At 60.2% G+C, this 48,345-nt stretch carries 41 protein-coding genes and 1 tRNA gene (1 of these 42 cut by a window edge); 14 read left to right on the top strand and 28 right to left on the bottom strand.

Annotation, left to right across the window (positions count from 1 at the left end; genetic code table 11):
• The 3 genes from SYN63AY4M2_RS07480 to SYN63AY4M2_RS07470 all read right to left on the bottom strand — a co-directional run.
• On the bottom strand, positions 1–241 hold a 241-nt coding region (locus SYN63AY4M2_RS07480), incomplete at its 3' end, for a helix-turn-helix domain-containing protein (protein WP_143597432.1).
• Positions 242–279: 38 nt separating this feature from the next.
• Positions 280–486: a hypothetical protein gene (locus SYN63AY4M2_RS07475; RefSeq protein WP_099812680.1), complete on the bottom strand. Its 207-nt coding sequence runs from the start codon at positions 484–486 to the stop codon at positions 280–282.
• 541 nt (positions 487–1,027) lie between these two features.
• A tRNA-Ser gene (locus tag SYN63AY4M2_RS07470) sits at positions 1,028–1,112 on the bottom strand.
• A gap of 214 nt (positions 1,113–1,326) precedes the next feature.
• On the opposite strand from SYN63AY4M2_RS07470, the gene scpB reads away from it, so the two are divergent.
• Positions 1,327–1,881, top strand: a complete 555-nt coding sequence (gene scpB, locus SYN63AY4M2_RS07465; RefSeq protein WP_011431618.1) for an SMC-Scp complex subunit ScpB — start codon at positions 1,327–1,329, stop codon at positions 1,879–1,881.
• Between the two features lie 206 nt (positions 1,882–2,087).
• Here the strand turns inward: scpB and SYN63AY4M2_RS07460 are convergent, their stop codons facing one another.
• Positions 2,088–2,738 (bottom strand): peroxiredoxin, encoded by a 651-nt coding sequence (locus SYN63AY4M2_RS07460; RefSeq protein ID WP_011431619.1) that lies wholly within the window; start codon positions 2,736–2,738, stop codon positions 2,088–2,090.
• A gap of 289 nt (positions 2,739–3,027) precedes the next feature.
• On the opposite strand from SYN63AY4M2_RS07460, the gene SYN63AY4M2_RS07455 reads away from it, so the two are divergent.
• Positions 3,028–4,074 carry a hypothetical protein gene (locus SYN63AY4M2_RS07455; RefSeq protein ID WP_099834729.1) on the top strand — a complete coding sequence of 349 codons (1,047 nt, stop codon included), beginning with the start codon at positions 3,028–3,030 and terminating at the stop codon, positions 4,072–4,074.
• Between the two features lie 49 nt (positions 4,075–4,123).
• On the opposite strand, the gene SYN63AY4M2_RS07450 is transcribed toward SYN63AY4M2_RS07455, so the two are convergent.
• The 4 genes from SYN63AY4M2_RS07450 to csaB all read right to left on the bottom strand — a co-directional run bounded on the left by SYN63AY4M2_RS07450 (position 4,124) and on the right by csaB (position 8,258).
• Complete coding sequence (locus tag SYN63AY4M2_RS07450) at positions 4,124–5,206, bottom strand: mechanosensitive ion channel family protein (RefSeq protein WP_011431621.1); 1,083 nt, start codon at positions 5,204–5,206, stop codon at positions 4,124–4,126.
• 154 nt (positions 5,207–5,360) lie between these two features.
• The gene (locus SYN63AY4M2_RS07445; RefSeq protein WP_346426052.1) at positions 5,361–6,203 is read right to left on the bottom strand and encodes an alpha/beta hydrolase; all 843 of its coding nucleotides are present in this window, start codon (positions 6,201–6,203) and stop codon (positions 5,361–5,363) included.
• 167 nt (positions 6,204–6,370) lie between these two features.
• Positions 6,371–6,955, bottom strand: a complete 585-nt coding sequence (locus SYN63AY4M2_RS07440; RefSeq protein WP_011431623.1) for a CPBP family intramembrane glutamic endopeptidase — start codon at positions 6,953–6,955, stop codon at positions 6,371–6,373.
• Positions 6,956–7,106: 151 nt separating this feature from the next.
• Positions 7,107–8,258, bottom strand: coding sequence for a polysaccharide pyruvyl transferase CsaB (csaB, locus tag SYN63AY4M2_RS07435; RefSeq protein WP_228375377.1), 1,152 nt, complete (start codon positions 8,256–8,258; stop codon positions 7,107–7,109).
• Positions 8,259–9,046: 788 nt separating this feature from the next.
• Between csaB and SYN63AY4M2_RS07420 the strand changes: the two genes are divergently transcribed.
• The 3 genes from SYN63AY4M2_RS07420 to SYN63AY4M2_RS07410 all read left to right on the top strand — a co-directional run bounded on the left by SYN63AY4M2_RS07420 (position 9,047) and on the right by SYN63AY4M2_RS07410 (position 12,269).
• On the top strand, positions 9,047–11,029 hold the full coding sequence (locus SYN63AY4M2_RS07420; RefSeq protein ID WP_099812676.1) for a PBP1A family penicillin-binding protein: 1,983 nt from the start codon (positions 9,047–9,049) through the stop codon (positions 11,027–11,029).
• Positions 11,026–11,406 carry a hypothetical protein gene (locus SYN63AY4M2_RS07415; protein ID WP_099812675.1) on the top strand — a complete coding sequence of 127 codons (381 nt, stop codon included), beginning with the start codon at positions 11,026–11,028 and terminating at the stop codon, positions 11,404–11,406. Before SYN63AY4M2_RS07420 ends, SYN63AY4M2_RS07415 begins: the two co-directional genes overlap by 4 nt.
• A gap of 263 nt (positions 11,407–11,669) precedes the next feature.
• Complete coding sequence (locus SYN63AY4M2_RS07410; protein ID WP_011431628.1) at positions 11,670–12,269, top strand: superoxide dismutase; 600 nt, start codon at positions 11,670–11,672, stop codon at positions 12,267–12,269.
• Positions 12,270–12,368: 99 nt separating this feature from the next.
• Here SYN63AY4M2_RS07410 and SYN63AY4M2_RS07405 read toward each other — a convergent pair whose 3' ends face one another.
• Complete coding sequence (locus SYN63AY4M2_RS07405) at positions 12,369–13,961, bottom strand: serine/threonine-protein kinase (RefSeq protein WP_011431629.1); 1,593 nt, start codon at positions 13,959–13,961, stop codon at positions 12,369–12,371.
• Between the two features lie 261 nt (positions 13,962–14,222).
• On the opposite strand from SYN63AY4M2_RS07405, the gene SYN63AY4M2_RS07400 reads away from it, so the two are divergent.
• Positions 14,223–16,301: a cation:proton antiporter gene (locus SYN63AY4M2_RS07400; protein ID WP_099887302.1), complete on the top strand. Its 2,079-nt coding sequence runs from the start codon at positions 14,223–14,225 to the stop codon at positions 16,299–16,301.
• Positions 16,302–16,763: 462 nt separating this feature from the next.
• Positions 16,764–18,962, top strand: coding sequence for a glycine--tRNA ligase subunit beta (glyS, locus tag SYN63AY4M2_RS07390; protein ID WP_206337028.1), 2,199 nt, complete (start codon positions 16,764–16,766; stop codon positions 18,960–18,962).
• Positions 18,963–19,004: 42 nt separating this feature from the next.
• Here the strand turns inward: glyS and SYN63AY4M2_RS07385 are convergent, their stop codons facing one another.
• From SYN63AY4M2_RS07385 to SYN63AY4M2_RS07335, 11 genes are all read right to left on the bottom strand, one after another.
• A complete protein-coding gene (locus tag SYN63AY4M2_RS07385; RefSeq protein ID WP_011431633.1) occupies positions 19,005–19,928 on the bottom strand; it encodes a fructosamine kinase family protein in 924 nt (307 codons plus the stop codon).
• Positions 19,929–19,935: 7 nt separating this feature from the next.
• On the bottom strand, positions 19,936–20,388 hold the full coding sequence (locus SYN63AY4M2_RS07380; protein WP_011431634.1) for a hypothetical protein: 453 nt from the start codon (positions 20,386–20,388) through the stop codon (positions 19,936–19,938).
• Between the two features lie 112 nt (positions 20,389–20,500).
• Positions 20,501–21,040, bottom strand: a complete 540-nt coding sequence (locus tag SYN63AY4M2_RS07375) for an ATP/GTP-binding protein (RefSeq protein ID WP_011431635.1) — start codon at positions 21,038–21,040, stop codon at positions 20,501–20,503.
• Between the two features lie 56 nt (positions 21,041–21,096).
• Positions 21,097–21,651 (bottom strand): protoglobin domain-containing protein, encoded by a 555-nt coding sequence (locus tag SYN63AY4M2_RS07370; protein WP_011431636.1) that lies wholly within the window; start codon positions 21,649–21,651, stop codon positions 21,097–21,099.
• A 53-nt stretch (positions 21,652–21,704) separates the two neighbouring features.
• Positions 21,705–22,073, bottom strand: coding sequence for a roadblock/LC7 domain-containing protein (locus SYN63AY4M2_RS07365; protein ID WP_011431637.1), 369 nt, complete (start codon positions 22,071–22,073; stop codon positions 21,705–21,707).
• A gap of 124 nt (positions 22,074–22,197) precedes the next feature.
• Positions 22,198–23,079 carry a DUF4388 domain-containing protein gene (locus tag SYN63AY4M2_RS07360; RefSeq protein ID WP_011431638.1) on the bottom strand — a complete coding sequence of 294 codons (882 nt, stop codon included), beginning with the start codon at positions 23,077–23,079 and terminating at the stop codon, positions 22,198–22,200.
• Positions 23,080–23,413: 334 nt separating this feature from the next.
• Positions 23,414–24,247 (bottom strand): DUF4388 domain-containing protein, encoded by an 834-nt coding sequence (locus SYN63AY4M2_RS07355; protein ID WP_099812672.1) that lies wholly within the window; start codon positions 24,245–24,247, stop codon positions 23,414–23,416.
• Positions 24,248–24,525: 278 nt separating this feature from the next.
• Positions 24,526–27,012, bottom strand: a complete 2,487-nt coding sequence (locus SYN63AY4M2_RS07350) for a heavy metal translocating P-type ATPase (protein ID WP_346426051.1) — start codon at positions 27,010–27,012, stop codon at positions 24,526–24,528.
• 155 nt (positions 27,013–27,167) lie between these two features.
• Positions 27,168–27,437 carry a hypothetical protein gene (locus SYN63AY4M2_RS07345; protein ID WP_099812671.1) on the bottom strand — a complete coding sequence of 90 codons (270 nt, stop codon included), beginning with the start codon at positions 27,435–27,437 and terminating at the stop codon, positions 27,168–27,170.
• 12 nt (positions 27,438–27,449) lie between these two features.
• The gene (fabF, locus tag SYN63AY4M2_RS07340; protein ID WP_099887300.1) at positions 27,450–28,715 is read right to left on the bottom strand and encodes a beta-ketoacyl-ACP synthase II; all 1,266 of its coding nucleotides are present in this window, start codon (positions 28,713–28,715) and stop codon (positions 27,450–27,452) included.
• A 97-nt stretch (positions 28,716–28,812) separates the two neighbouring features.
• Positions 28,813–29,058: an acyl carrier protein gene (locus SYN63AY4M2_RS07335; protein WP_011431644.1), complete on the bottom strand. Its 246-nt coding sequence runs from the start codon at positions 29,056–29,058 to the stop codon at positions 28,813–28,815.
• Positions 29,059–29,262: 204 nt separating this feature from the next.
• On the opposite strand from SYN63AY4M2_RS07335, the gene rpsF reads away from it, so the two are divergent.
• The 4 genes from rpsF (at position 29,263) to SYN63AY4M2_RS07315 (ending at position 31,468) form a co-directional block, all read left to right on the top strand.
• A complete protein-coding gene (gene rpsF, locus SYN63AY4M2_RS07330) occupies positions 29,263–29,580 on the top strand; it encodes a 30S ribosomal protein S6 (protein WP_228375378.1) in 318 nt (105 codons plus the stop codon).
• A gap of 87 nt (positions 29,581–29,667) precedes the next feature.
• Positions 29,668–30,066 (top strand): single-stranded DNA-binding protein, encoded by a 399-nt coding sequence (locus SYN63AY4M2_RS07325; protein ID WP_099812668.1) that lies wholly within the window; start codon positions 29,668–29,670, stop codon positions 30,064–30,066.
• A 26-nt stretch (positions 30,067–30,092) separates the two neighbouring features.
• Positions 30,093–30,722, top strand: a complete 630-nt coding sequence (locus tag SYN63AY4M2_RS07320; protein ID WP_011431647.1) for a M14 family zinc carboxypeptidase — start codon at positions 30,093–30,095, stop codon at positions 30,720–30,722.
• A 212-nt stretch (positions 30,723–30,934) separates the two neighbouring features.
• Positions 30,935–31,468, top strand: a complete 534-nt coding sequence (locus SYN63AY4M2_RS07315) for a universal stress protein (RefSeq protein ID WP_041438695.1) — start codon at positions 30,935–30,937, stop codon at positions 31,466–31,468.
• Positions 31,469–31,488: 20 nt separating this feature from the next.
• Here the strand turns inward: SYN63AY4M2_RS07315 and SYN63AY4M2_RS07310 are convergent, their stop codons facing one another.
• The 5 genes from SYN63AY4M2_RS07310 to purM form a co-directional block, all read right to left on the bottom strand.
• Positions 31,489–32,910, bottom strand: coding sequence for a DUF4340 domain-containing protein (locus SYN63AY4M2_RS07310; RefSeq protein ID WP_099887299.1), 1,422 nt, complete (start codon positions 32,908–32,910; stop codon positions 31,489–31,491).
• A gap of 17 nt (positions 32,911–32,927) precedes the next feature.
• Entirely contained in the window at positions 32,928–34,496 is a 1,569-nt protein-coding gene (locus tag SYN63AY4M2_RS07305) for a Gldg family protein (RefSeq protein WP_099812664.1), read from the bottom strand.
• 24 nt (positions 34,497–34,520) lie between these two features.
• Positions 34,521–35,306 carry an ABC transporter permease gene (locus tag SYN63AY4M2_RS07300; RefSeq protein ID WP_011431651.1) on the bottom strand — a complete coding sequence of 262 codons (786 nt, stop codon included), beginning with the start codon at positions 35,304–35,306 and terminating at the stop codon, positions 34,521–34,523.
• Positions 35,303–36,313 carry an ABC transporter ATP-binding protein gene (locus SYN63AY4M2_RS07295; RefSeq protein ID WP_099812663.1) on the bottom strand — a complete coding sequence of 337 codons (1,011 nt, stop codon included), beginning with the start codon at positions 36,311–36,313 and terminating at the stop codon, positions 35,303–35,305. Before SYN63AY4M2_RS07295 ends, SYN63AY4M2_RS07300 begins: the two co-directional genes overlap by 4 nt.
• Before the next feature lie 202 nt (positions 36,314–36,515).
• The gene (gene purM / locus SYN63AY4M2_RS07290; RefSeq protein ID WP_011431653.1) at positions 36,516–37,571 is read right to left on the bottom strand and encodes a phosphoribosylformylglycinamidine cyclo-ligase; all 1,056 of its coding nucleotides are present in this window, start codon (positions 37,569–37,571) and stop codon (positions 36,516–36,518) included.
• Between the two features lie 145 nt (positions 37,572–37,716).
• Here purM and SYN63AY4M2_RS14360 point away from each other — a divergent pair, with 145 nt between their 5' ends.
• Entirely contained in the window at positions 37,717–38,820 is a 1,104-nt protein-coding gene (locus SYN63AY4M2_RS14360) for a septal ring lytic transglycosylase RlpA family protein (RefSeq protein ID WP_011431654.1), read from the top strand.
• Here the strand turns inward: SYN63AY4M2_RS14360 and SYN63AY4M2_RS07280 are convergent, their stop codons facing one another.
• From SYN63AY4M2_RS07280 to SYN63AY4M2_RS07270, 3 genes are all read right to left on the bottom strand, one after another.
• The gene (locus SYN63AY4M2_RS07280; protein WP_011431655.1) at positions 38,821–39,843 is read right to left on the bottom strand and encodes a response regulator; all 1,023 of its coding nucleotides are present in this window, start codon (positions 39,841–39,843) and stop codon (positions 38,821–38,823) included.
• Between the two features lie 11 nt (positions 39,844–39,854).
• Positions 39,855–42,887, bottom strand: coding sequence for a PAS domain S-box protein (locus tag SYN63AY4M2_RS07275; protein WP_228375379.1), 3,033 nt, complete (start codon positions 42,885–42,887; stop codon positions 39,855–39,857).
• 195 nt (positions 42,888–43,082) lie between these two features.
• Positions 43,083–44,081 (bottom strand): ribose-phosphate pyrophosphokinase, encoded by a 999-nt coding sequence (locus SYN63AY4M2_RS07270; protein ID WP_011431657.1) that lies wholly within the window; start codon positions 44,079–44,081, stop codon positions 43,083–43,085.
• A gap of 119 nt (positions 44,082–44,200) precedes the next feature.
• On the opposite strand from SYN63AY4M2_RS07270, the gene SYN63AY4M2_RS07265 reads away from it, so the two are divergent.
• The gene (locus SYN63AY4M2_RS07265; protein ID WP_099812659.1) at positions 44,201–45,733 is read left to right on the top strand and encodes an ATP-binding cassette domain-containing protein; all 1,533 of its coding nucleotides are present in this window, start codon (positions 44,201–44,203) and stop codon (positions 45,731–45,733) included.
• Between the two features lie 131 nt (positions 45,734–45,864).
• Positions 45,865–48,345: the 5' portion of a TM2 domain-containing protein gene (locus SYN63AY4M2_RS07260; RefSeq protein ID WP_099887298.1), read on the top strand. 2,187 nt of this gene lie beyond the right edge of the window; 2,481 of the gene's 4,668 nt are visible here — the first part of the coding sequence; it begins with the start codon at positions 45,865–45,867; the stop codon falls past the right edge of the window.

Below are 48,345 nucleotides of genomic sequence, written 5' to 3'. Positions count from 1 at the left end.
AGAAGTCTGGGTGTTCTGTAATAATTGCCATCACTTCCTGCCGATGTTGTTCCAAAATGCCCACTCGCTTGGTGCCTGCTTTCTTAGGGGCTAAATCTTGAGTTTGTTGGTACTGTCGCACCCAGCGGTGTACTGTTCTTTTGGTCACCATGAAGCGTTTAGCTACCTGGCGGATGGAGGTGTTACCTGCCTGGTAGGCTGCTACAACTCTTTGCCGCAAATCCAAAGAATGAGTCGGCATTCCTTTCTCTCCTTCCTCTTGAATACCTGTACCCTATTTTAAATTAAAAGGCTGTAACTTTGCATTTTTCTCTCGTATTTTTCCATTCTCTCTTCATAAGTCCAGGATTCGTATAAGAAGCGGGCTAAGGTGGCCACACCAGCCATCCCTGCCAAGATTAGAAAGAATGGAGCCTCAGCAATAATCAGCGCAATTAGGGCAACGACTCCAGCTCCAGTTGACAGGGCAGCCTGGAGCTTGTCCATCACACGGGTTGGGAGCTCTGGTAGTTGCGGCTTGACTGGTCGAGGGGGTAGTTGAGGTGGCTCAGGTTCTCTGGGGCGAGGGGGCAGTTCTGGCCCGCTCAGTTGCAGGCTGATGGGGGTGGGAAGAACTATATAGGGATAGCAGTCACTCCGCTCATATTTGAGGATTGGGTGGGGCTTCCAGCTCGGCGTGTGCATTGCGCTCTACTTGATCTGGCGGTTGCCCTGTAATATGCCAGAGGCCACTTTTCCAGTCAATTCTCCCTGGGCCTGTAGAGCTGCAGCTTGTTGTCCTTTTGCACCACCACCCGCTTCCAGCCTGCCTCTGTCCGGTAGATGAAGCTGATGTTTCGGGGCTCCGGGTTGTGCCCCGCTGGCAGCGGTTTGCCCTGGGCCCTGGCCCTCAGTCGGTCGGCTACGTCGAAGAGATAGCCAACCTCTAGATAGGCGTAGAAGGGCCTATCTAGGAGTAGGGGCGTGGTAGGGGGCTAGATCCGCCGAACAGCATTGTGGGTTACTCAATAAAGCAACGGAAAAGCAACGGAGAGGGTGGGATTCGAACCGACGGTGGCGTGAACCACGGCAGTTTTCAAGACTGCTTCCTTAAACCGCTCGGACACCTCTCCAATTCTCTGGGATCCCCAAACCCTATTTATGCTACGCAATTGGCTTCAGGCTGTGCAATTGTACTCCGCACCGAGTAGCGCGATGGGCGAGAAAGCAGACCCTGCCATGGTTTAGCATAGCAACGCTCGCCTTGGCCCAGGCCGCCCCAGCAGGGATCCCTCAGTCTGCAACTGCTGCTATGCTACGGGACAGGTTAGCGGATCCCTTGTCGCTATGCCCTCGCGTCGTTCCAAGTCGGTTTCAGATTCCAGGCCAGAGATAGGAGGGGGGCGTCTTTTAGCCCTGAAAAATCAGATCGAGGCAATCCTCTACCTGAAGGGACAGCCGTTGGCCCTATCGACGCTGGCCCAGTTGGCCCACTGCAGCCGCGAGGAGGCCTACGATGCGCTGTTGGAGCTGATGGAAGACTACGCCCACCGCGATTCTGCCCTAGAGGTGCTGCAGGTGGAGGAGGGGTTTGCTCTGCAGTTGCGGGAGCCTTTTCTGGAGCTGGCCAACCAGCTCTTGCCCCCTGAAATCGGGGTGGGCGCCACCCGTACCTTGGCAACCATCGTTCTACGTGGCCCCCTCTCGCAAGCTGACTTGGTGGAGTTGCGCGGTCAGGGCGCTTACCAACACGTGGCAGAGCTGGTGGAAAAGGGCTTTGTGACCCGCTATCGCAAAGAAGGCAGCCGCTCCCCCTGGTTGCGGGTGACGGATAAGTTCCATCGCTACTTTACAGTGGAGAGGCTGGCCGAAACAGCAGCAGCTTCCTTCCCCGAAGCCTAAACTTGCCGCCCAACTCGATCCCAACCCCACCGGCGATCGTTCTCTCCCAGAAGAGGAGGTTTCGCCTAGGCCAGCGCAGCGCCCTCCGAAACCGTCTTAGGCGGGTTTAAAGAACCATAAAGTCAAGGATCCCCTCGGCGGGGATCCAGAGAAAGGAATCACGGCTTCGGCGGAGAAGGGATCCCTTCCTGCCAAGGGGGGTGGACTTACTTATTGGGCTGAGGGGTGAGCCGCAGGTAGGGCTTGAGCTCCTTGTAACCTTTCGGGAACTTTTCTTTTAGCACTTCAGGATCCTGCAGCGAAGGCGGGATAATGACGTCGTCGCCATCTTTCCAGTCGGCAGGGGTGACGACGCTGTACTTATCCGTCAACTGCAGAGCGTCGATGGCCCGCAAAAGCTCGTCGAAGTTGCGGCCCGTGCTGGCCGGATACGTAAGGATGAGGCGGATTTTCTTGTTGGGATCGATAACGAAAACCGAGCGCACCGTCAAGGGCAGCCCTTCTTGGTTAAGGTTGGTTTGATCCAACATGCCGTAGAGCTGCGAGACCTTGCGGTCTACATCTGCCAAGATGGGGTAGTTCACGATAGCGTTCTGGGTTTCCTCGATGTCTTTCACCCAGCCCAGGTGGGAGTCCACATCGTCCACGCTGAGGGCCAGCACCTTCACCCCCCGCTTTTCAAATTCGGGCATCAGCTTGGCAACGGTGCCCAGTTCGGTGGTGCAGACCGGCGTGTAGTCGGCAGGGTGGGAAAACAACACTACCCAGCTATCCCCGGCCCAGGAGTAGAAGTCAATTTCGCCGTGGGTGGACTTTTGCGTAAAATTGGGAGCTGTATCGCCAAGTCGGAGAGCCATACGCTCTTTCTCCTCAGTAAAGAGTTCAGTCCGGTGAGGCCGGGATCCGGATCCTTGCCATCGATCGATCTACAGTCTATTCTGCCACAAAAACTCCACTTTTCCGAGCGGATTTTAGGATATTTTAAGGTGTTGCCAACTTGCCGGCTAGGGGGAGTGCCCTTTCCCGACGTAAACGATTGTTGCGGGGGAATTAATATTCTGTAAGTTGTTTACAGGCTGCAACGGCGACGTGCTAAGGGTATTGTAGGTAACAGAATCTAGCTTCTCGGGCGAGGCCGTGGGATCGATGGGAAGTGCAGAAACAGCTACAACTTGCAGCTTGGCCACCCTGTGGGCCCAAAAATATGTAGACAAGCTGCGGGCGCAGGCGGCCTTGGGCGAGCTGCCGGGCGCCCAACTGGCCGACAAAGTGAAGGGATCCCTGCGCTTTGCCAGCTCCCAGGCCTGGGCCAAGACAGAGCGGCTCTTGGCTGCTGAAATACCCAAGCAGCGGCTGGATCCGGACTTGATCGATCCCTGGCAAATTGCCGAGGATTCTCGGGATTTATTTGAGGCGGCAGCGGAAAGTTGTGGGGAGGGCCTCTCGCCGGCTCGCTTTTCGGTGCAGATCGCGCCGCTCTGTGGCCGGCTGAGGGCCCGCTACAGCGAACGGGATCCGCGGGTGCTGGGCTTTTTAAGTATGCAATTCCACTACACGGGGCAAATGGTCTTGCAAGCCCTATCCCCTCAAGAGCGCGGCCTCTTCCACCCCTACTTGAAGGTCATGGACGACCACCTCTACATGCCCCTCCAGAGGATGTACGAGGGTGCCGCCGCCCATGCAGGCGATACCTTTTCCGCCCCCCTGGCTGCCGTGCAAGAGCTCTTGCCTCTGGTTACCAGCGTGGCAGAGTCCATCTGTGCTGAGGTGGCGCAGCGTTTCCCAGGCTATCGCTGCGAAAGCGGCCCCTTGACGGATCTGGAGGTGCGGATTTCCAGCATCCGCGATGTGGAGATGTTCCAGGTGTACTTGGGCCTCTGCGTCCTGGAAGGCAGTGTGGCGGCTGTCCAACAAGAGCTGTTTCCCCTGTGTGTGATGCTCTACCCTCCTTTGAAGGTGGAGTGGAAGCTGGTGCGGCAGATGCTGGAGCTTTTGGATGAGGCGCTGCGCTTTCAGCTCACCCCGGCCAGCTACACCGTCCTGCTGCCTTATCTGCGAGCCGTGCAGAGCATGTTCTCGCTGGAGGTTTTCCCCGAAAGCGACCCCATCTGGAGCCATCATCCTGACGTGATGCGCTTTATGGGAACGGCGCAGAACCTGTTGCAAGAACTGATGGGTCAAGGAGCTATCTGAAAACCCGCCGGCAGCCCCATTCCCATCCCACTTCTTTACTAAGAGAGGACTAAGAGAGGTTGGTGAGGGCACCCTGCTGCTTCGAGCTCAGGTAGAGCAACTGCGTTGGGTAGGCAAATTCGATTCCCTGTTCCTGAAAAGTTCGCTTCAGAGCCAAGTTGATGCGCTCCTGAACATCCATGTAGAGGTTGTAGTCTGGGCTGAGCACGTAGTAAACCACTTCGTAATTGAGGCTGAAATCTCCGTAGGCGGCGAAGTGGGCGCGGTCAAATTGGGCGTTGGGCTCGGCTTCGATAATTTGTCTCACCAAGGTTGGAATGGCCTGCAGCTTTTCGGGGGGAGTTTCGTAAACAACGCCAAAGCCAAAAACCACCCGCCGCCGCTGCATACGTTTGTAGTTGCGAATTCGGGATCCGGTGATATCGGTATTGGCCATCACGATCTGCTCTCCGCCCAAGCTGCGTAGGCGCGTGGTTTTGATGCCGATGTACTCTACGGATCCCATAAAATCGCCCAAAATTATAAAATCCCCAATCTCGAAAGGCCGATCCATCAAAATAGAGATATAGGCAAACAGATCCTGTAAGACTCCTTGCGCCGCCAAAGCAATGGCTATACCGCCAATGCCCAAGCTGGCCACCAGTGCTGCCACATCAAAACCCAGATTTTCCAGCAGAAACAAGATACCGATAAGGGTAAACACCACCCGGATCAGAGGGGAGAGCAACAGCAAGCTTTGCTCGGTGGTGGCATCGCCTTTTTTGCGCATCAGGTAAATGCGCAGAGCATACTCTACACTGGCGCTGAGGAGATTGATGCCCAAGTAGGTGCCAACGACAGTGGCCAGGATGTCCAGAGTTTGCCGCAGGACGGTGGCCAAATTTAGGCTGCTCAAACAGACGTAAATCAGAGCCAGGTAGAGCAAAGGGATCAGGTAGCGCTCTACTAGTTGAATAGGAGTATTGCCGGGGATCCCGCTGAGTTTAGAGAACCAACCTGCCAAGGTTCGGAGAACCAAGCCCCGCAACACAGTGCGGATGGCGAAGATCCCGACTACAAAGATGAAAAATACCAGCAGGTAGTTCCAAAGGGGGTTGCCCAGCAGTTGGAAGCTGAGAATCTCCTGAAGCATGGCCTTGAAAACCGCCTTCTTCGGTCAACCAACAGCGAATAAAAGCAGCGGGAAAGCCCAGGGCAAAAGAGTCGCCTGGATTTGCTGCTTCTGTAACCAGTACCCTCTGGGTCTTAGCTAACAAAACAGGGACATCATAACACTGTGTTTATCGCTACTTAGCCGGCTGCTTGGAGAAAGGATGCTCGGGATCCACCAGCTCGGCCACAAATTGGTGCAGGATGGGCAGGTAGCGCTCCCCGGCCACTTGTAGCAAATTGTTGTGATCGGCTCCCTCGATGGGCACCAAACGCTTGGGATCCCGTGCCGCTTGGTAAAGGGCTTCGGCATGCCAGAAGGGGATCAAGCGATCCTGGGTGCCGTGCAAAATCAGCAGTGGGCAGTTGATCTGGGCGATGCGGCTGAGGTTGTCGAAGCGATCAAAAGGCAGCAGCGGGATGCGGGTCAAGACGCGAAAAGCAGTTACAAAGGTCGATTCCAGGATCAGACCCCCCACCGGCTTTTGGGCTGCCAAGTAAACCGAGGGCCCGCCCCCCACCGAGCGTCCGTAAACCAAAATCCGCTCCGGCGGGATCCCCTGCTCCACCAGATAGGCGTAGGCGGCCTCAATGTCCTTGTAGGCACCGGCTTCGGAAGGGATCCCTTCGCTGGTGCCGTAGCCGCGGTAGTCGTAGGCCAAGACGGCAAACCCCCCCTGCTGCAGGCCAGCCAGGCGCGGCAAGATATCTCCCAAGTCCTCGGCGTTGCCGTGGCTGTAGAGGAGGGTATAGGTGGCTTCGGGGTTGGGCAAATACACCGCCGAAATCTGCAGGCCATCGGCGGTGGTGAGCTTGAAAATGGCATCCCCATCCTGGTAGCTGGCGGGGCGAGGCAAAAAGATCAGCCGCTCCGATTGAAACCAGCCCAGCCAGAGCAGGTAGCCGTACACCCCCAGGCCAATAAGCAGCAAGGATCGCCCCACCTGCAGCCCCGGGAAGGATCCCAAAATCCAATTCAAAGGCTTTAACATCCCTCGGCTTGGCATCGAGATAATTCTCCTCACCCCCGGCCCCAGAGGGAGAGGGGGAATTGGTGGCGGCGACGTCGGCAACTAAGGCCTACGGCCCGCTCACGCGAAAGGCCTACGGCCCGCTGACGCGAAAGGCCTACGGCCCGCTGACGCGATCAGGATTCGGCTGGCAAGGCGGAACATTTCCAAAGGCAAACCCCAATCCAGTTAACCAGAGTATGGGCGACGATGGTCACCAGCAGGTTTCCCGACAGCCACACGCCCAGCCCCAGGAGGACGCCCACGGCGCTGGCCCAGACGGCATAGGGCCAACCCTGCCATCCCAGCCAATGCAAAACCCCAAACAAGAGGCCGCTCAAGAGGATCCCGCCCGTCCACCCCAAGGGACTGGCCACCAGGGATCCCATCAGCACGCCGCGAAACAGCCATTCCTCGCTCCAGCCCGGCAGCACCCCCACCCAGAAGATATCTGACCACTGCAGGGGATCCGCCACCAGGTGCAAGTAGGCGGAAGCCGCCCGGCGATAGGCCGGCCAAAGCCAGTAAGCCCCGCAGCTGAGCAGCGCCACCCCCAGCCCCAGCGCCGTTCCCCAGGCAACGGCCAGCGGATCCCAACGGAAGGGCACGCGCAGGGATCCCAGCCAGATCCAGAGGCCGGCGATCACCGCCGCGATCAGGCTGGTCAGGCCCATCCCGATCAGGATCTGTTGGCGCGTACAGGGTTGAATCTCGGCACTCATGGGAGGGGATTTGGCTTGGCACCCTATTCCCAGGGTAGAGCGAATCTCGACAAGGACGGCTGCCTGAATCCACACTGGCAGCGGGGAACACTCCAAGCTCTGAAGGGCGGGGCCTAGGCCGCCATTGTCTCGGTCAACAGGGTAGGAGCTCTCAACTCCCCGCTGCTTGCCAGTGGAGGTGCTGCCTCAACAACTGGGCGTGCTGGGCCGATCGCTCCACCCAAACGGCCACTTGGTCAGGGCCGAGGGCCGGCCCATCGGCATAGCAGGCCAACCAAGCCCGGTGCAAAGCTTCCGGATCCTCTGGGATCGCCTCGAGATCCCAGCCGGGCATGCCCAATTCCTCAAGCAGCGTTGTCACCTTGGGATCGTAGCTGAGGCCAAAGCAGGCACAGCCCTCGGCTGCCGCCATCACCAGGCCGTGGTAGCGCATCACAATTGCCAATTTCACCCCCCGAAAGACCCCCTTTAAAAGATAGGGATCCCGAATTTCCAACACCTGGCTGTGGCCGGGCAAGCGCTGTTGCAGCCGTTGCGCCAAGCGGTAGTCTGGCCCCAGGTCGGGGGATCCAGGCGGAGCCAGTTGGAAGGGCAGCAAAAGCAGATAAGCTCCGGTGGCAGCCTGGAGGCGTCTCAGGCCCTCAGCCAAAATCTCCAATCGCGCTGGAGTGAGCTGGGGATGCTGCCGCAAGACCACGGCAATGCGGGGCTGAGGCCATCTTTCCCACTCCGGCAGGGTTTTGGAGGGCAGGCCCCAAACCGGATCCGGGGCCACCTGATGGGGGATCCCCCAGGCTCGCAGCCATTGAGAAGCAACGGCGTCGCGCACGCTGATGGCTGTACAACCTGCTAGAGCGCGGCGGGCCAGCTCGCGGATCCAGCCCCGCTGCAACGGCCCGATCCCCTGGGCCCAGGCCAAGGTTTTCAGCCCCCGCCGCTGGGCCCAGAGCATCAGTCCCAGGTAGTAGAGGGGGCTGCGCCAACTGGTGCGATCCTGCAGCAGGCTGCCCCCACCCCAGATAAAAGCTTGAGACTGCCTCAGATAGCGCCGCAAAGCCCAGCCATCGAAGCGCGGGCAGGCCAGTACCCCATAGGTGGCAGCCGTTTCCGCGGGGCGAGGAGAGAGCACCACCGGCTGTACAGGGCCGGACAACTGCTGGAGTTGCCGCAGTAGGGCCAGCAACAACGCCTCGTCGCCGGCATTGCCGTAGCCGTGGTAGCCACAGATCAAAACCCATGGCCCCTGCATCGAGCCGATTTGCTCAGGCAAGTTGCGCCGGGATCCCCAATCAGTAGCAGTCAAGGTTGGTCGAACTCGGCCCGTTGCATCGAGAACCTAATCCAGCCTACAGCTTCCTTCCGGGATCCAGAGCGCTGCCGGCGCAGACATCTCCCTTGCAGCGGAAGGTCTCAGACAGGTCTTCCTTGATGTTCTCCCCACGGCTATAGCTTGCTTCCGCGCAGCGCTCTGCCAGGGGGGTCTTTCTCAGCTTGTGGGATGGCTCCCACTTGCCGAGCTGCCCAGAGCATGCGGTTTGCATCGCAGGGGACGCCGTAACCCCAACTCCCAGACCTATGGCCCGCTTGCGGGAAGGGATGTGGAAACACCCCAGATACTTCCTCTTCTTGCCGCAGTTTCGTATCTCGGCTATTGCTCTAGCCACCTGGCAAGACGCTGCCCTGGATCTTCTGGCCCTGCCAACACTGCCAATGACAAGAGTCCTGGATATCGAGATAGCGCTTCCAGGCGCAAGATCTCAACGCGGTGGGACAGGGATCCCTTTTGCAGAAAAGTTTGCTAAGCAGTTCTAACTGAGTTTTTCGCACGTCGATAACAATCTTGCCGCCCTTCTGGGGCGAGATAGCGGCGAGGCAGCCGCCTGCCCTGCGAAACAGCATGTCGAGATCCGGGCTGGTAGGGAACTGGGGATCCCAGCAGCCAGCAGACAAAGCACTCGGAAACCCCCCACGCTCACCCGGATTTGGCCCACTCAGAGAGGGAAAGGATCCCCTGCCGGCCTAAGAAGCGCCGCCCTATAATGGGTCAGACTTGCGGTCGCTCCGCAACGCTGAAGTGACGGGGTTTTTGAGGTGACCTACGGTCGCAGACCATCGGCCCGCTGGGCTAGGAATTCGGCTTCGCAGCATCCTTACAGCCGCCCCTTTCCGGGGTATGACGAGTATGCCGACGCCGCCCGACCCGCTCGCCCCTCCTGGAGAGCTCAGGCCGCCGCCACGGTGGGCAACCTGTTGCTGGGATCCCTGCTCTTGGGATCTACAGCGACGGCTGCCGGCTTGATGGGGTTGGCCATCAGCTTCCGCAACCTGCCCGATGTGCATCAATTGCGGGACTACGTGCCGGTGGCCACCACCCACATTGTCGATATTCGCGGCGAGCCGATTGCCAGCTTGCACGGGGAAGCCAACCGGGAAGTGATCTCGCTGGAAGAGGTCTCGCCGGAGATGAAAAAAGCCCTGCTGGCCATTGAAGACAGCCACTTCTACACCCACCCCGGCATCAACCCGGTCAGTTTGGGCCGGGCGCTGCTGGGCAGTGTTGAAGGGGGGTTGGGCTCGGCAGGAGGCGGCTCCACCCTGACGATGCAACTGGTGAAGAACCTGTTTTTGAGGCCGGAGCGCACCCTCAGCCGCAAGGTGGCCGAGATTGTGCTGGCGGTGCGGCTGGAGCAAGTCTTTACCAAAGACGAGATCCTGGAGATGTACCTCAACCAGGTGTACTGGGGGCACAACCTCTACGGCATCCAGGCGGCGGCCCGCAGCTACTTCAACAAGGATGCGGCGGAACTGAACTTGGCGGAAGCAGCGATGTTGGCCGGGATCCTGCCGGCCCCGGAAATCCTCAGCCCCTTTCGCAACCTGGAAGGGGCCAAGCGACGGCAGCGGCTGGTGCTGGATCGCCTGGTGGAGCTGAACTGGGTTACCCCGGAAGAGGCCCAGGCGGCACGGGAGCAAGAATTGACCTTGGGCCGCATCACCTCCTTCCAGAGCAACGCCCCGGCGGTTACCGACGCCATTGAGGCAGAGCTGCGGCGCCGCTATGGCGAGCAGGCCATCCTCCAGGGGGGGCTGCGGGTTCAGGCCACTATCGACCTGCGGCTGCAGCGCATTGCCCAGCGCATTGTCAACGAAGACGGGCCTCGCATCGGAGCTGCTCGCCGGGCCGACCAGATGGCCCTGGCGGCGGTGGATCCCCGCACCGGCTATGTCAAGGCCCTTGTGGGCGGCATCAACGCCCAACGGGGCCAATTTAACCGCGCCACCCAAGCCTTTCGCCAAACGGGATCCACCTTTAAGCCCTATGTGTACTACGCGGCTCTGGCTACCGGCCGCTACGGGCCCAACAGCATCCTCTACGACACTCCCATCACCTATCCTGGCTCGCCTCCCTACAGCCCGAAAAACTACGACAACACCTTCTACGGCCCCCTCACCTTTGCCCGCGCCTTGGAGCTCTCCCGCAACGTGCCCACCGTCAAGCTGGCAGATGAAGTCGGGATCCGCAACGTCATTGCGGCAGCCCAGGCCACGGGCATCAGTGCCGAGATGTTTCCCAACTTGGCCACGGCCCTGGGCTCGGCCAGCGTCAGCCCCCTGGAAATGGCCGCCAGCTATGCGGTGTTTGCCAATGGCGGCTACCGGGTGGAGCCAACTCTCTTGGCTCAGGTGGTGGATCGCAACGGTCAGATTCTCTTCGAGGCCAAGCCCCAGCCGCAGCGGGTTTTGGATCCCTGGGCGGTGGCCACCCTCAACCAGATCCTCAAGGGGGTGGTGACCCAGGGCACGGGGACGGCGGCCCGTCTGGACGATGGGCGCCCGGTGGCCGGCAAAACCGGCACCACTTCCGATTTTCGCGACGCCTGGTTCATCGGCTATGTGCCGCAACTGTCCACCGCCATTTGGATCGGCAACGACAACAACTCCCCTATGTTGCCGGGCACGGCAGGAGGCGCCTTTGTCGCCCCCACCTGGAAGCGCTTCATGAGCGAGGCCCTGCAAGGGATCCCACCCCAAGACTTCCCCAGCCCCCAGCAATTTCTTCCCCCCCGGCCATGAGCAATAGCGAGGAGCGGCTGGCGCGCATCGAGCGCGCCGTCGAGGCCAACGCTCAGGCCATCGCCCAACTGGCCCGGCAAAACCAAGAGCTGATGCAAACCATTGCCGGCACCGAGGAGCGCATTGCCAGAGCCGAGGAACGCATTGCCAGAGCCGAGGAACGCATTGCCAAAGCCGAGGAACGCATTGCTGGCGCCGAAGAACGTCTGGAGGCCGAGGTCAAACGCTGGGACGAGCGGTTTTTCCAGCTCAGCCGCGATACCCTCAACTTCACCCGCAATGTAGTGACCATCGCCGCCATCACAGCGGTTTTGATCCCCCTGCTCAGGGATGTCGCTCCCCTGCTGATCGAGCTGCTGCGGGAGGGATCCCGTTAGCCCTCTGTAGCTGGGACATCTCGCTTTTCCAACCGCTGGCCAACAAGTGGTTATCGGCAATTGCGCTGAGACAGCCGCGATTCCACCTCTCTGGGGTCGAGCAGGGTTCCAACCGGAATCGAGGTGTCCAAGGGATCCCAGCGCGTACTGATTCTGAGTTACACTAAAACTGCAAAGAAAGGTAACGCCTTTTTCTGGTTATCCTGACCCTTCGCCGCGTTCTTTCTTGCATTCCTTGCACAAGACACAGAGGACAGACGATTATGGCTTTTGAACTCCCGGCTCTGCCCTACCCTGCCGACGCCCTCAAGCCCTATATGTCGGCGGAAACCTTCTCCTACCACCACGGCAAGCACCACGCCGCCTACGTGGCCAACCTAAACAAGCTGATCGAAGGCACCGAGCTGGCCAATAAGTCGCTAGAAGAAATTATCAAGACCACGTTTGGGGATCCCGACAAAGTGGGCATCTTCAACAATGCCGCCCAGGTCTGGAACCACACCTTTTTCTGGGAATCCATGAAGCCAGGTGGGGGCGGCGCGCCGACGGGGCCCATCGCCGACAAGATCAACGCCGATTTTGGCGGCTACGACAAGTTTGTCGAGGCCTTCAAAACGGCGGCGGCCACCCAGTTTGGCAGCGGCTGGGCCTGGCTGGTGCTGGACAACGGCACCCTCAAGGTTACCAAAACCCCCAACGCCGAAAACCCGCTGGTGCACGGCCAAGTGCCCCTGCTCACTTTGGATGTCTGGGAGCACGCCTACTACCTGGACTACCAAAACCGGCGGCCCGACTTCATCAGCGCCTACCTGGAGCACCTAGTGAACTGGGATGCCGCCAATGCCCGGCTGGCTGCTGCCTGACTGACTCTCTTCTGGGATCCTCTGACGGGGGATCCCATCGAGGACTAGCCTTGCCCAGCTCTTTGCTAGGGGATCCTCAGGGATCCCTTTTTTTTCGGCCTAGTCCTTCCCCAAGCGTTCCCGCTCTTCGCGCAGGCGTTCCAGGAAACTGGGCGTGGGGTTTTGGGCAGGGGTGGGGGAGGCAGCAGGAGGAGCGGCCCGATTGATGGGGGGAAACAAGGGTTGGTTGATGGGCTGTGGGGGGAGAGGCTTGGCTGGGACACGAGCTGGAGAAGGTGGAGCAGCGGGTGTGGGCACTGCAACCGGTCGGGGCGGGGGCGCAGCGGGGACAGGGGTGGGTGGGGGGGGCGGCGAAGTGGGCGGGGGTGCTGGGGCGGTTGCCGGTGTGGGCGTGGGTTCGGGTTGAGGAGGGTCTTGAGGGTTGTCCCGAGCCGGATCCGGATCATCTTCAAACGCTGGCTCACCCGCTGGATCCCGCAGCAGCCAGTCCAGCAGCGGCTCCGGGATGGCTTGCTGCCCATCGGTGGCAGGGGGCAGCGGAACAGCAGGCGGTCTCTCCATGCCTGTGCCCGGATCCAAGAGCAGACGCAGGCCCCAAAAAGTGCTCCCGGCAATGGCGGCCAAAAGGGCTATCCCTCCCCAGAGGGGGAGCGGCCTACCTTTGGGCTCCGGCTGGGCGCTGAGCCGATGGGCGCCTTCCTGACCATCGAGGGCTGCCAGGGTGCGCTCGGAAAAGGGCGAGGTTGTTGGAGGGGGGGTGAGGGCAGAGCCGGCGCTGCTGTCAGATTGCAGGGATCCCTCCAATTGGTCGCTGAGGAGCTTCATATTCGGGGGCCGCTGGCCGGGATCTTTAGCCAGACAAGCAAGCACCACTTCCTCCAGCGCCGGCGGGATCTCATGGGGCAACTGGGAGCGGTCGAAGGGCCGAGGCTGTTGGTAATTGTGGGCCTCGTACCAACCGGGAAAAGAATCGGTCTTCGGTTTTAGGGGGTGTTGACCGGTCAGCATGCGGTAGAGCACCACGCCGAACGAGTAGATATCGGAGCGGGGATCCAGTTCCTCGCCGCGCACCTGTTCGGGAGAGGCGTAGCGCACTGTGCCCAAAAAGCCGGTGGTTTGGGTGCCGAGGGCCAGGGAAACATCGCTGAGCAGCTTGGCAATGCCGAAATCCAGGATCTTGACCGTCTCCCCCAGGGTCTCATCTTTCAAGACAAAGAGATTGCTGGGCTTGATGTCGCGATGGATCACCCCCTTGATGAGATGGCCATCCTGCTCGGTCTCTAGGTTGTGGGCGTAGTAGAGGCCAGCACACACCTGGCGGGCGATCTTCACCACCTGTTGCGGCGGCAGCAGCGGCTGCTTGAGCAGCAGTTCTCCCAAGCTGCGCCCCGTCAGGTATTCCATCACCAGATAGGGTTGGTTGTTCTCCAGGCCGTAATCCAGCACCTTGACAATGGCCGGGTGCTCCCCCAGCAGCGTGCTGATGCGAATTTCCTGCTGAAAGCGCTTGAGCAAGTGACGACGGGTGTTTTCATCGCCTGCCAAGTTCTGGTGCAACAGCTTCACCGCCACCGGGCGATTGAACAGGCGGGTATCCACAGCCTTGAACACCTGCCCCATGCCCCCTGCCGCAATGCTCTGAACCAGTTGATAGCGCTGACCGATCACTTTTCCAGGAGCAAGCTGGTTCATAAGCGGCCCAAGAGCATGTACCCTCCGATTTTAATGGGTGTCTCTCGAAAGTTTCTCTCGCCTCTTTGCGGGCGCCACCGCCAGGCTGTCTTCATTCCCAGCGTGTTTTTGATGTATTTTGAATGCTTGTTAAACGTCCTGTCGGAGATTGAAGACTGGACGAAGGCTGCGAGCGATGGGGAGCTATCTGGATCTGGATGAATCTGATAGACTCAGGCGGGCGCTTTGCCGAGTCTCTGCGTTGGTGTCTGTCGGGTATTTATGCGAGCTAGCTGGCTGCAAATCTCAGGGATCCCTCTGGCCACGCTCGGCCCGGTGAAAAACCCGGTGCTGGTGTTCCTGATCATCCTGACGATCATGCTGGTGGCGCCGCTGCTGTTTGAGCGGCTGCGCCTGCCGGGGATCATCGGCCTGATCTTGGCCGGCTTGGTGGTGGGGCCCTACGGCTTGGGCATCCTGCAGCGGGACGAGACCATCGTCTTATTGGGCACCGTGGGGCTGCTGTTTCTCATGTTCATGGCCGGGCTGGAGACCAGCCTGGAGGATCTGAAGCTAAATGCCTGGAAGGCCAGCATCTTCGGAGCGCTCACCTTTCTGTTGCCAATGGTGATCGGCACGACGGCCATGCTGGCTTTGGGGTATGGCTTTTTGGCGGCGGTGCTGGTGGCCTCGTGTTTTGCCTCCCATACCCTCATCGCCCTGCCGATCGTCTCCAAGTTGGGCCTGATGCGCTTGCAGACGGTGACGGCCACCTTGGGGGCGACGCTAATTACCAATGTCTTGGCGTTGTTGGTGCTGGCGGTGGTGGTGCGCGCCCACCAAGGCGAGCTGACGCTGCAATTTTGGCTGACGCTGATCCCCTCGATTGCCCTCTACACCTTGGCCACCCTCTGGGGGGTGCCCAAGCTGGGCGGTTGGTTTTTCCGGCGCTTTGGCCACGACGAGGGGGCAGAGTTTACCTTTGTGATTGCCACCTTGTTCGTGGTGGCCTACGGAGCGGGGTTGATCGGCATTGAGCCGGTGGTGGGCGCCTTTTTGGCCGGGACGGCCATCACCCCCATCATCCCCCAGCTCAGCCCCCTCATGAACCGCATTCAGTTTATCGGCAACACGTTGTTTGTGCCGTTTTTCTTGATCTCGGTGGGGATGCTGATCAATCCCGGCATCCTCTTCGGCGAGCCGCGCACGCTGCTGGTGGGCGGAGTGATGATCGCAGCAGAGGTGGTGAGCAAGTTTCTGGCCGCTTGGATCCCGGCCCAACTGTTTGGCTGGCGCTTTGCCAGCACGATGATCATGTTCGGTTTGTCGATGGCTCAGGCGGCGGCTACCCTGGCGGCGATCACGGTGGCCTTTAACGTGGAGTTGGTGGATGAGCTGACGGTGAACGGCACCATTGCCATGATCCTGGTGACCTGTGTTGCCTCGCCTTGGATTGTGGCCCGCTGGGGAGAGCAAATGCAGCCAGCCGAAGTGGCGGCAGAGTCCACCGAATTGCCCAAGCCGGATTGGGGAGCTCGCGTCTTGGTGCCGGTGGCCAACCCGGATACTGAGAGGAACCTGTTACAGTTGGCTTTGATTTTGGCCAAAAAAGATGGGGGAACGCTGCTGCCGCTGCACGTCTTGTCTGACCGCGCCGGGATCTCGCCGGCAGCCCTGGCCCGGCAGGAGCAATTGTTGACCTTTGCCGAAGCTCTGGCCCACAGCGCCGTGACCCGAGTGGAGCCGATCCGGCGGGTGGATGACTCGGTGGAAAAAGGGATCATTCGCTCGGCGGCGGAACGGCGGGCGACCTTGGTGATCCTGGGCTGGAAGGGCTACTCCACCTATACAGAGAACTTTTTCGGCAGCATCATCGGCGCGGTGGTGCGGCAGGTGGGGATCCCAGTCTTGATCACGCGGTTTCCGGTACCCATCGAGACGGCGCGCCGCATCCTCTTGGTTGCACCGGAGCTGGAGGTCTCTCCCGGATCCCTGCAGCAGACCATTGGGCTGGCGCAAACGCTGGCCGGCGAATTGAAAGCAGGTTTGCAGATCCTGCTGGTGCAAACCCGACCTGGGCGGAAAAGCTCCCCAGCCTTGCCGGCAGAAAGCTATGCCCACTTGCCGGTTCAGCGGGTGCAGGGGGGGGTGGTGGCGGAAGCCTTCAAAGCGCTGCAGCCAGGAGATGTGTTGGTATTGGTTCCCAGTGAAACCGGCAACCGGTCGCGTCTGGGCCGAGAGCCGGAGACCATCGCCCGCAACCGACCCAGCCTTCCCATCATCGTGGCGCATTTGCCGCGGGATTCAGCTCATCCCTTGCGCCAAGGAGATGGGGTTCTGGCGGCCGCAGAGCCCACTTGACAGGGATGGCATTGGGGTGTTGTCTGGCGGACTGGAGCTCTTGTCTCAACGACGCCCCGGCTCCCCTGGTAAACTGGGATACCCCAGGTTCGGAGCAGTCGTGAGCCAGAAGGGAGGCCCAGAGCCATAGACTATGTTGATTGAGGAAGTGGGGATGGTACCCTACGGAGCACAGGAGCATGACTCTAGTCAATAATAATCAATAATAAGCTCAACTATACTGAAAATGATGTATAATATGTTCAGTACGGATTACTACCAGTTGATCTTTCTGTTTACTTTCGAGTCTGCCAACATGGTAGCCAAAGCAAAGCAGAAAATTGGTAGTAAGACGACACGGAAACTGCGCTTTGGGTATTCTACTCAAAGCTTTGCGGGATACCGCCATTCTGGTTGGAAACAAACAGAATGCTATCGCTGCATAGTTGAACAGTGATGTTCAGCAGTGTTCAGCGTAAATGTATCAGTATGGTTGCCTATTTGCTAGAAGTCGGCTGTGAAGAGCTCCCAGCCAGTTTTGTGGATTCGGCTCTGGAGCAGTGGCGAACCGGGATCCCGGCCTCTTTGGCGGAGGCCCATTTGCAAGCGGAGCAGATGCAGCTTTTCGGTACGCCGCGCCGCCTGTCGGTTCTGTTGCAGGGGTTGCCCACCCAGCAGCCGGATCGCACTTTGGAGGTGAAGGGGCCGCCAGTGCAGGTGGCCTACCAAGATGGCCGGCTCACCCCCGCCGGGGAAAAATTTGCCCAAAAACAAGGGGTGGATCCCGGCAGCCTGGAAATCCGGCAAGTGGGCAAGGGATCCTTTGTGTTTGCGGTGCAGCGGGTGCGGGGCCGACCGACGGCGGCGGTGCTCCAGGAATTGGCGCCCACCTGGATCACCAGCTTGAGCGGCGAACGGCTGATGCGCTGGGGCTATGGAGACCTGAAGTTTCCCCGTCCCATCCGCTGGCTGGTTTCCCTTTGGGAGGATCAGGTGTTGCCTTTGCTCTGGCCTACCTCCGAGGGAAATCCTTTGCCGGGCTTGGTGGCGGGGCGGGTGAGCCGGGGGCACCGCGTTTTGGGATCCCAGCAGGTTGTCCTGGAGCGGGCCGAGAGCTACGTTCAGCAAATGCAAGAGGCGGGGGTCAGCCCCGATCCAACAGCGCGAGAGGCATACATTCAGGCTGAGGTGACCAAGCTGGCCAGGCAGGTGAATGGGGAAGCCCAGATCCCTGCTCCTTTGCTGCGGGAGGTGGTGCACTTGGTGGAGTGGCCGACGGCGGTTCTGGGGCGCTTTGAGCCGGAGTTTTTGCGATTGCCCGTGGCGGTGATCGAGACGGTGATGATCACCCACCAGCGCTACTTCCCAGTGCGGGATGGCCGGGATCCCCAGAAACTGCTGCCCTACTTCATCACCATCTCCAACGGCGACCCCCGGCAAGCAGAGCGGATTGCAGCAGGCAACAGCCGGGTGGTGCGGGCGCGCCTGGCGGATGCCCGCTTTTTCTACGAGGAGGATCGGCGGATCCCGTTGGCCCAGCGGGTGGAACGCCTGCAGGCAGTTACCTTTGCCGAAGGGCTGGGATCCATGCGCGACAAGGTGGAGCGCATCCGCCAAATTAGCCGTCTCATCGCCGCTGCCTTGAAGTTGGATCCGCAGGAGCAGGCGCTGGTGGATCGCACCGCTTACCTGTGCAAGGCGGATCTGGTGACCCAGATGGTGTACGAGTTTCCCGAGCTGCAGGGGATCATGGGCGCCGAGTACGCCCGGCAGGATGGGGAACCGGAGGCGGTGGCGGAGGGGATCGAACAACACTACTGGCCCCTGGGGGCAGGGGAGGCCTTGCCCGCCTCTTTAACCGGACGGGTGGTGGGCTGGGCGGATCGCCTCGATACCCTGGTGGGCATGTTTCGCTTGGGGCAGATCCCTACTGGTTCTTCGGATCGCTTTGCCCTGCGGCGGGCCGCCAACAGCCTGGTGTTGATTGCCTGGGATGCCGGCTGGACCTTTGACTTCAACTCCCTGTTGCAGAGGGTGGTGCAGGACTACGCGGCAGGCGACGAGAAGACCTTGAAGGCTTTGCAGGAGTTTTTGCTGCAGCGGCTGCAAATCCTTCTGCAGGAGGAAAAGCGGATTGATTACGACCTGGTCAGGGCAGTGGTTGGGGATCCAGAAGCGCTGCAAGAGGGGGAGCCAGCAAAGTCCGACCTCCCTCGGCGAGCCTTAGCCAACCTGCCCCTCACCCTGCTGCGGGCTGAGTACCTGCAACACCTGCGAGCCACCGGGGAATTGGCGGATCTCTACCCCACCCTCAATCGCTGTGCCCGCCTGGCCGCCCAGGGAGACTTGGACAGCGCCGTGCTGGATCCGGCAGCGGCTGTGGATGCCGACCTGTTGCAGGAGGCGGCAGAACGGGAGCTGTACGAGGCTTGCCAGAGGGTTTACCGCCTGGGGGTGGAGCCAGCCCTCCAAGGAGACTTTACCCCACTGGTGGAGGGCCTGCAGGCAGCAGCCCCCGCAGTGGATCGTTTTTTCGAGGCGGTTTTGGTCATGGATCCGGATCCCAGGCTGCGGGCCAACCGGCTGAACCTGTTGGGGGTATTGCGCAACCAGTCCCGTTTGCTGGGAGATATGGGAGCTGTGGTCATGGCAGGAGAGGCTGCGCCAGCAAAGAGCCACTAAGGAACCAGTAACTGGGCGCAATCATCCTTGGGGGCGGGAGATTCATCCAAGAAAGCTTAAGCATTGCTGCAAGGCCCGCTGCACTGAGCCCAGGTAGCCCTCTCCAAACAAGTTGAGATGGTTGAGCCAGTGGTAGAGCTGGTAGAGGGGCTTGCGCTGGCAATACCCCTCGTCCAGGGGATAGGCCTCTTGATAAGCCCGGTAGAACTCTGCCGGGAAGCCGCCAAAAAGCTCGGTCATCGCCAAATCCGTCTCCCGATCCCCGTAGTAGGTGGCTGGGTCAAAAATCACCGGCGAGCCGTCGGGCAAGGCGCCGTAGTTGCCGCCCCAGAGATCCCCGTGCAGCAGAGACGGGACGGGTCGGTAGTCCAGAAAGAAAGTCTCTAGCTCCGCCATTACCCGCTCGGCTTGCGCCACCCACGCGCCGCGGTAACCCCGCTGACAAGCCAGCTTGACCTGGTAGAGCAGTCGCTGTTCCCGGTAGAAGTCCAGCCAGTTCTGTCGCCAACTGTTGATCTGCGGCGTCGAGCCGATGGTGTTGTTGCGATCCCAGCCGTAGTGGCCGTTGGGGGAGAGCGTGCGGTGTAACTGGGCCAACTGGGATCCCAGCAGACTCCCCGTTTGGGGGCGGGGCGAGGTCAGCTCCAGATATTCCAACACCAGGTAGGCTTGCCCACCGACGGATCCCCAGGCCATCGGCTGCGGCACCCGCACAGCCTTGGCTGCCGCCAAAGTTTGCAGGCCTGCCGCTTCCGCCGCAAACATCTCCAGCGCTCCCTCTCCTCCCCGTGCCACTTTAACAAAGTAGTCCCTAGTTTCCTGGGCAGAAAAAGCTTGGAGCGCACAGGAGAGCCGGTAGGCAGCGTTGATGCTGCCCCCGCCCACAGGACGGTAGTGTAGAGGACGCAAGGGATCCCCTGTGATTTCAGAAAGGTGCTGAGCGACGGCCTGCCAAAAGTTCTGCATCAGTACCCTATTTTCCTTCCGTGGGCGTCGCTGCCTCAGGATCTAAAACAGCTCCTGCCCCGTAGGAGTCGATGTCAACCGCTTGGGATCCCCCCACCGCCAACAGCTCCATCAGGGATCCCAGCCGCCACCAGATCAATCCTGCTGTGCTGAAGACAAGGATCCCGCCCACCAGAGCAGCCAAGCCCAAAGATAGGCCAAACACGTTCAAACAGGCAGCCACAAAGCCGAAGGTAAACACACAGCAGAGAGTATAGGTGAGGATCACCCCCGGCGTGCGGTAGCGAATCTGCCCCTGGCTCTCTCGGTTCTGCTGCCAAAGAGCTACCTGGTACTCCAACTTGTCTTTAAAGATGATGCCGAAAATAACCGCGAAGAAGCTGAGCAGGGCAATGGCCGAGTAGATAGGGGGGTTGACAAAGCTACGGGAAAACTCGCCGCCAGCGTAAAGAGACTCCATGAAGCTTACCTGATCCCAGTCCTCCTTAGCTTAACATTTCTTAGCATCTTCTGCTGCGGAGTCAGCATCTAAGAGAAATCGGAGCAGGTCGAGCCGTCTCAGCTACCCCCTCTCAGACAACCACCTGGGGCATCAGTTGCTCAACCAATAGGAGCAGAGTATTGGCCACAGAGGCCGGCTCTTGGGCATTTAGGGTCGTGTGGGGAATCGATTGGTTGTTCAAGATCAGCAAAATGTCTTCTGGATCCCAGGCATTGGGGTGATCGACATGGGTGATCCCAATAACCGAGGGAACATCTGTCCTCGCCTTCATGAAAGCTTGAATAGCCTGAGCGTTGCGAAACTGACCGGGCAGGTGGGCGGGCACCAAAAGGATGTACCCATGGGCGCGCCGGATCAAAATATCCCACATAAAGCTGAAGCGGGCCTGGCCGGGGGTGCCGTAGAGATGCAGCCACATCTCTTCTTCCTCTTCTCCGATCCTCAGGCGGCCAAAGTCCATGCTGACCGTTGTGCTCTGCTTCAGCTCTGCCACCTCATCGGTGGCCTTGCGATCTGTATCGACCACTTCGATCTCACTAATGGTGCGGATAAAAGTGGACTTTCCAGCCCCCACCGGCCCGGTTACGACGATGCGGAGAATGTTGTCCATAGTCAGCCCCTGCCCTAAACCCCTAGCCTAAATCTGCCCCTAGAGCCCTTGCCGAATTAAGAAGCTAAGTTGCTGGCGCCGGTGGCAATAAGACGCTTAAACAACGCCTCGCTCATGCCCGTTTCCTGCTGCACAGCGTTGTAAGCCACCTCCAGATAGGCTTGCTCGATAAAGGAGAGATCGATCATGCAGACCTTGCTCAGGCTCATCCGCAGTTGCTCGGGCTTGCCCTCTTTGACCAGCCGGCGGCTCACCTCCTGCACAACCGTGGCCATGGCCGGCACCACGTGTTGAGGGCCAATGCCAACGCGCACATGAACTAGGCCAATTTTCCAGCGGCGCTCGGCGTACTGGGGGCCCCAGTTGTCCATGCCTGTAAACATTTCCTTAAACCAGTCCGTAAAAGTCTGGCCCAGCCGTTGCCGGTTGTGCTTAGCAATAACAGCTGCCATCTCAGCATCGCGATCCAAATAGCCGTAAAAGGCATCCGACATTTCTGTGGCGATGCTGCTGCCCCAGTCGGCACTTTGCTGCAAAATCTTCCTGTCTTCGTCTGTAAATTCGGTGCGCGAGATCAAGACTTGCAGCAGCTCCAAAGGTTTGATAGTCATAGTTCCCTCAAAATCAAGCGAAAATCAAAACCCAGCTTCCCTGCTTAGCTTGCCTACTTCATCGCTTCTGCAATGCTTGCGGCCACTCGCTTCATTTCCAAAAAGAGCAAGCCTTGCTTAACTTCATGGCTGGCTAGCGTCAGCAAAACGGCGTCAGGTCCGCAACTGGTTAAAACGCCGTACCCTTTTTCTCCCTGCACAAAAATTCTCTCTATGGCTCCGCGGCTCAGCTCTTTCCCAATTCGTTCCCCCAGAGAAAGCATAGCCGCCGACATGGCCGATGCCCTTTCTTCGTCCATGCCTGCCGGCAATGCAGAGGCCAGAGGCAAGCCATCTGGCGTGACCACTGCTGCTCCTTGAACTTCCGGCGTGCTGGAAACGTAATTCTGGAGAATTGCTTGCAAAGAGGATAAATTAGCCATCCTTTCTCTCCCTGCTTTCAAGACTTTTTGTCATTTTTTCTCGTATCTATTTGCTGATACTTCTATCTGCTGTAGAAATAGTACTGCAAAGATCTGCCAGAAGATCTCCTCGCTCAAAAATCTCTCACTTATCCCGAACCCCCCTCAGCAAAGTAGCCAGCCGCGAGACGAGGGAGGGCTTAACCCGGTCGCTTCCCTGTGAGAAAGAGGGTAGTTTGGTGCTCGGCTTTTCCTTCGCAGCTTCCAAGCTTTCTGCCACCGCCGTCAACTTGTCCGAAACCAGCAAAGAGGGAACAATGGCCGTTGGGCCATCACAGGGGCTGATGAGCCCCAGCTTGGCCAGGCGGGCGCAGGCATAGCGCACTTCCAGAAGATCTGCCCCCAACGCCCGGGCCAACTCAGCCAGGTTGCGAGAGGGGGAAACTCCCTCCAAGACTCCCCACTCCAAAGGCGAAAGCCTGTACAAGGGCAGCTCGCTGCTGGTGCGCCAGAAGTAGCTGTCCGGCTGCGGCAGACTTTCTTCAGGACGCTGGTCCAGCTTGAGCTGCTGCAGCGCTTCCAAAACCACGGCACTGGCACCCTTGCTCAGGCCGGTCATCTCGCGATAGGGCAGGCGCACACTAGGCAAGAAGCTGAACTGGCCCGCTTCCAGGGCAAACAAGCTGTAGAGACCTACCTGCAGTTGGTGGCGAAAGAGCTTGGCCAAAGCCACAGGCGAAATTAACCCCTGCCGCTGCAGACACCGCCCCAGCGGCTCTTCCGGGCCACAGAAAGAGGCCAGCTTTTCCACCACCCGCTCGCTAACCAGGCCGGAGCGGGCCAGCAAACCCTCCAAGCGATGTTCCTCTTCGGGGGGCAGAGCTGCAATCACCCGACCTTGGTAAAACCAGATTTTGTAGATGCCGTTTGGGGCCCAGACGGAAAGTTGACCTGTTTTGCTGCCTTTTTCGATGAGCTGCAACAGATCGGGAAGGGAAAATTCTTGGAGGTCTCCAACGATAGCCATGGCAATTCTTTAGCCTCCATTAAGTTGAATATTGGCGCTTTCAGGGATCCTCACGGACACCACCATTCTCATTCCCTGATTCCCTGTCAACAACCGTGTAGCGACGGCAAAGCCATCTTCGCTCAAGTACTCAACCTGGCAGCAATTCTACTGATGAACGATCTTTTTGGAGAGATAAAGTCTAAGCGTTGAGCTGCGTAAGATTTTGGCATCAATTCCTATTACTTTTGTGTTGCTTTGGTCCAGATCTGTTACAGCCATCCAGTTCATCTTTACCTAAATTAACTTCGTAAAGCCGGCGTAGGAGCATGCAATAGAATTTTACTCTACCGGCTTATTTTTCGCGCATGGTTTTGAGGAGAGTAGATAGGCGGCTGACCAAGGAAGGCTTGACCGGCTCCTTCTCTTCCCGAAGGTTGGGGAGAAGCTTAGAAGCCGCCGCAAGCGCAGGCTGGGGTGAAGCGGCCGAGCTGTCGCAGGGGCTGAGCAACCCCAGCTTGGCCAGGCGGGCGCAGGCATAGCGGACTTCTAAGAGATCTGCCTTTAGGGCTTGGGCCAACTCAACCAGGTTGCGAGCGGGCGAAACCTGCTCCAAGATTGCCCACTCCAGGGGCGAGAGTTTGTACAAGGGCAACTCGGTGCTGGTACGCCAGAAGTAGCTGTCCGGCTGGGGCAGATTTTCTTCCGGGCGCTGATCCAACCGAAGCTGCTGCAGCGCTTCCAAAGCCACGGCACTGGCTCCTTTGCTCAGACCGGTCATCTCGCGGTAGGGCAGGGGCACGTTGGGCAAGAAGCTAAACTGTCCCGCTTCCAGGGCAAAGAGGCTGTAAAGCCCCACCTGCAGTTGATAGCGAAAGAGCTTGGCCAAAGCTGCAGGGGAAATAAACCCCTGCCGCTGCAAGCAAAGGCCCAGAGGCTCCTGCAAGCTGCAGAGGGAGGCCAAATCTGCCACGACTTGCTGGCTGACCAGGTTTAAGCGCACCAGCAAGCGCTCCAACTGATGCTCTTCTTGGGGAGACAAGGCCGCCACCACTCGCCCCTGATACAGCCAAACTCGATAAATGCCATTGGGCCCCCAAATGGAGAGTTGGCCTGTTTTCTTTCCTTTTTCCATCAAATGCAACAGCTCGGCTAGGGAAAATTCCTGAAGATCTCCAAGCATTGCCATGTCTCTGCCCTCTCTCCAACTTTCGGATCTGACTTTTTCAGTATTTTCACGGTTTTTCCCTTGCTACGCAAGGTACAAAACGAGGCAGCTTTGGGCCAGCGCAAGCCTCATTTTACATTTGGCTTTTCAAAAGTCAAAGCTAATTAATTTCCTTGATTGAACTTAATCGAGATCGCTGCTTCCTAGGCCTGAGCAGGGCAAAAGTTGTGGCAGAAGTCAGTAAAACTTCGGAAATAGAAACAGATAGTAGGCGGAATATTGGTTGTCTTTAACACTTTTTAATTTTGCTCGTCAGGGGATCCACCACTTATAAAAGTTCTCCTGAGAAGGAGTGAATTGAAGATTACACTGAGGGAGCTGAAGGCCATGAGGCCGCCGGCCAGGGCGGGGCTGAGGCCGATGCCGAAGCTGGGCAGGAGCGCACCGGCAGCCACCGGGATCCCGACCCAGTTGTAGGCGAAGGCCCAGAGGAGGTTTTGCTGGATCTTGTGAAAGGTGGCGCGGCTGAGACGGATGGCTTCCACGACGTCCCAGAGGCGGTTGCGCATGAGGATGATATCGGCAGTCTCGAGGGCGGCAGCGGTGGCAGAGTGCAGAGCCATGCCCACGTCAGCTTGGGCCAGGGCGGGGGTGTCGTTGATGCCATCACCCACCATGGCGACTCTTTGACCCTGGGCCTGCAGATCTCGGATGACTTGAGCCTTGTCGGCTGGCTGCACCTCGGCGATGACGCGGATCCCTGGCACCTGCAAGGCCTGGGCCACCTGCTGGGCCACCTCGGTTCGGTCGCCGGTTAGCAGGACTACCTGCAGGCCCATTTGCCGAAGCCGTTGCAGCGTTGCCCGGGCGTCGGGCCGCAAGGGATCCTGGGCCGCCAACAGCCCCACCAGGGATCCCGCCACGGCCACCCCCACCACCGTTTTGCCAGCTTGCAGCAACACCTCGGCTTGGGCCTGCGCTTGCGGGGAAATCGGGATCCCTAGGGCGGCCAGCCCCTCTAAGGAGGCCAAGATGACCTCTTGCCCTTCCACCCGCGCCGAGGCCCCCAGGCCTGGCTGAGTGTAAAACTCGTCGGCAGAGAGCAGGGGTAGTCCTCGCTCGCGGAGGGCCCCCAAAATGGCCTGGGCCAGGGGATGGCGGGTGCCGCTTTCCACCGTGGCCGCCAGTTGCAGCAGCCGAGCCGGATCCAGAGAGGGGTCGAGGGCCAGGCAATCTGTTAGGTGCGGATCCCCCTGGGTGAGGGTGCCGGTTTTGTCGAAGACAACCGTTTGCAGGCGGTGGGTTTTCTCCAGGACATCGCCGCCGCGGATGAGCAGCCCCCGCTCCGCGCCCAGGCCGGTGCCCACCAGAATGGCCGTCGGCGTCGCCAATCCGAGGGCACAGGGGCAGGCCACCACCAGCACCGAGATGGCCAGCTTAAGGCTGAGGAGCAGAGGGGTGGGGTGGGGCGGGTGATCCGCCAGGTGCAGAGGGGAGTGAAGGCCGACCCCCCTCAGGAACTCGCTGCCCCACAAGGGGATCCCAACCCAGTACCAGAAGGCGAAGGTGAGAAGGGCCAGCACCACCACCCCGTAGGTGAAGTAGCCGGCCACCCGGTCGGCCAGGCCCTGGATGGGGGCCTTGCGGGCCTGGGCTTCTTCCACCAAGCGGATGATCTGGGCCAGGGTGGTGTCTTTGCCGGTGCGCGTAGCTTGGCACAGCAGCAGCCCCGATTGGTTGACCGTCCCGGCCACGACCGGATCCCCTGGCTGTTTGAGCACGGGTAGGGATTCCCCGGTGAGCATGCCCTCGTCCACCGTGGCCTGGCCGGCAATTACTTCCCCATCCACCGGGATCTGCTCGCCAGCCCGCACCTGCAGCCAGTCTCCCACCTGCACCTGTTCCACGGGGCACTGCTCTGCCGCCAGCTCGCCTTTGCTCAGGTCTTCGGCTGGGGATCCTGACCGTTGAGAGGGTCGGACTCGCCAAGCAACGCTGGGGCGCAGGCTGAGCAGCGATTGCAAACTGCTGGCCGCCCGCAGACGGCTCTGCTGTTCCAGGGCCCGCCCCAGCAGGATGAAGCTGAGCAGCATCACCGGCTCTTCAAAGAAGCACTCCCAGCCCACCTGCGGGGCCAGCAACCCCACCAGACTGGCCAGGTAGGCGGATCCGGATCCCAGGGTGACTAGCGTGTTCATGTTGGGGGCCAGCCGCCGCGCCGCCCGCCAGCCGTCCAGGACAAGGCCGCGGGCCGGGCCGACAAAGGTCAGCGTCGCCAACCCCCAGTGCAGCCAGACGTCGTTGAGGACGGGCAGGCCCAGGCGGGCAAAAAGATCCAGGTGTCCAGCGGCAGAAATGAGCAGCAAAAAAACGGCGGTGAGGGCCTGGCGAAGGTGGTCTTGGGCTTGCCGCCGTTGCCGCGCGAGGGGATCCGCAGGCGCGTCCAGGGCATTGTCCCATCCGTCGGGGGAAGGAGCCTGAGCTTGGGGAAAATCGCCCCTGCCGGCGGCGCAAGAGCTGGGAAACCCTGCATCCGTCAAGATCCGGGCCAAATGCTCGGGATCAGGCTGGATCCCAGGGGCAAGTTCCACAAGAGCTGATTCGGTAACCAGGTTAACGCTGGCTTTGACCACCCCCGGCTGATTCAGCAGGGTCTGCTCGACGACCCGAACACAGCCGGCGCAGCTCATGCCCCCAACATGGAGCAGCAGGGATCCCTTTCCAGGCTCTTCCTGAGAGGACGGCTGAGCTATCCGCTCGGGGAACTTCGCATCCGCAGTAGCCATCTCCAATGCCTAGCGGGTCAACACAACTTTTCCCTCACCCCCAGCTCCCTCCCCCAGGGAGAGGGGGGAGCAGCTCCGCGGCAATTGGCAGCGAGCTTGGAGAGAAGGAGATACCCCCTATCCTAGCCTTGGCACCCCAGGCCTCTACGAATCTCTTATCCTCGTTGAACCCGCCGCTCAAACTCCTCGCGGGTGGCATCCACCAGTTGCACTGCCTCTGGATAGAGCTGCGGATGGTTTTGCTTTAGCCAACTCAGCAGCCGCGCCAACTGGGCGGCGCAGAGATCCAGATCGGCCTGAAAAATCACTGCCGCCGCCATGTGCTGGGCGTATTCAGGGGGATGGCCCTGCTGCGTCAGCTCCGCCGTCAAGGCGGCCAGGGCCTGCTGGCGAACAGAGGGGGCGGAGCCTTCAGAAGTGGACATGGGCAGGATCCCTTAGTTGGAAGAGTAGCGGCGCAGGGCCAGGGTCACGTTATGCCCCCCAAACCCGAAGGCATTGACCAGGGCCACGTCAACGGCCATCTGCCGTGCCCTGTGGGGGACAAAGTCCAGCCCCTCGCACTCGGGGTCGAGGTTGTCCAGGTTGAGGGTAGGGGGAACCCAGCCGTGGTGGATGGCCAGGGCCGTCGCCACGGTGGCAACGCCGCCTGCTCCCCCCAACAAATGGCCCGTCATGGACTTGGTGGCGCTGATGGCCAGGCGAGGGGCGTGCTCCCCGAAAACCGCCCTGATGGCTTGCACCTCGGCTACATCCCCCACCGGTGTGCTGGTGGCATGGGCATTGATGTGCTGCACCTGGTCAGGCTGGATCCCGGCATCTTTAAGGGCTAGCCGCATCGCGCGGGCAGCACCTTCGCCCGCGGGGGCGGGATTGGTGATGTGGTGGGCGTCGCAGGTGAGGCCGTAGCCGACGATCTCGGCATAGATCTTGGCGCCGCGAGATCGGGCGTGTTCCAACTCCTCCAGCAGCAGGATCCCTGCCCCTTCCCCCATGACAAAGCCATCCCGATCCCGGTCAAAGGGCCGACAGGCCTGTTCGGGGGCGTCGTTGCGGGTGGAAAGAGCCTTCATGGCGCTGAACCCGGCCACCGACAGAGGGGTTACGGCTGCCTCCGTACCCCCCGCAATCACAGCCTGTACCTCTCCCCGCTGCAGGAGCCGGAAGGCATCACCAATGGCGTTGGAGCCGGAAGCACAGGCTGTTACCGTACAGAAATTGGGCCCCTTGGCGCCAAAGTGAATGGCCACGTGGCCTGCTGCAATATTTGCAATCATCATCGGCACCATAAAGGGGCTGCAGCGATCTGGCCCTTTCTGGAGATAAATGGTCTGCTGCTCTTCCAAGACCCGGATGCCGCCGATGCCGCTGCCCAGCACCACCCCCACCTGCTCAGCATTGAGATGGGTAATCCGAAATTGGGCATCCTCTAGGGCCTGCTGAGTGGCAGCCAACGCCAGGTGGACAAAGCGGTCAGTGCGCTTGACATCCTTGCGATCTAGGTAGTCGAGGGGATCAAACCCCTTCACCTCCCCGGCAATGCGGCACTCGTGGCGAGAGGCATCGAAGTGGGTAATTGGCCCAATACCAGAGCGGCCTGCCAGCAAGCTCTGCCAGAACTCGCCAGGAGAATTGCCAAGGGGGGTTATCGCCCCTAGCCCCGTGATGACAACACGGCGATGGAAGTTGGATGGGATGGACATAGGAGCGGCGGCAGGGTCCACGACAACCATGAGCAGTTTCGACCCGGTACCCTCCGGTTAGAAGGAAGGCAAGCCGGCAGAATTGCCCTCTCCCAGGCTAGGCAGCTTTCTTAGAGAGGATGTAGTTGACGGCATCCTGCACAGTGGCAATGCCCTCCGCATCTTCATCGGGGATTTCCAGATCGAACTCCTCCTCGAAGGCCATGACCAGCTCCACCGTATCGAGGCTGTCGGCTCCTAGGTCGTTCTGGAAATTAGCTTCCAGGGTTACTTTGTCGTCCTCTACGCCTAGTTGATCGGACACGATCTTGCGAACACGGCTGTAAACTTCATCTGCGCTCATGCTTGGAACCCTAGATATCGATCGACTGAGAGTGTCTTGGCTAAGCCAACCGGCAGCTATCGAAGTATCCCCTATTGTATCGGACAACGGATCCCCTCTTGTGAAGAGGCTTGCTTTTGTCGCTGCAGAGAGGTGGAGAATTGAGCTGTGGCCCTTTTCGATTGTCGCAAAGAGAAGCTAGGATAGCCTACTGCACCTTTTGATTTGGATTCCCAAGGAGAATTGGCTTCCATGCCCCGCGCCTATGAGACAATGCTGATCGTGCGCCCCGACCTCTCGGACGAACCCTTGCAACAACTCCTCACCGAGCAGGAATCGCTCCTACGAGAAAACGGGGCAACTGGCCTGGAAATTACCAACAGAGGCAAGCGCCGCTTTGCCGGGTTTGAGATGAAGAAGTTCAAGGAAGGCCTCTACATCCAGTTCAACTACGAGGCCGAGCCAAGGACAGTGGCCACCTGGGAGAAAAATCTGCGCATCAACGAGAGCATCCTGCGCTACATGACTCTGCGCGTGAACTAGGTTGACGGGATCCGGGTCTGGAGGCATGGTAAAGGTAGTTGAGCTGCCTTCTTTTAACGCCCCAATAGACTTTACAGTGGCTCTGTTATGAACTCGATTGTCTTGATGGGGGAAGTGGCCAGCGAGCCGGAGCTGCGCTACACTCCCGACAACCTGGCCGTTACCTCACTGGTGCTGCGCTTTCCCAGCTTGCGCCCGGAGGAGCCACCGTACCAAGTGCGGGTTGCCTTTTTTGGAGAGCTGGCCCAGCGGGTGGTGGACACCTGCCGCGTGGGGGATCAGATCACGGTGGAGGGCCAACTGCACATGAATGTGGTGGAGCGGGATGGGCGTAAGGAAAAGTTGGCCGAGATCACCGCGCGTCGCGTCCACCAACTGGGATCGGCGCGGGTTCTCTCTCTGACAGGGATGGGTGAGTCTGCAACTGTGGACTCCTCTGAAGGAGGGGGGGCTTCCCCAGCGGAGCCGGACGATATTCCGTTCTAGCGGTGCAAGTTTTGCTGGGATCCCCTATGTTGCCAAGACTGGGCGCCGGTGAGCCCTTGGCATCTCTGCAAGTGATCGGCCACTCGGTGCAGGGGCGTCCCATTTACCTTTGGCAGCTCACCCAGGGGATCCGCCCCTTGCTGCTGGTCGGCGGCGTACATGGCGATGAGGTGGAAGGCTATGCCCTGATCGAGCGCTACGTGGCTTCTGGGAAATGGAGATCCTTGGAGGGCAGGGCTGCGCTTTGGGCGATCCCATGCCTGAACCCGGATGGCTGTGCCCTAGGGCAACGGCTCAACGCCAACGGCGTGGATCTCAACCGCAATCTGCCCACGCAAGATTGGATCGCGGCTTCTTTGGAAGCTCGCTATCCGCCGGGAGCGGCCCCAGGCTCCGAGCCGGAGACACAAGCGTTGTTGGCGAGTTTGGCCCAGATTCGACCCCGATTTGTCCTTTCTACCCACTCCTGCCAGAACGATCCCTACGTGAACTACAATGGCCCTGCCCTTGAGCTGGCTCAGGTGATGGCTGCTCGCAACGGCCTGCCGGTAACCGACGACATCGGCTATCCCACCCCTGGCTCTTTGGGCACCTGGGCGGGGCAGGAACGGCGGATCCCCACCCTGACGCTGGAACTGCTGCGCAGGCGGTGTTAGAGTGGACAGCCCAGGAGGATGAGTTCTGACCTGTGTCAAGATCTCTGAACTTTCATTGCCAATCCGACAGGTCATCCGAGATGCCCGCGGTTTTCTCGCCCAGTTCTTTTACAACACAGATAGATGAGGGCAAAGAAAAAAGGAACTTGGAGTCGAAACCGAAGTCAAGCCTTGTCTTTTGCCCATCTGTTAGCCATTTGGAGGAAGTCGGTATGTTCAGCAGGATTTTGGTGGCGGTGGATCGGTCGGAGCTGAGCCAGGGAGTGTTTCAAAAGGCCGTCCAACTGGCCAAGGCCATGCAGGCCGAGATGATGATCCTCCATGTTTTGTCCCAGGAAGAGCCCGGTGCCCCAGAGCCGCCCATGATCTTGGGGGTGGATTACAGCTCCACCATCAGCGCTGAGCTGTGGCAGTCTTATCGGGAGCAGTGTGCCATCTTCGAGCAAAACCAGATGGACTACCTGCGCTCGCTGGTGGAGAAAGCCGCTGAGCAGGGAGTTCGCGCCGAGTACCGCCTCAACTACGGCAACCCCGGTCGGGTCATCTGCGACTTGGCCCGCTCTTGGAAGGCGGACTTGATTGTGGTGGGCCGCCGCGGCCACTCCGGCCTGAGCGAGCTGTTTTTGGGCAGCGTCAGCAACTACGTGCTCCACCGGGCCCCCTGCTCGGTGTTGACGATCCAGGGCGAGGCTCTGAAAAAAGCAGCCTCAGCCAAAGAAGAGACAACCACCGCCTCTGCCAGCTAAGAAAAGCCCGCCGGCCACCGCTAGGAGCCTGAGGAAGACCCTCCCCGTTGGTCCCTTGTCTCCTCCGCTTTGCCCTCCAGCAAGCGGTTCACTTCGGTTTCCACGCTGTTGAAGGTGCTGAGGTCGATGACGGCAATATCCGGCTGATAGCTGCTTTGTACATAGGCACGCAGGCCGGCAGACGTCAAGCTCAACCTCAAGGGATCCCGACCGTCCTCGCCCTTGGCCTCAAAGGTCAGCTTCAGATCTGGCTCGGCCAAGGCTTTTTGGGCGTCTGGATCCGTCTCCGGCAGGAACTCCTTGGCGCGGGCGGCATTGAGGCTGGAGAAGAGGGAGCTGAGGTTGACCGGCTGGCCCGGTTGCTCCGGATTTTCCCAGCGCAGATCCAGGGATCCCTTCTCCTGGGGCAGAGGATTGAGGGTAACCCGCTCCCCTTGGGATTCCAGGGTAACTGGGCCCACCTGGTTGGGGTTGAGGCGGGCGATGCGGTGATCCCGCAGCTCCTCGAAGTCGGAGCGGAGAATGTCGGCGGTGCTGGTGAGGAGGGTGGCCACCGCCGGGTGCTCGGAGGTGATGACGTACACCTGGCCCTCTTTTTCCGCTCCCAAGGCCACAGTCAGGGTCTTGCCATCCTTGAGCTTAACGGTTAGCTGGGCAGAAGGCTTCTCCAGACCATAAGGAGCCAGCTCCGCTTTGGTTTCAGCCGGAAACTCCACCGCTTGCAGGCGAGACAACGTATTGAGCAGACGGTCGACGTTCAGGTCATCGGCAGGCAGCTCGCGGGGCTCGACGATCTGCCACGTATTTTCTTGTCGCTCCAAGCGAACGACCTCTGGCTCTGCCTCGGCCAACTGCACCTGCAGAGACTTCACCGCCGCTGTGTCAAAGCGCAGCAGAGTTTTGTCCCGCAAAGCCAGCAGAGAAGGCAAGAGGGATCCCTTCTGGGTGCTGGCCAAGAGCACCACCTCTCCCCCTTCTGGCCTGGCGTAGAAGCCGGAGCCGTCGAAGTTGTCGTTGCCAATGTCCAGGCGGTAGGGATCCCCCTCTTGGGGGAAGAGGGCGATCTGGTGGCGCGGCTTATCTAGGCCGAAGGCCGCCAAATCCTCAGCCCCTTCCAGCGTGATTTGAGGCGTGAGGCGGGAGAAGCTGTTGAGCAACTGCTCCACCGGGAAGTCCAGCGCCGCCGACTGGATGGGACGGATAATGCGCCAACGGGATCCCTCTTCTGCCTCAGGAGTGCGCTCCAAAAGGATTTCCTCCGGTTCCCCCTCTTGCTGCTGGCGAATCTCGATGCGGGCAATGGTGTCGGGGGCAAAGTGGAAAAGCCGCGCCCGCTCCGCTTGCTGCTGCTGGCGCAGTTGCTGGAAGTTGTCAAAGAGGAAATACCCCAGCAGAGCAGCCACTGCCAAGCCCAAGAGAATCCAGGTGCTGCGCTTGAACATGCTCGTCCTCCTTGGCCCTATCGTCTTTGCCACCAGAGCACGGCCCCCGATCCCAACGCCACCAGCGGCAGGAGCACCGTCGATCCCAGCACCAGCCAGCGGAAGTTCTGGCCGGTCACGGCAAGACGGCGGTCGGTGATGGATTTGGGGCGAATGGAGATCTGTTCGGTTCGCTCAGTGAGCCAGTTGAGGGTGTTGAGGAAGAGATCGCGGTTCCCCTGCTGCCTCAGGTTGCCGTCGAGGGCGAAGTTGACGTTGCCGATCACCACCAGCCGAGCCTCGGTCGGCCCCTCCTGGGATTCTGAGGTCTTCTGATCGCCTTTCACCTGGCGGGTCAGGGCTACGCCCAGGGTCAGGGGGCCGGGCTTGTCTTGATCCGGGTCAAATTGCAGCGGGCCGGCCTCTAGGTTGGGGCTGGTCTCTCCCCAGCTCTGCGGGCTGGTGCGCAGCAGAGGCGTGGCCTGGATCCCTTCGCGGACCTCAGTGTCTACAGAACGGGCCAGGGGGAAGAGGGTCATCAGCCGCTGTTCTGCCAGGGGAGCGGTGATGGGGTGATCCCCGTAGGTGGTAACCAGGGCCACCGCCGGCCCCGTGCCCAAAAGCTGGCTGACGCTGCTCACCTCAATGATGAAGTCATCCCCCAAAACCACGCCCCACTCCTCCAGCAAGGGATCCAGGCCGGCATCCACCCGTGGCCCAATCAAGAGCAGCAGCCGCCCCCCTTTGGCCAGGTAGTCCTGCAGCTTCTCCACCTCGCCGGGGAAGAGAGCCCGCTGCGGCCCTGCCAAGACCAACACATCCGCCCCCTCTGGGATCTGCGACTGCACCAGGTTCAGCGGCTCCACCCGGTAGCCCTCCTGGCCGAGGGCTGCCACCGCCTGGGCCAGGGTTGGGGTGCCCTCGCGAGCTTCCAGGCTCACCTCCCCATGCCCCTGTACAAAATAGGCCACCACTTCGCCGCGGTTAACCACCTTGGCCAGCACAGGGGTGAGCTTACTCTCCAGCTCAGGGGCGGGCGGCTGGGGCAGTTGTTGGCGGTTATTGCCCGATTCGACCACCAGGGTGTTATTTTGGGTAACCTGCAGCCGCTGGACAGTGAGGGGATCGCGGTTGGGATCCACAAACTCAAACTGGAAGCGCTCGGGGTTGAGGCGGCGATAGCGCTCCAGCTGTTCCCGCAGGTTGGGATCGGGGGCGGTGGTGACCACCCAGACTTTCATTGGCTGGGCCAGCCCTTGCACCAATTGCCGCGTCTGGGGGGAGAGGGTAAACAGCCCCTCTTCCGTGAGATCCAGGCGCAGGTCGTAGCGCACCGCCACGACGTTGAGCAACACCAAGATCACGGCCATCGCCGCCGCCGCCACCAGGATGTTGGCGTTGGTCTGGGTGGAGCGCAGGCCCAGGAACAGGCTCACTTCCTTCCGGTGGGTGAGGCCCCAAACCACCACCAGGGCCAAGCCCGTGGCCATCAGGCTCAGGGGCACCGCCGTCCAGCCGGTGAGGGCAGCTCCCACCAGCAGGCCGATGGCCACGACGCCAAGGCCGACGATCCCCGTCCAATCTGCCAATGCCTGCCAAGCTTTCATCACCGCACTCCTCCCAACGCAACCCTAGCTCTGCTGCCAGCGCAGGCTTTCCACCGATTGCACCGTGGCAAACAGCCCCAGCACGATGATGCTGAGGAAAAGGACAACACTGCTGCTGCTGAGGATCCCTTGCACCCAGTTGCTGTACTGCTGCAGCAGCGAGACATGCCTCAGAGTGGCGGCAATCCAGTTGCTCTCCTGGCCGGCTGCCGCGTCGATGACCCAGAGCAGCAGGATCAGCCCAAAGGTAGCCACCGCCGCAATAAGGGTGCTGTCGGTCAGGGAAGAGATGAACAACCCCAGGGCCATGACGCTGCCGGCCAGCAGAGCAAGCCCCACATAGCCCATCAGGGTCAGGCGGTAGTCCACTGCTGGGTTGGCGCTACTCAGCACCAGCACGTGGTAGACCAGCGGCGGCAGCAGCAGCGTGATGAAAAACACCCAGACCGCCAGCCACTTGCCCAGGGCCACCTCCAGGTTGGTGATGGGGGAAGTGGCCAGCAGCTCCATGGTGCCCCGCCGCCGCTCCTCGGCGTAGGAGCTCATGGTAAAGATGGGCAATAAAAATAAGGAAAGCGTGCCCAGCAGATTGAGAAACTGCTGCGACAGGATGGTGGCGGCATCAAAAGGGTTCTCTTGGCCAAACTGGGCAAAGAGATCCACCTGCTGCGAGAAGTTGATCACCCGCACCAAGATGTTGACGAAGAAAAACCCCGCCAGTCCCCAGAACACCGCCGCCACCACGTAGGCAATGGGGGAGGTGAAGTAGCCGCGCAGCTCTTTGCGAAAAATGGCAACCACGCCGTTCATGCCGCTTCCTCCAACGCGCCTTCGGATCCCTCTTGGGTAGTGAGCTGCAGGAAAATCTCCTCCAAAGAAGCCTGGGGACGGCCGATCTCGTAGAGGTCGATCCCCGCCTGTACCAGGGCCCTGGCCACCTCCGGGATCCAGCCTTCTGCAGAAACATGGCTCTTCAGGTGCACCTGCCAGCGAGGGGGATCGGATCCCAGGGCCTGCAAGCTCACCACCTCCACCTGGGGCAGGTTCTGCAGGGCCGCTCGGATGGCCGTTTCCTCAGGAGCGCCCACCACCAGCTTCGCCTGCTGCCGATCCTGAAGCTGGGCCGTCAGCTCGGCGGGCGTGCCAATGGCCGCCACCTGGCCGCGGTTGATGATCACCACCCGGTCGCAGGTCATGCTCACCTCCGGCAGGATGTGGGTGGAGAGGATGATGGTGTGCTCTCCTGCCAGGCTCTTGATGAGGTTGCGCACCTCGATAATTTGCTTGGGATCCAGCCCAATCGTGGGCTCGTCCAGGATGATCACCGGCGGGTCGTGCACCAGGGCCTGGGCCAGGCCCACCCGCTGCTTGTACCCCTTGGAGAGCTTGCGGATCAAGGTGTGGCGCTTGTCTTCCAGGCTGCAGCGGCGGATCACCTCGTCCACCCGTCGCGGCCGATCCCCGGCGCTGACCCGTTTGATCTGGGCGACAAAGTCCAGGTAGCTCTCCACCGTCATGTCCGGGTAGAGGGGCGGGTTTTCTGGCAGGTAGCCGATGCGCTGCCGCACCGCCATAGGGTTTTCATGCACATCGAACCCGGCCACCCGCGCCGTCCCCTCGCTGGCAGGCAAATAGCCAGCCAAAATGCGCATAGAAGTGGTTTTGCCGGCGCCGTTGGGCCCCAGAAACCCCATGATCTCGCCGGCGTTGACCTGGAAAGAGATGTCGCGGATGGCTGTAAAGCTGCCGTAGGTTTTGCTCAGATGTTCCACTTCGATGGCAGCCTTGGTTGCAGGAGCAGTGGATAAACCTGTCATCGGCGGCTCCTAACCTAGAGGGTCAGCGGGAGTTGGCCAACAGCCCAAGTCCGGAGATGGGAAAGCGCGCAGCCCTTCTCTTGTGAAATAGGCGGAGGTTGAGAGCAACAGAGGCAGCAGCGCCGAGGCCATCAGCAAACTTAGCACAGCAGCGGCAGGGATCCGCAAACACAGCCAGCTCCTTCCCCCCTTTGGTGGGGACTCAAGGTACCAAGGATCCCCACTCCTCCAGCCCCAAGACCCGGCTCTCCCCTGGGCGGGCCGGCACCACCTCGCCAATGGGAAAGGCTTCGGGGAGCAGGGATCTCAGCCGATTTTCCGCCTCAGGAGGGATCACCAGCACATAGCCTACCCCCAGGTTGAAGGTGTTGAACATCTCCAAGGTCTCCACTTGGCCTTGCTCCTGCAGCCAGAGAAACTCCGGTGGGATGGGCCAACTGTGGGGCTCTAGCCGCGCCGCCTGCTCCGGAGCCAAACAGCGGGGCAAGTTTTCTGGGATGCCGCCGCCGGTGATGTGGGCCATGCCGTGGAGGGGGATCCCTGCTGCCTGCAGCCGCTGCACTGCCTGGACATAGATGCGGGTGGGAGTGAGAAAGACCTCCGCCAAAGGCCGATCCCAGCCAGGGGGTTGGTGATCCCAAGGCCAGCCCCGCTCGGCCACAATGCGCCGCACCAGGCTAAAGCCGTTGCTGTGCAACCCGCTGCTGGGCAAGGCCCACAACCGATCCCCAAGCTGCACCCGCGAGCTGTCGAGAACGTCTGCCCTCTCGACGATCCCGACGCAAAAACCCGCCAGGTCGTACTTGCCGGGCGGGTAAAACCCCGGCATCTCTGCCGTCTCCCCCCCCAGGAGTTGGCAGCCGGCCTCCTGGCAGCCCTCCAAGATGCCGTCGATCACCTGCCAAAGCGCTTCCGGCTCCAGCTTGCCGGTGGCAATGTAGTCCAGGAAAAACAGCGGCCTGGCCCCCACCGTCAGCACATCGTTGACACACATGGCCACCAGGTCGATGCCCACGCCGCGGTGCTGCCCCCACTGCTGGGCGATCTCCAGCTTGGTGCCCACTCCATCAGTGCCGGCAACCAGAACCGGGGCCCGGTAGCCCGCCGGTAGCTCCAACAAGCCGGCAAAGCCGCCAATGCCGCCCAAGGTTCCTGAAGAACCTGAAGACTGAGCTTGAGAGCCTTCAACGCGCTCCCGGATCCCCTTGACAAAAGCGCGTCCGAGTTCAATGTCAACCCCTGCTGAGCGGTAGTCCAAGATGCCGAAAATCCTTATGCTGACGGGACTTGGGCTTTTGCCCTTGGCCGGGCAAGCTTGTCAACTTCGAAACCTATGGTACATTAACTTCTGTTTTACTGTCGCATTGGACGTTGTACAGGAGTTTCGAGAGGAGCGCGGCCTCATGCGAAATTGGAAGCGGCTTGGACAGGGACTGGCTCCCGCCCGCCAAGTGGGCTTGGTCGGCTGTCTCTGTGTTACGGCCTTCAGCTTGCCGGCAGGTATGTTGGGCAGCCCAACCTCGCGGGCGCAAGCCTCAACTCGCAGCGGCTCCCCTAGTGCCAGAGCAACCCAGCTATCCCCCAAAACCCACTCCCTCTCCCCGGCAACTGACCTTGTCTCTCCCCCCCAACCCAACGCTCCCCCGCCAGCCAAACTCGGCACCTTGAACCCCCAACACTCGCAGTCTCTTTCCCTGGCTCGCCGGGCAATCCCTTCTCGGCCAATGGAAGAGCCCATCCTCAAGATCGGCGAACAGGAGCAGTCGTCCAGCCAGCCTGTCTCCACCCTCTACGACTACCAGATGGACGGGCGGCAGGTGGTCACCGTCTACGTTCGGGATCTCCCCGTTGTCAGCTTTGTCGAGCAGCCCGGGTTGGAGTCGCCGCTGCTGCGGGCCAGCTCCCTCGTGGCCCGGCTCAACCAAATGGCCCAGGGATCCCTGAAGGACACGACCATTACTCTGGCTTGGGCAGAGCCCCAATCCGGGGATCCCCTCTACGCGGTTCGGGTAAACGACGAGGAATTGCTGCGCATCGACGAAGGAGTGCTGCTGCTGGATAACCAACGCCCGGTGGATACAGCGGTTTTGGCTGCCAATCGTCTGCGCCGTCTGCTGCTGGATGCCCCTCCTCTTGCCCCTTCGGCCCTGCCCCAGCCGGCCACCCTGACTGCCGCCAAAGCCACCGCTGCCCGCCGATCAGAAACTCAGGCCCAGGCGCAACCGGACTCTGTCCGAGTGGTCGGGCCTGTGCAAGAAGGGATCGCCTCCTGGTATGACCTGCACCCCACCCGCCACGAGATGACAGCTGCCCATCCCACCCTCCCCTTCGGCACCGAGGTGCGGGTAACCAACCTGGACAACGGGCGCCAGGCTGTCGTGCGCATCAACGATCGCGGCCCCTTCATCCCCGGTCGGATCATCGACCTTTCCCTGCGGGCGGCGGAGGCCCTGGGGATGGTGCGCTCGGGGCTGGCGCCGGTGCGCCTGGAAGTCGTGCAGCGCTAGCTAAGGCACGGGCGAAAAGCGCTTGGAATCGGGCGAGTAGTGCCAAGCAATGCCGTCCGGATCCCGGCTGCGGCTCCACTCGGGAAACCCACTCTTGAACTTCCAGTAGGTGATGGCGGAGACCACCACCCCCAGCCGCTCTGCCAACTGAGTTTGGTTGAGGGGGCGCAGCGTCGCCCGCGGCACTGTAATCGCCTCCTCGGCAGCGGCAGGGCTGGGCGGCGGGGCAGGACAGGCCGCCGCTGCGGGGGGCTCGGAGAGGGTAGCCGTAGCTGTGGCTGGCGGCTTCTCCCCTTCTAGCAGGCGACTCCGGCTGGGCTCCTGGGCCCGCAACAAGCTAAACTGGCTCAGCAGGCCGACATTTTCCAGGTTTAGCAAATCTTCCAGGTTAGAAGTCTGATGAATCAGTTCCAGCTCGCGGTGAAACTCTTCCTCCAGCACCCGTAGGTAGTGCTGCCGCTTCTGCTCCGACTCTGCCTCCTTGAGCAATCCTAGGGCAAACTTGAGGTTCGAGAGGGGCTCACTCAGATCTTGCAAGAACTTCTTGAACAAAGTGCCCTTGACCTCTGCAAACTGCTGCAACTGCTGCAGCTTCTGTCGCAGCTCCTCCAGCCTTTTCTCCTCCAGCCTGCGGCTTTCTAGGCTCTGCCGGTGGTTGTGCAAGGCAATTTCGATGGCGGTGTAGAGCTCCCGCTCTTTGAAAGGTTTGATGATGTAGCCAAAAGGCTGTGTCTCCTTAACGCGAGAGAGAGTGTCCTCATCAGCGTAGGCCGTCAGGTGCACCACCGGAATGTTGAAGCGCTCGGCGATCCGCTTGGCGGCTTCAATACCGTCGAGATCCCCTTTCAAAACGATGTCCATCAAGACCAAGTCCACCGACATTTCCTCCAGCCATCGGATCGCTTCTTCGCCAGAGGACGCGATGGCCGGCACCGCATAGCCAAATTTTTTCAGGACGTTGGCGATATCCTTGGCGATGATCTTCTCGTCTTCGACAACCAGAATGCTGCCTTTGGCAAGCATGGGAACTTTCTTCAAGGCTGGCTCCTCGGAAAGGTAATGATGAAAGTGGTACCCGACTTGTTTCTCAATTCTATCTTGCCCTGGAGCTGATCGGTGAGAGTTGCAACCAGTTGTAAACCCAAAGATTGAGTTTCCTTGAAATCGAAGTTGCTGGGCAGGCCAATGCCGTTGTCAGAGACGCGCAACTGAGTATAAGTACGGGTTTGCTTAAAGTGGACGTCGATCTGGCCGCTGCGGCCTTTGGGAAAGGCGTATTTGAGGCTGTTGGTGACCAGCTCGTTGATGATCAGGCCACACAAAACTGCCTCATCGAGGTTGAGGCGGATCCCTTCGGCGCGGATGCTGGCGCGAATGATCTCGGGGTTCACGCCGTAGGAGTGGAAAAGATTAGAAATTAAATTGTGGAGGTACTGCCTCAAATCCACAGCAGCCAGGTTGTTGGACTGGTACAGGCCCTCGTGGATCAAAGACATCGCCTGAATGCGGCTGCCGGCGTCCTTAAAAACGCGGGCATACTTGTGGCTTTTGATTTGATCCGCCTGGAGCCGCAGCAGGCTGGAGATGATTTGCAGGTTATTTTTGACGCGGTGGTGGATCTCCCGCAGCAGAATCTCTTTTTCCTGCAGGGCCGCCTGAATCTGCAGCTCCGCCCGTTTTTCTTCGGTAATGTCTTCAGAGATGCCGATGATGAAGAGGTTTTTGCCTTCGGGATCCCGCACTGCTGAGACTGCCAGGCGACACCAAACCACCTTGCCGCTGCGGTGGATATAGCGTTTTTCCAGGTGGTAGCGATCCCGTTGGCCGTTCAAAACTTCCTGGAAGAGTCGCCAATCTTCCTCGAGGTCGTCCGGGTGGGTGAGGTCGCAGAAGCTCTTGTTGACCAATTCGGCGCCGCTGTAGCCAAGGATCTCTTCCAGGGCGGGGTTCACCTTGAGGTAACGGCCCTGCCTATCGACGATGGAAATGCCCAGGGCCGACTGCTCAAAGATGCCCCGCAAACTCAGCTCGCTTTGGCGAAGGGCTGCCTCGGCTTGCTTGCGCTCGGTAATGTCCAAAATTTGGCTGAGAAAGTAGCTGGGATCCCCTTGGGCGGTGCGCACCAGGGTGATGCGGAGAAGGGCATAGACAATTTGCCCGTTCTTGTGAATGTAGCGTTGCTCCTGTTCGCAGTGGTGCACCTCGCCGGCCAGCAGGCGGTTGGTGCTCTCCAAGGTGACGGCGATGTCGTCGGGATGGGTGATGTCGAGGACGGTTTTCCCCTCGAGATCTTCTAGGGTGTAGCCCAGGGTTTCGGTAAAGGCGGCGTTGATTTGAAAATAGGTGCCATCCAGGTGGGTCATGGCCTTGGCGATGGGGGACCACTCAAAGGATTGGCGGAAGCGTTCTTCGCTTTCTTTGAGGGCCACTTCTGCCTCGACGCGGGCGCTGATGTCGATCACCTGGTTGAGAAACTGGGTGGGCTGGCCGGCTCCATCGGTAAGCAGGGCGGCCTGGAACAGCACATGGACAACTTGGCCGGAACGGTGGATGTAGCGAATCTGCCGCTGGCTGATGGAGACTTTGCGTGTCAAGAGAGCCTCGTTAGCCGCCAGCAGTTGGTTGACATCGTCGGGGTGGAGGATGTCCAGTTGTTGCCGACGCTGCAACTCTTCGGGGGTGTAGCCGACGATCTGGGCAAAGGCCTCGTTGACCTGGATAAATCGCCCCTGCAGATCCACCAGAGCAATGCCGTTGGGAGCCAGCTCAAAGATCTGCCGGAAATGATTGGCGCTCTGTTGCCAGGCTTGCTCTATACGACGACGTTCGGCTTCCAGTTGCTTGGACTCGGTGATGTCTTCGGCGATCCCTGCCACCCGGTAGACCTTGCCCTCTTTGTCGAGGATGGGAAAGGTGCGTTCTCGCAGCCAGAGGAGGCGGCCATCGGGGCGGCAGAGGCGAAAAACCACATCGGTGGGTTGGCCCTGAAGTTGGGCTTGAAAAATGGCGGGGAACAGCCAGCGATCGTCAGGGTGAATGCGGCGCATCCAGGCCTGGGGATTGGCGTAGGCCTCTGCAGGGGAAAGGCCCCAAATGGCTTCACAGGCGGGGCTGACGTAAATCAGCTCTTTGCCGCAGAGCGTTGAAATCCAAAACAGTTGCTGGCTGTTCTCAGCCAGTTGCAAAAAACGATGTTCGCTCTCTCTGCGGGCTTCTTCCAGTTGCTGTTGCCGTTCTTTAAGCTGGCGGGAGGCTGTAATATCGGTAACAAACCCTTCAAAATAGAGGGGCTCCCCCTGCTCGTTGTACAGGGCGCGGGCGTTTAAAGAAATCCAGATTTTTTTGCCGTCCTTGCGGCAGACCTGCTGCTCCGCGTGCACGACCTGGCCTTCCTTCAGCATGCGCTGTACGAACTCAGATCGCTGCTCTGGATCGCCGTAGATCTGAGTGCCGATATCGGAGACGTGGCGCATCAAATCTTCCGGGGATTCGTAGCCGAAAATATGGGCCAGAGCCGGGTTGGCCACCAGATATTTCCCTTCTGGAGTGGTTTGAAAAATCCCTTCGACGGCGTTCTCGAAGATCGGCTGGTAGCGGGCGGCGGTGCTGCGGCTGTGCTGCAGTTGCGTCTGGAGCTGCTCGAGGGCTTGTCGCTGCTCCTGGGCCTGGAGCAGGATGTGTCGCAGGCTAAGGGCGATGAGGTCGATCTGTCCCCGTTCGGGGAGGCTCAGTTGGCGGGGGCGCCCCCCCAGCAGGTAAAGTGTTGCCAGCCGCCTCCCTCCCTCATCCAGCAGGGGAAAGGCTTCCTGAAAGGGCCAAGATCCGCCGATGGGGTTGGGCGGCTCGTTGCCGGGGATCTGCTGGGGGTTGGGGTAGAGGATCCCTTTTGCAGGCGAGTCGGAATGGGATCCCGGCTGGACCAGTTCTAGATAGACCCAGGGTACGTTCAGCAGTTGCCCCAGCAATTGCAACAGCGGGTACAGCGCCGCAGCGGACTCTGTCTTCAGTTCAGTTGGAAGGGACAGCTCTTCCCTGGCGGCGGCCTGCCCGGCAACACAACCGTTCACAACGGATCTTGGTGACCTAGAAATGGGAGGCGACATGGGAAAAACTCGGCTGGGAAGCTAGCTCTACCCAGTCCATCAGGATAGATGGGGGGTACCTGTTGAGTTGGTCTTCACAGGGCAAAAAGCAAGGGATCCCCTCCAGGTACGCCCGTTCTGCACCCCCTATCTATACTTTAGCGATGCTCTGGAGAAACTTTAGTGAAACATGCTGCTGACGGAGCTGTCTTCGTGAATGCGCCAGATCGCTTCTCCCAGCACGCTCGCCACCGAGAGGACGGTTAAGCCTGGAAAATGCCGCTCTGGAGGGATGGGGATGGTGTTGGTGACGATCACCTCTTCAAACAGCCCGCCCTGCAGGCGTTCGATGGCGGGATCGGAAAAGACCGGGTGAATGGCGCAAGCGTAAACCGCCTTGGCTCCCGACTTGCGCAGCAACTTTGCCCCTTCGGAAATGGTGCCCGCCGTATCGATCATGTCATCCACAAGGATGGCGATTTTACCGCGCACATCGCCAATGAGGTTCATGACTTCCACGTCGTTGTGAGCCTGGCGGCGCTTGTCGATAATCGCCAGCGGGGCTTCCTTGAGTTTTTTGGCAAAGGCGCGAGCCCGCGCTACTCCCCCTACATCGGGAGAGACGACCACAATATCCTCGTCGAGCAGGCCTTTTTCTTTGAGGTAGGCCTGCAGAACCGGCTGGGCATAGACGTGGTCGAGGGGGATGTCGAAGTAGCCCTGGATCTGGGCCGAGTGGAGATCCATGGCCAGCACCCGGTGGGCTCCCGCCTGGGTGATCATGTTGGCCACCAGCTTGGCGGTGATGGCTTCCCGTCCGGCGGTTTTGCGGTCGGCGCGGGCGTAGCCGTAGTAGGGCAAGACGGCGGTGATCTGGCGGGCCGAGGCGCGGCGGCAGGCGTCGATGATCACCAACAGCTCCATCAGGTGATCGTTGACCGGGCGGCAGGTGGGCTGCACCAAGTAGACATCGGCACCCCGAATCGACTCCTGAATTTGGATGTACAGCTCGCCATCGGCAAAGCGCTTGCGCAACATCGGGCCCAGATCCATGCCCAAGTAACGCGCCACCTCTTGAGCCAGAGCCGGGTTAGCGCTGCCTGAGAAGATTTTGAGGCGGTTGCTATCCGAGATGGGTGGCAGGGGGGAAGGGCGAAGAAGGGGTGCAGGGCGAACCACAGATCGATGCTGAACTCGTCCGCAGCCAACGCCTAACGGCGAGCTGTCGCTATCGTAGCACCAGCACTTGCAACCTCAGCAACTGTATTCTTGGGGATTTTCTGGGGAGGCAGGTTACTATGAGCAGAATGAAGGTCGAGCTGCTGCACATCCACAAGCGTTTTGGGGCGGTACAGGCGAACCGCGATGTGTCCTTGCGGGTGGAGGCGGGCACAATCCACGGCCTGCTTGGGGAGAATGGGGCCGGCAAAAGTACCTTGGTCAAGATCCTGAGCGGCTTTCTGCGCTGCGATCAGGGGGAGATTTGGATTGATGGGCAACCGGTTCGCATCAACAGCCCTGCAGCGGCCATTCGTCTGGGCATTGGCATGTTGCACCAGGATCCCTTGGATTTTCCTTCTCTGACGGTACTAGAAAACTTTATTGCCGGGCAGCGGGGGCGCTTGGGTTTGGGGCTGCGAGAAAGCCGGAAACGTCTTGAGAAAGCCTGTGAAGAGTTTGGTTTCAACCTCAACCCCGATGGAGCCATCGGCAGCTTGACGGTGGGGGAACGGCAACAACTGGAAATGCTGCGGTTGCTTTCCCTGGGGATCAACACCTTGATTTTGGATGAGCCAACGACGGGCATTTCTGCAGCGCAAAAAGATCTTCTGTTCGCGGCTCTGAGAAGGTTGGCGGAGCAGGGCAAATCGGTGATCTTCGTCTCCCACAAGCTGGCCGATGTGGAGTGCCTTTGCGATCGGGTGACGGTGATGCGGCAGGGGGAGGTGGTAGGGGAGCTGCCTGTTAGGGGTGAAGACATTGCCCTGTTGGAACAGCAGTTGATCGATTGGATGTTCGGGCGGGAGTTGACACCCCCAGCTCGGCCCCATTCTCCGCAAAGGAGAGCGGATCCCCTGTTGGAGTTGCGCTCCCTGGTGGTGCGGCATGAGCCGTTTGCCTTGGCTTTGCCAGATCTGGCGGTGCAGCCGGGGGAAGTGATTGGGTTGGCCGGTTTGGAAGGCAGTGGGCAACGCTCTTTCCTGCTCACCTGTGCAGGGTTGTTGCCGCCCAGGCGTGGCCGGATTCTGTTGGGGGGGCAGGAGATGACAGGCCGTCCTTACGGCGACTATCTGCGCTGTGGGGTGGGGTTTTCTCCGGCGGATCGGCTGCGGGAAGGGCTGATCCCCGGCTTAACCTTGCAGGAGCATTTTGCCCTCCAGCAGCAGGATCCCTGGATCAACTGGGCTCTGGCCCGTCAGCAGACCCAAGCGGCCATCGAACACTTCAGCATTCGGGGTCACCCCTACAGCCGGGTGGAGCAACTCTCGGGGGGCAACCAGCAGCGCAGTCAGTTGGCTCTCTTGCCCACACCCCTGAGTCTTTTGCTGATGGAGCACCCAACGCGAGGGTTGGACATCGAGTCGGCGCTGTGGGTCTGGGGGCAATTGCTGGAACGCACCCAAGCGGGTACGGCTATTCTTTTTGCCTCGGCGGATTTGGACGAGATCCTGCAGTACAGCGACCGAGTGATGGTGTTCAGCGGCGGACAGGTCTCGGAACCCATTCCGGCGGCGGAGCTCACCGTTTCACGCCTGGGACAGATGATGACGCTTCCCGTCTTGCGCAGCACTCACAGCGGCGAGATCCCAGGGATCCCGACTGAGGTTTAGAGGGCTGGTCGCATCAGCAGGAACTGACACTCTGCCGGAGCAAGAGAAGGATTTGAGAACAGCATGGCAACCGGACAGAGCAAGGCTTAGAGTAGCAGTAGCCCCAAGCCTTTTGCTCAAGGAATCTGGCCATGGGATCCCAGGATCACCTCTTGCCTCCAGGAGCAGAGGAGCTGCAATCTGACCGCTCGCCCTCCTCGGAGCAAGTCCTTTTGGAGCTCACCGTTCAGGGATCCCGGCAGCAAGTCTTGCAGGGTTTGCGGGCCTGGCTGGAGCTGAGCTTGCTGACTCCAGAGCACTTTCGCTTGCTGGTGGAGCAGTATCGGCTAGAGGGGGAGGAACCAAGGTCAGCGGCAGTTTCCCCCAGCGACGAGATCCCGGCTCGTCTTGGCTCGGCCTACGTGCTCTGGATTTTGGGTTTGTTTGGCATCTGTGGCCTGCACCGTTTTTATCTGGGCCGCTGGCGGACGGGTTTGCTCTGGCTGTTGACCTTTGGGCTGCTGGGGATCGGTCAGCTCCTGGATTTGATTTGGATCCCAGGGATGGTGCGAGAAAGAAATGCTCGCCTGGCCGGATCTGGGGTTGAGGAACCTGCGGTCGAGGGGGGAGAAGAGCCCCAAGCTGCCCCTCAATCCACTCGCGCTACTCGGACGGAGTCCTTGCCCCCCCCTACCTCGGCGCTGGCTGTTTTGCTGCGGAACTTGCTGTCAGAGCTGAGCGTGGCTTGGCTGTTGCTGCTGGGCCTGTTTTTGGTGGTGGTGTCCTCGGGGGTGCTGGCGGCCAGCCACTGGGAGCAATTTTCTCCAACTGCTCAGTATGGGGTGCTCTTGGCCTATACGGCGGCTTTTGGGGTAGGTGCTGGATGGATCCAACGGCAGGAAGGGCTGCGTCTAACCGGTCAAACCTTGGAGGCTATTGCCCTGCTGCTGGTGCCGGTGAACGTGTGGGCCCTGGATGGGCTGGGGATCCTTTGGGGGATCCGCATCCTGGCGCTGGGCTTGCTGCTGGGGATCCCGTTGACGGCTGAGGGTCGGGTGCGCTCGCTGGGTTCAGGTGCCGGCTTTCGCGACAGCGGTGTGGAGCCCAATGCCTTTTACGGAACCTTGGTGAACTTTTTGGCCCTCTCTGGCTTGCACGCTTTCTGGAGCTTGGGGCCGCAGGAGCTTCGCCCTGCTTTTGTCCTGGGGATCCTGTATCTGGGGATCCTCAGCACCGTGATTTACACCTGGAGCCGCCGGTCTCGGGAATTACGGGGCTCCAAGATCTGGCTAATCGGGGCTGCCGGATCCCTGTTAATCCTACGGGGGCTGCTGTCTGGGCATGTCCAAGTGCCGCAGTTGGGGTTGGCGGTGGCCCTATTGGGTTGGCTAGCAGCGGAATGGCCCCAGGGATCCCCGGACGTCGTAGCAGAAGGCGCTCAGGAGGGGATGCTCTCCCGCTGGTGGGAGGGGAGCTGGGTGCTGTTGGTGGTGGGCTGGCTGCTGGCTGCCATTGGCTTGGCGGAGAGCCCTTTCAGCGGCTGGCAGTTGCTGGGGATTAGCCTGCTGGGGATCCATGTCTTAATCGGGCGCTTGCGCCGACACACCCAGTCGCCCCAGCGGGACGAAGTCCTTAGGGTGCATTTGACGTTGCTGTTCTTGCTGGGCCTGGAAACTTGCTGGGCTTTTTGGCAGGTGTGGCCAGCAAGCTGGCGGCAAGAGGTTGTAGCTACAGTAACCAACTGGTTTCAGCCCCTTGATTCCCCTTGGGGCTTGCTGGGGTTGGCGCTGCTGCCCTACGAGGTGCTGTGGCTGGGGTTGGCGGCCCGCTGGCAGAGGAGCGGTCCAGAAGCCGGTGAGACAGGCTTTTCTGGGCTGGTGGAACCAACAGAGCGCTTGGTTTTGGGGCTAGGGGGATCCCTGCTGCTCTTGAGCCTTCCCTATCCGGCCATTCGCTTTTGGCACTTGCTTTTGAGCGCCGGGATCCTGGCCTGGTGGCTACAACAAAAGTCCAGATCAGGAGAAACTCCCAACTTTCTTTGGGTACTCCTGACCCACGCCTACGGAGTGGGGGCGCTGCTGGCCGGGATCCGCTGGCTTTTGCCCGACTTGTTCGCGCCAGCGGTGCGGAGCACTAGCCTGTCCAGTTGGGGAGTGGTTCTGCTGCTGGTGGGCCTATTGCAATGGGCAGGGCGGGTAGCTCTGGGTGGGTCAGAGCGCTTTTTTTGGGGAGTGCCTGCGGAGCTGTGGCAGCGAAGTGCAGATGGCATAGGGCTGGTGCTGGTGGGATCCAGCTACTTGGCGTTTTTGCTGCAACGGCTCCCCGAGTTGTCTGCGACGGGTGAACAATCCTTTGGCTGGCTGTGGCTGCTGGTGCCTCTTGTTTTAACGGCAGCTCAGGTATTGGCCCTGCCCCCCCTGGAGTTCATGCCCCGCTGGCTGCAGATCCCAGAGCAAGGGGAGGTGGGATTCCTTTCCTGGCGGCAGGGGATCCCGGAGCGCGGGTCTTTGCGTTTCCCGGCAGTTCTCTCCCTTTTGCTGGCCCAGTTACTCACCTTTGGAAGGCCGGGGGTTGAGTTTCTGGGTCTGGGCTTGGGGTTGCTGCTGATGGCCACTCAGGTGTGGGTGTGGGCC

This window comes from Synechococcus sp. 63AY4M2, from assembly GCF_002760475.1.
Taxonomy (GTDB): Bacteria; Cyanobacteriota; Cyanobacteriia; order Thermostichales; family Thermostichaceae; genus Thermostichus.
Note: the sequence above shows the minus strand (reverse complement) of the source record. Positions and strands in the feature narration are given on the sequence as shown.

What these genes read in the sequence shown, in the direction of transcription:
- SYN63AY4M2_RS07380 (WP_011431634.1), bottom strand. Translation starts at nt 20,388, where the DNA reads ATGGAGTCTCTTTACGCTGGCGGCGAGTTTTCCCGTAGCTTTGTCAAC.
- SYN63AY4M2_RS07320 (WP_011431647.1), top strand. Translation starts at nt 30,093, where the DNA reads ATGTTGCCAAGACTGGGCGCCGGTGAGCCCTTGGCATCTCTGCAAGTG.
- SYN63AY4M2_RS07460 (WP_011431619.1), bottom strand. Translation starts at nt 2,738, where the DNA reads ATGGCTCTCCGACTTGGCGATACAGCTCCCAATTTTACGCAAAAGTCC.
- SYN63AY4M2_RS14360 (WP_011431654.1), top strand. Translation starts at nt 37,717, where the DNA reads ATGCGAAATTGGAAGCGGCTTGGACAGGGACTGGCTCCCGCCCGCCAA.
- SYN63AY4M2_RS07450 (WP_011431621.1), bottom strand. Translation starts at nt 5,206, where the DNA reads ATGCTTCAGGAGATTCTCAGCTTCCAACTGCTGGGCAACCCCCTTTGG.
- SYN63AY4M2_RS07410 (WP_011431628.1), top strand. Translation starts at nt 11,670, where the DNA reads ATGGCTTTTGAACTCCCGGCTCTGCCCTACCCTGCCGACGCCCTCAAG.
- SYN63AY4M2_RS07335 (WP_011431644.1), bottom strand. Translation starts at nt 29,058, where the DNA reads ATGAGCGCAGATGAAGTTTACAGCCGTGTTCGCAAGATCGTGTCCGAT.
- SYN63AY4M2_RS07405 (WP_011431629.1), bottom strand. Translation starts at nt 13,961, where the DNA reads ATGAACCAGCTTGCTCCTGGAAAAGTGATCGGTCAGCGCTATCAACTG.
- SYN63AY4M2_RS07375 (WP_011431635.1), bottom strand. Translation starts at nt 21,040, where the DNA reads ATGGACAACATTCTCCGCATCGTCGTAACCGGGCCGGTGGGGGCTGGA.
- SYN63AY4M2_RS07415 (WP_099812675.1), top strand. Translation starts at nt 11,026, where the DNA reads ATGAGCAATAGCGAGGAGCGGCTGGCGCGCATCGAGCGCGCCGTCGAG.
- SYN63AY4M2_RS07365 (WP_011431637.1), bottom strand. Translation starts at nt 22,073, where the DNA reads ATGGCTAATTTATCCTCTTTGCAAGCAATTCTCCAGAATTACGTTTCC.
- SYN63AY4M2_RS07305 (WP_099812664.1), bottom strand. Translation starts at nt 34,496, where the DNA reads ATGAAAGCTTGGCAGGCATTGGCAGATTGGACGGGGATCGTCGGCCTT.
- SYN63AY4M2_RS07360 (WP_011431638.1), bottom strand. Translation starts at nt 23,079, where the DNA reads ATGGCTATCGTTGGAGACCTCCAAGAATTTTCCCTTCCCGATCTGTTG.
- SYN63AY4M2_RS07385 (WP_011431633.1), bottom strand. Translation starts at nt 19,928, where the DNA reads ATGCAGAACTTTTGGCAGGCCGTCGCTCAGCACCTTTCTGAAATCACA.
- SYN63AY4M2_RS07280 (WP_011431655.1), bottom strand. Translation starts at nt 39,843, where the DNA reads ATGCTTGCCAAAGGCAGCATTCTGGTTGTCGAAGACGAGAAGATCATC.
- SYN63AY4M2_RS07475 (WP_099812680.1), bottom strand. Translation starts at nt 486, where the DNA reads ATGGACAAGCTCCAGGCTGCCCTGTCAACTGGAGCTGGAGTCGTTGCC.
- SYN63AY4M2_RS07325 (WP_099812668.1), top strand. Translation starts at nt 29,668, where the DNA reads ATGAACTCGATTGTCTTGATGGGGGAAGTGGCCAGCGAGCCGGAGCTG.
- SYN63AY4M2_RS07300 (WP_011431651.1), bottom strand. Translation starts at nt 35,306, where the DNA reads ATGAACGGCGTGGTTGCCATTTTTCGCAAAGAGCTGCGCGGCTACTTC.
- SYN63AY4M2_RS07310 (WP_099887299.1), bottom strand. Translation starts at nt 32,910, where the DNA reads ATGTTCAAGCGCAGCACCTGGATTCTCTTGGGCTTGGCAGTGGCTGCT.
- SYN63AY4M2_RS07370 (WP_011431636.1), bottom strand. Translation starts at nt 21,651, where the DNA reads ATGACTATCAAACCTTTGGAGCTGCTGCAAGTCTTGATCTCGCGCACC.
- fabF (WP_099887300.1), bottom strand. Translation starts at nt 28,715, where the DNA reads ATGTCCATCCCATCCAACTTCCATCGCCGTGTTGTCATCACGGGGCTA.
- SYN63AY4M2_RS07265 (WP_099812659.1), top strand. Translation starts at nt 44,201, where the DNA reads ATGAGCAGAATGAAGGTCGAGCTGCTGCACATCCACAAGCGTTTTGGG.
- SYN63AY4M2_RS07350 (WP_346426051.1), bottom strand. Translation starts at nt 27,012, where the DNA reads ATGGCTACTGCGGATGCGAAGTTCCCCGAGCGGATAGCTCAGCCGTCC.
- SYN63AY4M2_RS07315 (WP_041438695.1), top strand. Translation starts at nt 30,935, where the DNA reads ATGTTCAGCAGGATTTTGGTGGCGGTGGATCGGTCGGAGCTGAGCCAG.
- SYN63AY4M2_RS07295 (WP_099812663.1), bottom strand. Translation starts at nt 36,313, where the DNA reads ATGACAGGTTTATCCACTGCTCCTGCAACCAAGGCTGCCATCGAAGTG.
- SYN63AY4M2_RS07355 (WP_099812672.1), bottom strand. Translation starts at nt 24,247, where the DNA reads ATGGCAATGCTTGGAGATCTTCAGGAATTTTCCCTAGCCGAGCTGTTG.
- scpB (WP_011431618.1), top strand. Translation starts at nt 1,327, where the DNA reads ATGCCCTCGCGTCGTTCCAAGTCGGTTTCAGATTCCAGGCCAGAGATA.
- SYN63AY4M2_RS07440 (WP_011431623.1), bottom strand. Translation starts at nt 6,955, where the DNA reads ATGAGTGCCGAGATTCAACCCTGTACGCGCCAACAGATCCTGATCGGG.
- SYN63AY4M2_RS07400 (WP_099887302.1), top strand. Translation starts at nt 14,223, where the DNA reads ATGCGAGCTAGCTGGCTGCAAATCTCAGGGATCCCTCTGGCCACGCTC.
- SYN63AY4M2_RS07455 (WP_099834729.1), top strand. Translation starts at nt 3,028, where the DNA reads ATGGGAAGTGCAGAAACAGCTACAACTTGCAGCTTGGCCACCCTGTGG.
- SYN63AY4M2_RS07345 (WP_099812671.1), bottom strand. Translation starts at nt 27,437, where the DNA reads ATGTCCACTTCTGAAGGCTCCGCCCCCTCTGTTCGCCAGCAGGCCCTG.